Source organism: Mariniphaga sp. (assembly GCF_041687215.1).
Lineage (GTDB): Bacteria > Bacteroidota > Bacteroidia > Bacteroidales > Prolixibacteraceae > Mariniphaga.
On record NZ_JAWLCI010000040.1, the window covers coordinates 1 to 45,611 of the forward strand.

Here is a 45,611-nt window from a genome sequence, read left to right on the forward strand (position 1 = left end):
TTCTTGTTTTATATTTCGAATGATTACCGAAATTACAAAAGAATATTGGAAGAATCAGATTATTCTCATTCATTTTATCTCAGCGGCAATATAATTAAGGAATGATTTAAATGTTTTGGATGTAACGTTTTTCAATTATTTTTGTACAACCAATTAGAAACAATGATACTTTAACCAATTAAATAGAATAAAAATGAAAAAAGTTTTTTCTTTTCTCTTTGCAGGTGCATTAGTTTTTGGAATTTCATGCACCGGTGGCCAGAAAAAATCAGCCGATGAGTCTGAAGAAAAATCGGCTGCTGTTGAGGAAGTTGGCCCGAATGAATTGACACTGGCAGAAAAAGATGCCGGTTGGGTGTTGCTGTTCGACGGCAAATCCAGCGCAGGTTGGCGGGGTGTGAACAAAGGTCATTTCCCGGCAGGCTGGGAAGTGGTTGACGGAACATTGCATTGCAAAGGCTCAGGAATGGGCGAAGCCGGCTCTGAAGACGGTGGCGACATTCTTTACGACAAAGAATTTTCTAATTTCCACATGAAGATGGAATGGAAAATTGGAGAAGGGGGGAATTCCGGTATTTTCTACCTTGGAAAAGAAGTGGAAGACTGGCCAATCTGGAAAACCGCACCTGAAATGCAGGTGCTCGATAACGAACGCCACCCCGATGCCATGCTTGGCAAAGATGGGAACCGCAAAGCGGGTTCATTGTACGATTTGATTCCTGCTGACCCGCAAAATGCCAAACCTGCCGGCGAATGGAACTCGGTTGAAATTCTGGTGTACAACGGAACTGTTGTTCACAAACAAAACGGCGAAACTGTTTTGGAATACCACCTGTGGACAGATGACTGGAACACTCTGGTGGCTGATTCAAAATTTCCTGAATTGAATGAAGACTGGGCAAACGTGGCCAAATCTGGTTATATTGCATTGCAAGACCATGGCGACGATGTTTGGTTCCGCGGCATTAAAATAAGAGAGTTGTAATTTTCAAGATATTTTTTTGATGAGAGGGTGTGTTTTACAGAACATGCCCTTTTTAATGTTTCCCTGGTGACCAGTGACCAATGACCAGTTCCTCTATTCCGGATAATACCTGGAATCGTTTAAAATCTGCTGATAGTCCATATTTTTCATCAGATCCGAAACAGAAACTTCTTTGTGCTTTTTCATGTACTGGCGCACAATTTGCCAGCCAATCCAAACGCCACTTTTTCCGGGCGAATCGGTTGGAAATCCGGTTGTGTAAGGGCCGTCGTTAATAAAACGCAAAATGTCCATCCGTCGGTTGGAATACAGCATTTTTTCTTCCACCAAAAAATTCCACATTTGGGGTTCGTTGTTTTTGCACCACTTTAGTTGTTCAGCGGTGTAACCAATTTTTAGAGAATCGTGCATTTCGGGTAGCAGGGCATCCATAAAATAAAACAATTTTCCCTGGTGGACAATATGGTCGAGCAGGGTGGTGGCGGTTCCCCTTTCATCAAACTCTGTCATTGCCCAGGCGTAAGCCACATCAGAAACCAGTTTTTCCGGATGCATGTTTTTAATTTTGTACATCGGAACGTTGCTCAACTGTTTGTAGTAAGTAAAATCGCGCCCCATATATTTGTCGAGGCTCACACCGATAATGTTTTCTGCTGTTACCACCGACTGGTTAAAACCCGAAATCATGGTAAAAAGGGTTGGCAGTTCTTTTTCCGGAAAATGGTACTGAAAGTATTTGAAAGCTTCTATCAGTTCTGCTTCTGTTTTTTTGAAATCCGAAAACTCATTTTCTACCAGTGTTTTAATATTCACAATCATGGTGTCGGTCAAAAATTCGCCTATAATCTTCGGAAAATGTTCTTCTTGAATGCCGCCCACTCCAATCACTTTCCAGGTGAACAAATCGAAAAATTCAGGAAAATTATTTCGAAGCGCAGTTAATTCTGCCAGTGTATCCTGCATTGGTAAATCAAAAAGCTCCTGGTCAAAACGTACGATTTCTATTTCAGTTTCTATATCCGAAATATCAACTTTCAGCGGATTACGGTTGCATGATGAAAAAAATATCAGAATAATAAAAAGAGTATTCATTATTTTATATGAACCGAAGTAACTTCGGTGAAATCCCCCTTTAAAAAAGGGGGTGTTGAATGATAATGAGACGGGGGATTTATACATGTATCTATAAAATTGATGTTGAGATTCTTTTTTCATAATTTTATATTTCAATACGAACTGGTTTTAATTTTATTGCAAATTTGAAACAAAAATAACAGGCAGCCATTTATGAAATAGCTATTCACGGCATATTTTTGTATTTTTGATAAAAAATGAGCCATGCCGGAATTACTTGAAAAACTCAACAAAACATATTTTTGGGATATTAATCCTGATTTACTGGATGAGAATAAATCCAAAAGGATTATTATTGAACGGGTAATGAATTTAGGGAACCTCCGGGAAATAAAATTAATATTAAGGCATTACGGAAAAGAAGAGGTAAAAAAAACGGTTTGTAGCCTGAATTATATTGACCCCAAAACGCTTAATTTTCTTTCGCTGCTTTTACAAGTTCCAATTAACGAATTTAAATGTTACATACGGAAACAATCGACCAATCAGCATTGGAGTTATTAAAAAAACTTCAAAGTAAAAAATACCTTGATGGGTTTTCTCTTGTTGGAGGAACAGCATTGGCCTTACTTTACGGTCACCGAAAATCAATTGACATTGACCTGTTTTCTGATTTTAGTTTCGATGTTGAACAATTACTTGAAAAGCTATCATCCGACTTTCAATTCCAACTTTTTTTCTCCGCTGAAAATACAATTAAAGGAAGCATAAACGAAATTCAGGTTGATATTATCGCCCACAGATATCCGTTGATTGGTCAGTCATTAAGAGTAGATGGAATTTCAATTTTAGCAGTTGAAGACATTGCTGCAATGAAACTTAACGCTATTACTGTTAGTGGCCAGCGGGTTAAGGATTTTATCGATATTTATTTTTTGCTTGATAGTTTTTCCCTTTCTGAATTGATTTCCTTTTACAAACAAAAGTATGCTCAATATAACGAGGTAAATGTTTTAAAAAGCATCACATGGTTTAATGATGTGGTGATGGAAGACTGGCCCGTTATTTTGAAAGGTAATAATCTCAAATGGGATGAAATAAAGGATCGAATTATCAAAGAGACTGAAAATTATTTAAAAGATTTATAATCATTGGTTTATGAAAGTTGCACTGGCACAATTAAACTACATTATCGGCGATTTTGAAGGAAATGCCGCGAAAATTATTGAACATATTGAAAAAGCGAAAATTGCAGGCGCCGACCTCGTTGTTTTTTCCGAGCTTTCAGTAACAGGATATTATCCGCACGATTTGCTGGAAAAGAAGGAGTTCATCCGCAAAGCCGAAGAAACAGTAAAACAAATAGCTGCCTCCTGCCATGGGATTGCGGCGATTGTGGGCGCACCGCGTATCAACGAAAACGAGCAGGGTAAAACGCTGTTCAATTCGGCGTTTTTTTTGGTTGAAGGAAAAATTCAGTCAGTGCACAATAAAACCCTGCTGCCTACTTACGATATTTTTGATGAATACCGTCACTTCGAGCCTAACCGTGATTTTGATATAGTTGAATACAAAGGCGAACGCATAGCCGTTACCATTTGTGAAGATTTGTGGGATGAACAACCCACTGCCAACGAGTTCGGTAAAAACAAACTTTACCGGGTTTCGCCCATGGAAGAACTGGCAAAACTTCAGCCTGAATTTGTGGTGAATATTTCCGCTTCGCCGTTTTCGTACAACCAGGAAAACTGGCGGAAAGATGTGCTGGTTAAAAAGGCAAAAAAATACAACCTGCCCATTTTTTATGTGAACCAAACCGGCGCCCAAACCGAACTGATTTTCGACGGAGGCTCGGTTTTTATTAACGTACACGGCAAAATTGTAAAGGAACTGAAGTATTTCGAAGAAGATTTTCTGGTTGTTGACACCCAAAATCCGGGAGGAATTAAACTTCAGCCTGAAACAAACCGCATCGAAAAGATTTACGATGCACTGGTGCTCGGAATCCGCGATTATTTTGGAAAAAATGGTTTCCGGCAGGCCACTTTGGGACTTTCCGGCGGAATAGATTCGGCAGTTACTGTTGTTTTGGCAGTCCGGGCACTGGGGCCTGAAAATGTGCGAGTGTTGTTGTTGCCTTCAAAATATTCATCGTACCACAGCGTGGAGGATGCTCGTCAACTGGCCGAAAATCTGAAAATTCGCTACGACATTTTAAATATTCAAAGTGCAGTGGATTCCTTTGAAAAAGAACTTGCCCCACTTTTTGAAGGCACACAATCCGGGATTGCCGAGGAGAATATCCAGGCGCGGGCGCGGGGCATTTACCTCATGGCCATCTCCAATAAATTTGGCCACATTTTGCTGAACACCACCAATAAAAGCGAATGTGCCGTTGGTTACGGTACGCTATACGGCGACATGAACGGCGGACTGGCTGTGCTGGGCGATGTATATAAAACCGATGTGTTTAAAATGGCTCGTTTTATCAATCGCGAACGGGAAATTATTCCCGAAAATACCATTGTAAAACCACCCTCTGCCGAACTGCGTCCTGAACAGAAAGACACCGACTCGTTGCCCGAGTATGAAATTCTCGATGAAATCCTTTTCAGTTTTATCGAGCAAAATCTTTCTCCAAAAGAAATTGAAAACAAAGGATTCGATGCGGAAACGGTGAAAAAAGTTATTCGGATGGTGAACACTACCGAGTATAAACGATTTCAGGCAGCACCCATTTTGAGGGTTAGTTCCAAGGCGTTCGGCTTTGGAAGGAAGATGCCGCTGGTGGCGAGGTATTAAATTATTTCCTACATTTGCTTCCATGACTGTTATCAATGGGATTAAAGAAGAAACCCTGATACAGCGACTCATTAACGGCGACCAGACTGCCTTTGAATTGCTGTTTCGGTTTTATTATCCCGGTTTGGTAACTTTTGCATCGCAGATTATTCTCGACCGCGATGAAGCCGAAGAAATTGTCCAGGAATTTTTTGTGAAGCTGTGGACTGGCCGAAAAGAAATCAAACAATCAGTTACCCTGAAAAGTTACTTTTTTACTTCGGTAAAAAACCGGGCGCTGAACTACCTGAAAAAAGAAAAAATCAGTGAAAAAGTTCGTGTTGAACTTCGGGAAATGATAGAAACAGACAGGCTGTATCAACCCGACCTGTTTGTTGAGTCGGAATTGCAGGCACTCATCAAGTCTGCTTTTGAGAAACTGCCATCGCGAACCGGCGAAGTTTTTGGTTTAAGCCGGTTCAAGGGTTTTTCCAACGATCAGATAGCCGAGCACTTTAATATTTCCAAACGCACCGTGGAAACCCACATCTCCAATGCTCTTAAAATTTTGCGGGAAGAACTGAAAGATTACATGTTTTTGCTGATGTTGTTTTAGTGCCGGGTGGCGCGGTTTGGAACCGCGCATTTATCCAACGTTAATTTTAAATTTAAAAACCACCCCTTCCAGCTAAAGCTGTCTTTCCCCTCCTTGACAAAAAGGAGGGGAAATTCGTAGTCCGAACATTAAATTGTTTTCAAAATATTTCAACTATTAAAGAGTTTCCCCTCCTTTAACGGTTGCAGTTATGGAATTTATTGTTGTATAAAGGAGGGGTGGCTGAAGTCCAACGCATTATAAAATCCTTTCTACAGATAATCAGGACAAAGCCGGGGTGGTCAATCCAATAAAATAAATTTGAATGATGTTCTGCCATGAAAAACGGACAACCCCCCCCTACCAGCTAAAGCTGTCTTTCCCCTCCTTGACAAAAAGGAGGGGAAATTCGTAGTTCGGTCATTAAACTGTTTTCAAAATATTTTTCAATTATTTTCATTTTCTTTTACGTGTTTTCCCGTTCACAATTGTATTATCAGTAAACCAGACTAAATTTGATGGTTTGAACAGCAATAAAAGAATGAATAAACATATCCATATAAAACAATCCGAATCTGAATTCAAAAAATTTATAGAGTACAGGAAAGGATTGTCTCCCTTCGATAAAAAGCTGGAAGCGGCAAACTTAATCGACCAGACTGTTTCGGTGGATGTTGACAAGGCCTACCGCACAGTGAGCAGCAAAATCAATCAGAGAAATAGTACATACAGCATTTTTACCACCCTCACCCGCATTGCGGCAGTGCTTACTTTGCCTCTGCTGGCTTTTGCAATCTGGACGCTCTTTTTTCAGAAAGATAAAGCTACAGTTAGCGAGCTGGCACAAAGTGAAATTACCTGGCAGGAAATCCACAGCCCGGTGGGTATGCGCTCGCATGTTGTTTTGCCCGACGGCACCAACCTTTGGCTCAACTCCGGCAGTCACCTGCGTTATGGCATTCCATTCATCCGCAAAAACCGGGAAGTGAAACTCACAGGAGAAGCGTTTCTCGATGTGGTAAAAAACGAACAATCACCTTTTTTGGTGAAAACCGGAAATGCCGAAGTGGAGGTGCTGGGCACACAGTTTAATGTGAACGCCTGGCCGGAGTCTGAACAAATTCAGGTGGCATTAAAAGAAGGAAAAGTAAAATTCCGGTTTTCCGGTGACGGAGGAAGTTGGAAATATTGCGAACTGCAGCCAAACGATTTTCTTGAATTTGATAAAATAAATAAAACGGTAACATTAGAGAATATTGAAATTGAGAAATACATTGCCTGGCGCGAAAACATCATGATTTTAGACGATACTCCAATAACAGAGCTGGCTTCGTTGCTTGAAAAATGGTATGGAGTAAGGGTAGTAATTGCGGATGAAGGAATCAAACACTATAAGTTTACCACCACTTTCGATAATGAACCATTACACCGGGTATTGGAACTTCTGGAAATAAGTTCACCGGGAATTTTAATCCGATATACTCAGGGAAAACCTGAAAAGGATTCAGGAGAATTTTCTCCATCATTAATAACTATAACCAAAAAATAATTGTAAATGCAAGATAATGTAAAATCAATCTTATAAAAAAGAAGGAAGTGCTGCGAAAACTTCCTTCCATCATCCCCCACGGCTTCTGACCGGGGGTAATTTTAAATCATTCTATAATTTAAAACAGTGTAAAACTATGAAAAATTTTTTAAACCAGGTGCATTTGCTTTTAAGGCAGCACCGAAAAAAACTAATTGTTATGCGCAACACGGTTTTGATACTGCTCATAAGTGCCCTCCAGGTTTTAGCCAGCGGCAGCTATGCACAAACCAAAACAATCAGTCTGAACTTGAAAGATGTTACCATTCGCGAAGTTTTATATGCTATTCAAGATCAAAGTGAGTTTTATTTTCTGTACAACAGTGAGTTAATCGATGTGTCGAAAAAGGTTAACATTGCATTTGAGGAAGAAAAGGTAGATGAAATTTTAATCCGGTTGTTCGATAAAAAGGAAGTGGACTTTTTAATCAGAGATCGCTACATCGTTTTAACTCCTGTTGGCGGAAAAGCAAAGTTATTTGATCAATTCACTGTTTCCGGGAGGGTTGCCGATGCATCGGGGCAGCCATTGCCGGGAGTTACAGTGGTTATAAAAGGAACCACACAGGGGGCAATAACGAATGCTGACGGCACCTATTTTCTAACCAATCTTTCGGAGAACGCCACACTGGTTTTCTCGTTTGTGGGGATGAAAACTCGGGAAATAGCTGTCGCCGGTCAAACACGGATTAATGTTGGCATGGAAGAAGAAACATTCGGTATTGAAGAAGTCGTTGCCGTTGGATATGGGGTCACCAGAAAGAGTGATTTGACAGGATCGGTGTCAAGTGTAACTTCTGCTGATTTTGAGAATCAACCTATTATCAGATTTGAGGATGCTCTAAAAGGCAGAGCAGCAGGAGTTCAGGTACAAAAGCCAAGTGGAGCGCCGGGCGCCGGAATGAAAATAAGAATAAGAGGAGCCAACTCAATTAATGGCGATAATGACCCTCTTTACGTGGTTGACGGATTTGTTGGAGCCGATATTGTTTCTCTGAATCCTAATGAAATTGCTTCCATTTCGGTACTTAAAGATGCATCATCAACAGCTATTTATGGTTCGCGGGGAGCCAATGGAGTGGTGTTAATCACTACTAAATCAGCTAAAAGTGGCGACGCCAAAATTGAGTTTGATGCTTTTTACAGCCTTGATCAAATTAGTAATACTTATGATTTGCTGGGGCCGGTTGAATATATGGAAACCATAAATGCCAGACTTGAGGCAGTAGGTAGAAATCCTCAATTTACTGCAAATGAAATATCAGAAATGGCTTTAACAGGTGGTACCGACTGGCAGGATGAAGTTTTCAGAAATGGTGGAACCCAAAATTACCAGTTGTCTTTTAGTGGAGGCACCGATAAAACCCAATATTATTTATCGGGTACAATTGCCGATCAGACGGGAATCGTTCTAAATTCTTTTTATAAAAGATATGGGTTAAGAACAAATATTAATACTCAACTGAGGGATAATTTTGATGTGGCATTTACAATGTACTCTACCTATGAAGAATCAAGAAATAATTACACACATAATGGCAGGGGCGATGCTTCAGGGGCTGCTTTAATTTTCTCTCCGAATATTCCGGTTTGGGATGAAGATGCGAACAATTATACACAATCTCTATCCTATGGCCCAATCGCTTCAAATCCTGTTTTTTATGCTCTGGAAAGAATATTTGACAATAAGGAATTAAAAACTATTTCCAATCTGAAATTCAATTATACTATAGTGAATGGATTGGTTCTTTCTGTTAGCGGGGGCGCCAATGGTTTTTTTGCCAACAGGCCCTTTTTAAAAACTGCCGCCCCTGGTTCGCCGAAATCAATTACCGAAGCCGGCCATAACAACAACTATTCATGGAATCTGCAAAACACAAATATGCTTAACTACAACAACTTGTTTGCAGACAAACACAAACTGGATGTTTCAGCAATTTATGAGCAGCAAATATTCGTTTCACGCTACAATGGAAACTGGGCCACTGGTTTTCCAACCATTGCTTTGGGATATGATAACGTTGGCTTAGGTGATACAAGAACGGTGGGTTCTAATTATACCAACTGGTCTCTTCAATCATTTCTGGGAAGACTCAATTATACTTTTGATGAAAAATACCTTTTTACAGCCACATTTCGGGCCGATGGTTCCTCCAAATTTTATGGTGATAACAAATATGGTTATTTCCCTTCGGGAGCATTTGCCTGGAGGATTTCAGATGAGCCATTTATTCAGGATATTTCCGCAGTTCAAAACCTGAAATTCAGGGCAAGTTACGGACTAACAGGAAGCCAGGCAATTTCACCCTATAAAACGCTGAGTTTACTTAGTCTGGGCCGAAATTATTCTTTTAACGGCACTACCAACCAGATGATTGGAATAGCGCCGGGAGTCGCTGCCAATCCTGATTTAAAATGGGAAACTACTGCACAAACTAACCTTGGCCTTGATTTTGGAATACTGGAAGGCCGTTTGTCTGGAAGTCTTGACTATTATTATAAGAAAACCACTGATCTGCTGCTGAACGTAAATATCCCGGATTATTCAGGAGGAGGTACACTGACAAAAAATGTGGGTTCGTTGGAAAATAAAGGATTTGAACTTTTTCTTTCTGGCGTAATTGCAGACAAATCAAAATTTAAATTAAACACCAGTTTAAATTTAAGTGCCAACAGGAACAAAATTTTGGATCTTGGTGATGAAATCGAAATATTTACGGACGGGGGTTACACCTCGAATACTTATGCCGCACCTCCGTTTATACTTAAAGTTGGCGAACCTATTGGGCAATTCAGAGGGTTGGTTTTTGACGGACTATGGCAGCAACATGAAGCTGCAGCGGCTGCCGAATACGGTCTGGTTCCCGGAGACTCCAGATATATTGATGTGGACAACAACAAAAGCTATGGCGGAGAAGATATGATGCATATCGGATCCTCACAGCCGGATTTTGTATGGGGTTGGAACACAAATTTACAATACGGAAATTTTGATCTTTCCATATTTGTAAATGGCGTACAGGGGAATGATGTCTGGAACCAGACACGATGGCTAATCATTGGAATGGGAACTGATGTTGAAAGTCCCACTTCGAAAGATATACTTAACAGGTGGACACCGGAAAATACAAATACAACTGTTGCCGGGTTTAGTGAAACCAACACTACGTATGCCCAGTCTTCACTTTTTGTTGAGGATGGAAGTTTTATTCGCTTGAATAATATCACTTTAGGATATACTTTCCCTCAAAATGGCCTTATTGGAAGTGCATTAAGGAACGCCAGATTGTATGTAAGTGCTCAAAATCTTTTTGTAATAACAAAATATTCAGGCATCGATCCTGAATTGTCTTCTACCCCGAACTGGTCAGATGTATCTCAGGGCATTGATAATGGCACTTATCCGTCAACACGGACATTTACACTGGGACTGAAAATTGGTTTTTAATTGAAAAATGATAACAGATAAAAAATGATTCTTATGAAACCATATTATAAAAAATATAAAATTGTATTCTTTCTTGTTCTTGCCATTGCAACATATTCTTGTCTTGATCTGGAAGAAAAACCGCTCGGATCTTTAGTAAATGATTCCTTTTTCAAAACCGAATCAGATTTGGAAGCCGCAGTTACTGCTGTTTACCGGCCACTTATTCAGGATCCCTGGGGAGGATTCGCATCAACCCGTATCTGGCTTCCATTAATGGGCGCTGATGATTTAACAACTTTGCCTGGTGGAAATAAAGGCGATTACAGAGAGTTCGACCAGTTTAATCCAACAAATATTAATGCAGCATTACCAGGCGCGGCATGGAGAAATCATTATAATTTAATTTATGCGGCAAACAATGTGTTGGAAAACTACGATAAAGTGGATGGTCGCGAAACTTTTATTAACCAATGTGTAGCACAGGCCCGCTTTTTAAGGGCATTCTCATATTTTTGGCTGACAAGGGTATATGGTGACTTGCCACTGGTAACCTCCGTAATAACAGATCTTGAAATGGAATTATCACCGGTTTCCTCGGTTTATGAATTAATTGTTGATGATTTAAATTTTGCCAAAGACAATTTGCCCTCTTCCTGGCCGGGTGAACCGGGAAGACCTTCCAGTTGGACAGCCAAATCATTACTTTCCTCGGTTTACCTTACAATGGCTGGCTGGCCGTTAAAAGATGAATCAAAATATGCATTGGCTGCTTCAATGGCAAAAGATGTAATTGATAATGGCCCATACACAATGGAAGACAATTTTGCCGATTTGTGGACGATGGCCAATGAAAAAAACAATGAATTTATCTGGACCATTCAAATGACTGGTATTCCGGGGAATCCTCAATTAACTACCATTGTTGGTTATCCAACAATGCCCGGGGAAGAGAGTGGATGGGACGATGTGTTTTTTGAGGTGGGTTTTTATAACAGGTTTCCCGAGGGCCCCAGAAAAGAAGCTACTTTTCATACACAATTTGTTGATAAGCAGGGGAATCCAACCATAACTTTTGAAAACAGCTCAACAAAACACCCGTATATCGCAAAGTACAGAGACGGTGCCCTGAGTTGGCTGGATAGTTTTGAACATTTATACATGACTGGACGGGACATCTGTTTTTTAAGGTTTGCCGAGGTTTTGCTAACCTATGCCGAAGCACAGGTAATGGCAAATGGTACTCCAAATAATGATGCATATCAGGCTGTTAACAAGGTGCGCAACCGGGCCGGATTGGATGATTTACCCGAAGGGATGGGTAAAATGGAATTTCGTGATGCCATAATTGAGGAAAGGGGATGGGAATTGGCCGCCGAGTTCTCCAGGTGGTTTGATTTGATTCGAACTGAAAAGGTTGAAGAAATGGCAGCGCTGAAAGACCCGTTGGATCTTGAACCGAAAGGAACGGTGGATAAAACCAAATATCATGCTCCGATACCTTATGGAGAGATTCTTTTGAATCCGAATTTGGCCAATGGTACCCAATATCCTTAGGTATTGAAAATTAAATGACTTATAAGCAAAAATATCTTTTTGTAGTTCAGCTTATTTTGATTGGTGGACTAATGTTGGCAGGGTTTACTGCGAATAGTCAGCCTTTTCAGGATTTGGAGCACTACAGCAAAGTTTTCGGAAAAGAAAAAAAATACCGGATATATCTCCCGCAAGATTATTTGCATAGTGAAAAAGAATATCCGGTTATTTATTTTTTCCATGGCTGGGGGGGAAGATCATTCTCTGGCGGAAGCGCCAACCTGGATTATGAGAAAATAGGCACGATTGTCAGTAAATATCAAATAATTCTGGTTTTGTGGGATGGAAGTATGGAAGAAGATGAACCCCGGCCATACAATATTGGTAACCATCACGATGTGAAATACGACATTGAAATGAAAGATTATTTCCCGGAATTGGTTTCGCATATTGATAATGCTTTCAGAACAAAAACAGACAGAAACCAAAGAGGAATTATTGGTTTCAGCATGGGCGGTTTTATGTCGTTTTACCTTGCCGGAAAATACCCCGGAATGGTTTCTGCAGCAGTTAATATTGTTGGAAGCCCTGAGTTTTTTGTCGGACTGCCGGATAACCATACGCTTTATCCACAACGTTACACTCTTGAAAACCTTCAGGATGTTGGTCTGTTTCAGATTAACCGCACCAATTGCCCCATGGCTGGGTTAAACGATGAAGTGGCTGCCGGCGCCGGTTGGTATGAACTGCCAAATTACACCTACCAAAAACAGGAAGGCGAGCATAATATCGACATTCCCGGTGAGTCAAAAGTTTTTGAGTCGACAGTACAATTCGTTGTAAATCAATTTGAAAATCCTGTTTCGCTGAAAAAAAAGTGGTCACATTCCGACATTTGCGGAGTATTTGAAAAATGGAATTACTCTGTGAAAAGCAATAAGGATGAGCCCGGGTTTTTGGTTCTTCGCAATGTGGATGAAACCGGTTTCGGTTTTTATACCCGGAAATGGCTTCCGGATGGACCTCCGGTTAAAAATTGCCAGGCAAACATTTCCACGGCGCCTTTATATGTGCCGGGCAATGATTATGATATACGCATTTTCGACCTGAAAGAAAACAAAATTGAAAGAATATCCATAAAAGCAGATGATGATGGCAGATTGAATTTTAATCTTGGAGCAGAAGGCTTTGAAGTTGGCATTTCAAAAAAAACAGCACAACCTGAATTTGTAGCGCTAAAGTACAGGCTTTCCTCAAACAGAAAATACCTGAGAATAAACCAAGAAGAAGAGTTGACAGTGGATATTTTTAACCGGACAGGAGCGCTCGATCCGGAGGAAAAATTAATAGTCAGGCTTTCTTCAGCCGATTCTTCTTTAACTATTTCATTTCCTGACCAGGAAATCTTTTTCTCTGAATATCAGGAAATAATCAGCACAAAACCGTTCAAAATTTTCAGTTCAAAAAATCCACCGGTTGATGGTTCTCCAGCCTGGATTCGTTTAAAGGTGGAAATGACTTACGGCTCACAACAGTTCAACGATTGGTTATTACTGCCTGTTTTTTACGATGTTCCTGAATTTAAAAACATTCAGGTTGATGACGGGCGTGTTGTATCCATTATTCTAAATCCGGATGGTTCAGAAGAAAAAGATCGGAATTCAGTTTACGGTTGTGGTAATGGCGATGGAATGGTTTCGGCGCGAGAACGGATTATGCTGTATGAAAACGGCCATCGGCTCAGGCTTTACAGCGATGATCCCTATGTGGTTGCAGATGAAGAATTTCTGTTTGATGAAATGCTTCCTGGAAGATGGCCGGATGGATTTACTTTAAGTTCAATAGTAAAAATTGCAGATGATTGTCCTCCCGGCCATGAAATTGAATTTCAGGCACATTACGAAACCAAAACATTTATGCCCATGTACCGGGAAGTTAAATGGGGAAAAGTAAAAATTGTCACTAAACCAAAAACCAAAACGGAATGAACTGTTGTAAGAAATTGATTCAACTTCTTTTGTTGTTTGTTTTTGTAACCTTAACTGGGTTTTCCCAGGAAACAGACGGCAAGGTGAACCTCAACTGGGACCATCAAAGGCATAGCTGGGAATCAACCTGGATTAACCACCCTTCCGCTTCTGTGTTTGATTACGGTGTATTTAATTTCAGAAGAAAATTCTGGTTGGAGGAAGTCTATGATTCATCAACTGTTTATGTTTCGGCTGATAATCGTTACCGGTTGTATGTAAACGGAGCCGAGGTATCTCACGGACCAGCCAGGAGCACACTTGAGTACTGGAATTACGAAACGGTGGATATCACACCGTTTCTGAAGAAAGGTGAAAATATTATTGCTGCTGAAGTATTCAATTTGGGAGAACATCGCCCTGTTGCACAGTTTTCGGCCAAAACAGCTTTTATTTTACAGGGGAAGGATTATCTGGGTGAAAAAATAAATACCGGACAACAAGGCTGGCTGGTAAGTCAGAACAAAGCTTTTAAAGCTATCCCGGTAACCAGGCAAATGGTCAGGCATTTTTATGTTGCGGGACCTTGTGATTTGATTGACGGAAGTCTTTATCCCTGGGGATGGCAGTCACTAAATTTCGACGATTCAAAATGGCAGAATCCAGGGAATCTGGAGAGAGGTGCCGGACGTGGGTATTTACATGGCGTAAACTGGCACCTTGTACCAAGGAATATTCCGCATCTGGAACAGAAAATTACCCGCTTCGATAAAATTGCCAGAAGCGAAGGTGCACTCGTTCATGCGGGATTTCTGAAAAATGAAAAAGCCCTGGAAATTCCGGCACATTCAAAAGTCAAAATGCTTTTGGACCATAAAGTCCTGACTGTTGGCTATCCTGAATTAACCGTTTCAGCCGGGAAAAACAGTTCAGTAAAAGTTATTTATTCCGAAGCGCTTTATGATGAGAATGGGAAAAAAGGAAACAGAAACCATATAGACGGAAAGGAGATTGAAGGTTATTACGACATCTTTCTGCCGGATGGAGGCGAAATGCGAACTTTCAAACCTTTGTGGATAAGAACATTCCGGTATGTTCAACTGGAAATTGAAACCAAAGAAGAACCACTTGTCCTGAATAATTACCACAGTATTTTCACTGTATATCCTTTTGTTGAAGAAGCTGGTTTTGCAAGCGATAACCCACGGCTTCAGGATATTTGGGATATGAGCTGGCGGGCTGCCCGGTTGTGTGCCGGAGAAACCTATATGGACTGCCCCTTTTGGGAACAACTTCAATACATTGGCGATACCCGCATTCAGGCATTAATATCGCTTTACGTTTCGGGTGACGACCGTTTGATGAAGAATGCCATCCTTCAGGCCGATCAGTCAAGAATACCCGAAGGTTTGACTACTGCTCGGGGGCCAACAAATGTTATCCAGGTCATTCCTCCTTTTTCGCTTTATTGGATTGAAATGGTGCATGATTTCTATATGCACCGGAACGACCGTGAATATGTAAGACAATTTTTGCCGGGCATGCATTCTGTGTTGGGTTGGTTTGAACAACGAATTGACGAGAGTGGAATGCTTGGGCCACTGGATTGGTATAATTTCTGCGACTGGACAGAGGGTTTTATGGTTGGAACCCCGGCAGGAGTAGATACCTCAAATTCAGCGCTCATTTCGTTGCAGTTTGCCCACACACTTGATAAAGCCAGTGAATTATTTTGGTTTTATGGAAAAGATTGTGAAGCTCAGCGTTACACTTCACTTGCTTCAGACATTAAAAAAGCTGTATTTGAACGCTGTTATGATCCCGTTAAAAAATTATTGAAAGATACTCCGTATGAACAGATTTATTCCCAGCATACCAATATTTTGGGCATACTTTCCAATGCTTTTCCGAAAGATGATCAGCCGGAAGTGATGCAAAAAATTCTGTATGATACTTCGCTTATTCAAACAACGATTTATTTCAGGTTTTATCTGTTCCAGGCCATGCAAAAAGCCGGGCTTGCCAATGAATACTTGTCACAACTTGACCCCTGGTACGATATGCTTGACGACGGATTAACCACAACAGTTGAAGGAGAAGATAAAGAACGTTCGGATTGCCATGCATGGGGCGCAAGTCCGAATTACGATTTTTTGGCCACTGTTTGTGGTATAAGGCCAATGAAACCGGGATTTGCAGAAGTTAAAATTGAACCTGCCTTGGGGAACCTGAATTTTATTAAAGGGCACATGCCTCACCCAAACGGAGAGATTTCAGTTGATTTAGCGAAGGAAGGAGAAAACGGACTGAAGGGTTCGGTTACCTTGCCTCCCGTCACAAAAGGCATGTTTATCTGGCAAAATTCTGAAATGAAGTTAGGCTCAGGAACTACATTAATTGAACTAAAATTATAACCAGCGGTATGTTTCGAATATTAAAAAAAGAATTCGCCCATTTTAAATCGTTTCCGCGCAACATGCGGATTTTATTGATGACCAACCTGATTTACGCCCTGGTTTTGCCCATCATCGAGTTATTTGTGGGTGCTTACATTTTAAGGGAATCAGATAATACATCATACGTAGTGGTTTATCAGCTTATGGTCTATTTTGGAATTCCGGTTTCGTTTCTGATAAACGGTATTTTACTCCGGCGCATTAAAATCGCCTGGCTTTATTCATTGGGCATGTTACTTAGTGGTGTAGCCATGAGCATTATGATGCTTTTACCCTCAGTTGATATTACAGGCATTTCAATTTCAGGTTTTGTAATGGGTATTTCATTTGGTTTTTTCTGGTCAAACCGCGATTTTTTATCCCTGTCCACCACTAATGACACAAACCGTAACTACTATTTTAGTATGGAAACGTTTTTCTATACCATCACATTTATTATTGTTCCAGCCATTGCCGGCTACTTTATTGTTTCAGGCGAAAGATTTGGCTGGTACCCGGCCAAGGCTGCCTACGTAACTTTGACTGCGGTTGTTTTTGGCCTTACTGTTTTTTCTTCCATAATGGTTCATCAGGGCAATTTTGTAAATCCCAAAAACGACAGGTTCATATTTTTTAAATTTGAAAAAGACTGGTATTGGATGCTTTTGCTGGGAGCATTTAAAGGTATTGCGCAGGCGGCAATTTTCTTTTTCCCCATTTTGTTAATCCTAAGCTTTGTCGGAGAGGAAGGTTCACTTGGAGGGCTTGTTGCAATTGGTTCATTAATTACAGCTTTGGTTTTATACCTGATTGGCCGGTTTTCAAAACCGGAACACCGCATTTACATATTTTCTTTTGGGCTGTTGGTCTTTTTGGCCGGAGGATTGGTAAATACCATCTTTTTTAGTGCCATTGGTGTTGTCATTTACCAAATTTGCAATTCATTGTCCCGCCCGTTGCTCGATGCCTCCTATTTCCCCATTCAGTTAGGAGTTATCGACCACATTGCCGAAATTGAAAATAGAAATAAGTTCGCCTATATTTTTAACCATGAGGCAGGATTATTTGCCGGACGCTTTGCCGGTTGCATGTTGTTTTTGTTAACAGCAAAATATGCTTCGCCGGAGTTTGCCCTGCGGTATGTATTGCTTGCCATTGCAGCAATTCAGGCGCTTTCTATTCCTGTGGCACAAATGCTTATCAAAAAAATCCAGAATTATAAAAAGCAAAAAGACATTCATGCAGGGGCAGTGCCGGAAAGTATTGTAGTATAAAAACATAAGATTAAACAAGATTTTGATAATGAATAAGAGCAAGTACGGATATTTTAATGAAGACGGGACTGAGTTTACAGTAACAAACCCAAAAACTCCGCGGGCATTCGATAATTATTTATGGAATGATGTGCTGTTTTCGGCGGTACATCAAACTGGTGTTGGATTTTTAGATTACCAGGTGGATGAAAAAGAAGCCGTGCAACTGTTTACAGGAATCGGACGCATTTGCGATTTCGATGTTTTTGGACGCGAGCACCTGATGAGCCGTTTGATTTATGTGCGCGATAACGAAACCGGTGAATACTGGAACGTGAATTGGGAACCGGTGAAAAAAGCGTATGATTTTTATGAGTGCACGCATGGGTTGGGGTATTCCGTCATCCGGTCAGAAACCAGCAAGATGGCTTCATCGTTTCGTATTTTTGTACCAAAGGGCAAAGATCCGGTTGAATTGTGGACCATCGGATTTGAAAACAAATCGGGCAAACGCCGCGATTTAAGCATTTTCATTTACAATCAGTTTCAGTTTTCTTACAAGTGGGGCTTCAACAGCTATGGCGACATGTTTTTTCGCACCACTTATTTAAGCAAAGAAAACAACGCTTTAATTGCAAACAAACATCCGCATATCACACCTCACAGCCATCAAACGGCCTTTATGGCGCCCGACAAGGAAATTGCAGGATTTGACGGCAGTCGGGATGCATTTATGGGACTTTACAATGGTTTAAACGAACCTCAGGTGGTAATAGAAGGAAAATGTAAAGGTTCCATCGGGTCAAGTGATGCAACGGTTGGAGTGATTCAGTTTGATTTGAAACTGGAAGCCGAACAGGAAGAAACCATTAACCTGGTCTTGGGAATATGTGATTCGGTGGCCGAAGTTGAGCCGCTGAAAATGAAATACCTCCTGAAAACGGATGATGAGTTCGAAAAACTAAGGCAATATAATCAGCAATTTATTGCCAACAACCATTTTCAAACACCGGACGAACATTTAAACCGGATGCTGAATGTCTGGGTGAAACATCAAACGGCCTATGGTGCGCAATGGTGTCGCTGGGGATGGATGGGCTATCGCGACATAGGGCAGCATGGTTATGGCGTTTCCTCATTCAATCCGGCACGAACGAAGGAAATTCTCAGGGAAGCTTTTCAATATCAGTATTCCAGCGGAATGGCTTTACGGGGCTGGAATCCGGTGGACACCAAACCCTATTCCGACAGTGCTTTATGGCTGGTTTTTACACTGATTTCCTATTTAAAGGAAACGGCTGATTTTGATTTTCTTTCAGAAGAAATTCAATTTTATGATGAAGGTTCGGCAACTGTTTGGGAACACATTGAACGTGCTTTGAATTTTCTGGAAAACAACAAGGGAGCACATCATCTGGTGCTCATAAAATTCGGAGACTGGAACGACTCATTAACCGCAATTGGAAAAGAAGGTCGCGGTGAAAGTGTTTGGCTGAGTATGGCCTACGCAGAGGCTTTGCTGCAAATGGTTGATTTGTTTGAATTTTTACATGACAGCCGCAAAATTGATTACCAGGCCCGTTACGAAAACATTAAAAAAGCAATTAACGATAATGCCTGGGATGGCGAATGGTATATCCGCTGTTTTGATGACAACGGTCGTGCTGTTGGTTCAAATAAAAGCCGGGAAGGAAAAATTTTCTTGAATACCCAAAGCTGGTCGATGATTGCCGGAATTGCCGATGAGAACCGCACGAAACTGGTTATTGAATCAGCCGGCAAAATGCTGAAAACGGATATTGGCTACCTGCTGCTGGCTCCAACTTTTACAGCACCCGACCCAAATATCGGTCGCATAAGTTGTATGGAGCCGGGTATTTGCGAGAACGGAACCGTTTATTCCCATGTAAATGTCTGGATGATTTTAGGGTTGCTTCGTGCAGGACATATCGAAGAAGCCTGGGAGGCATTTCAGCGGATTACACCCGGATATTTTACCGGGGAAAATAACGACCCCAAACAAAATATGCCGCCTTACATTTATGCCAACGGGTGTTACGGCCCCGACCATAAAAACAACGCCCTGCAAATGGAATTTACATGGATTACCGGTTCAGTTGCCTGGTTCTATAATGTACTAACCAAGGAAATGATTGGTATTAAACCCGATTTCGACAAATTGGTAATTGAACCCCGATTTCCAGCCGGTTGGAATGAGGTTCGTGTAACGCGCCATTTCCGCGGGAAAAGGTTTGATATAAAAATTCAGCGAAAAGATGTAGATGAGGTTTTACTGAATCTGAATGGAAAAGTCATTCCGGGAAATGAGATTCACCTGAATGAATGTATGCAAACCAATGAAGTGATTGTTCAAATTCCTGAAAAATAAATATTTAATGCAAAACCTATGAAGAAAAATAATCAGTTAATCATTCTGTTTTTAGCCCTTTTTTCAATCAATGCTTGTACCTCTACTGAACCGGCAATCATTGAAATCTCTGAAGATATGGTTATCAATGAATCGGGTTCCGGCGATATGATGGCCTGGTTTGATGAACAGGATTTGGATAGCACACCAACCACCCGCTGGAGTACCGAAAGTATGATCACATTCTGGCCTGCCGGGTTGGTTATAAATCTGGGTAGAAAGTATAAAATAACCGAAGTTTGGATTTACGACGGACCGAAAGAAAACCGTGTTGAGGGCGGACGGCTTATTTTGGCCTCGGGAACTCCATTCGAGTGGAGCAACTTTAAACCGGTAGATTTACAAAACAGCAATACGTGGAGTAAAATTGACTGGACCGCAGAAACTCAGTTTATCCAATTGCAAAAAAATGCGACAAAACAGTTCAATCTTCAGGCTGAATATCCGCAAAACTGCGATTTGGCAATAAACGAAATCATTTTGTTTGGTTATCCGCTGGAAAAGAAAATGCCTGAAAAAAGTCAAACAGAACATGTTGCATTCAACATTCCAATGGACCAGTTTATTGGTATGAACTCTTACATTCATACTCCTGATAAAGTTCATGAGGCAGTTGGCAATGTGCGCGAATACAGGCCCTGGAGATGGAATGGTGTTACCGATTTGGAAACTCCGATTGACTGGGGTGATATAAATAATTCGGGCGCGAGAAACGAATATGCCAGCGCAAGCCTTGGGAACAGCGATGTATATTATAAAAAAATGAAAGACATGGGCATTGAATGTGTTCCCTGTATCCACCGGCATGTAGATGAATGGCGTGAACACGAGAATATACCTTCTTTTGGCGGAGACCCCGACGATCCGTTTTCATACAAAATTATGGCCGATTATTCCTTTCAGTTCGTTGCCCGTTATGGAGGGAGTTCTGTACCCGAAAGATTGCTGAGAACCACTGAAGTTTCGCCTAAAAAAAGCGGCTTAGGCTATATTCGGTATTTTGAAAACTGGAATGAACCCAATCGCTGGTGGGGAAATCCTGAAGGGCATTTTACCCCTTATCAGTTTGCTGCATTTTCCAGTGCATCGTATGACGGGCACCTCAATCAGATGGGAGAAGGTTTTGGAGCAAAAAATGCCGATCCGGAAATCAGGTTTGTTTTTGGAGGTTTGGCAGCCATTTCACTCCATTATGTGCAGGCAATGAAATTATGGTCGGATTATCACCGCGATGGCTCATTCCCTTCAGATGTAATAAACCTGCACCATTACTGCAACACAAGGAACGAACAACACCCCAAAGAAGATGCTTATGGAATTAGTCCTGAGGAAGATAACCTAAAAGAGAAGCTGGAAAATGTGGTGAATTGGCGGAACGAGAACCTCCCCGGAAAAGAGGTTTGGTTGAGTGAATTTGGCTGGGACACCGATGAAAACACTTACCAGTCGGCAGCCTGGGGGCACAAATTGTATCCCGGAAAAATAACCATGGAAGAGATACAGGGCCAGTGGCTGACACGCGCTTACCTGGTTGGCGCTGCTGCCGGGCTCGACCGGATGATGATGTTTCTTGCCAACGATTTAAAAAACTATCCGCATGGAGTTTATGGAACATGTGGTTTTATTACGGTTAATGAGGAGTACAAGCCATCGTGGTATTATGTAAAAACCCTGAAAAATGCACTTGCAGGAATGGTCTTTCTGGATGAACTGCCATCGGAAAATGATAATGTCTGGATTTACAGGTTTAAAAACTTGCAAAATGGAAAAGGTGCTTATGTGCTTTGGTGCCCGACTTCTGACGGAACTGTTGTTGAGGATTATGAATTAAAAATTACGGGAAATACCCCTGTAGTGAAAAAAACCATGCTGATCCATAAAAATGAAACCGGCATTAATGAGGATTTAAAATTAACAAGCGGAACAATTCGGTTAGATGTAAGTGAACGGCCGGTTATTGTGTTGGTTGACAGGTTTTAATAAATAAAAAGGCATAGAATAAAGATGTTAAGATGGCAATTAAAGTGAGTTTTAAATATTATCCAATATTTTTGTTTATTGTAGCTGGTTATTCTCTTTATGCTCAAACCAGAAATGAAACGCCCAATATTCTTTTTATAGCGGTTGATGATCTGCGACCGGAACTTGCATGTTACGGACATCCCATTGTTAAATCGCCAAACATTGATAAGCTGGCAGAAACCGGACTCATATTTATGAACGCGTATTGTAATGTGCCTGTTTGTGGTGCATCAAGGGCGAGCTTGTTAACTGGCGTTCGCCCTGCAAATAATCGATTCGTAGAGTATAACACCTATGCAAAGGAAGATATGCCTGAAGCAGTCAGCCTGCCTGAACATTTTCGCAAAAATGGGTATCACACCATTTCAAATGGAAAAGTATTTCACCATATTGACGATATTCCTGAAAGCTGGTCAGAAACCCCCTGGAATCCGGCTGTGGCAGCTTCCTCTTATTTGGATTATCAAACTCATGAAAACCTGAATATTTTGGAAAGAGGAATTTCCCGAGGGCTACCTTATGAATCGGCAGACGTTGATGATGATAAATATTTTGATGGCCAGATTGCTACAAAAACAATTACCGATTTACAACGATTAAAAGAGGCAGGAACCCCATTCTTTTTGGCCGCCGGATTTCTAAAACCGCATCTCCCTTTTAACGCACCTGAAAAATACTGGAATTTGTATTCTCAGGAAAATATTCATTTGCCGGAAAACTATTACCGGCCTGAAAATGCACCTGATGCAGCAATTCATAATTTTGGTGAGTTGCGCGGCTATTATGGAGTTCCTGCAGATGGCCCGGTTTCAAATGACATGGCTATAAAACTGATTCATGGGTATTATGCATGTGTGAGTTATGTTGACGCCCAGGTCGGTAGGGTTTTGGAAGAATTGGATGCTTTGGGCCTGGCAGATAATACAATTGTAATTCTGTGGGGCGACCATGGCTGGCAACTGGGAGAACATAGTTTGTGGTGTAAGCATGCCAATTTTAAAACGTCACTTCATTCTCCCTTGATAATTCGGGCACCCGGGTTTAAACAAAATCAAATTTCGGAAGCGCTTACAGAGTTTGTTGATGTTTTTCCATCGTTATGCGACCTGGCTGGTCTGGAAAAACTCATACAACTGCAAGGAGAAAGCTTTTTGCCTCTTTTGGAGAATCCTGACGTTTCCTGGAAAGATGCTGTATTTTCCCGCTTTCCTTTAGGTGAATCAATCATTACTGCAAATTATATATATACCGAATGGATCGATAAAAAAGGTAAGTCTTTTGCTGAAATGTTGTACGATCACCGGATTGACTCTGAGGAAAACCACAACATAGCTAATGACCCTGCCATAAGTGAAACCATTATAAACGTTAGGAAAAGGTTGCATGAGAACATAAATCAAGTAGAAAATTCAATTAACTAATTATAATTTGATATGAAAAAATATTTATTAAAGGTTTCTGTTGTTTTTATCAGCGTTTTTTTCTTTTTAACCAATAGTTTAGTAGCGCAATATGATCCTGAAGCCAAGTGGGGAGAATCAATCGCCAGGTATGAAAGTAAGGATTCAATTTCAATGCCTGAACCGGGAGGGATTTTGCTTTTAGGCAGCTCTTCTTTCACAATCTGGGAAGATGTTCATGATTATTTTCCCGGGAAAAATATAGTAAACAGGGGATTTGGTGGATCACAAATGTGCGATGCGCTTTATTTCAAAGAACGTTTAATTCTTCCATACCAACCAGTGCAAATAATTTTATATGAAGGTGAGAATGATATTGCACTTGGGAAAATGCCGGACACCATTTTTTCAGAACTGGTTCAACTGGTGGATTGGACTAAAACGCAATTCCCGGAAATACGAATTTCAGTTTTATCGATGAAACCCAGTCCGAGGAGGTGGGAATTCAGAGATACTATGCTGGAAATGAACCGAAAACTGAAACAATATGCCCACGAAACTGAGAATATTGATTTCATTAATATTTGGGATCCATTACTGGGAAGTGATGGAAAACCTGTGGATGAGAATTACCTGGACGATTTGCTGCATTTGAATGCCAATGGTTACAAAATATGGCAAAAAGCCATTTCACCTTTTTTATAGAATCAATCATGGTACACTTGATGGCTGAATCTCATGTAATTTTTGCTCTGTTGATTAACGTGATAATTTGTAAAAGATGAAAATAATTCGACTGTTTCTGTTTTTAACTCATTTGATACTGGTGGCAAATATATATGCTCAGCAAACACAAAACCATCATCCTGAAATTCCGTTTATGGATGATTTGGTTCTGGTGGAAGAAATAAATTGTTCATCCTCAGAGCCCAACAGTATGCAGGGAGTAACAGAAGTGAAAACGATATTGGGAAAAAGCTGCAGGGTACTCATACCTTCCCCCGAAACAACGTGGTTTGCATACCGCCTGGGAAGCAGTGGTGAACTGAAACCCGGCAAAGCGTATTTTCTGGAAATTGAATACCCTGATGATGTGGACCGTAGTTTTGTTATTCATAACAGGGGTGGAGAGTACAACAAGGGGCTTCAGACAGGAAAAACACTTGGAGACAGCTATCACCCGCCTTATGTGCCCAGCAATGCGGAATCCATTTCTTTACCCCATAGCAGCATGTACAAAAAATGGCAAACACTGTTTTGGCTTCATGATCATTATGCAGGAATAGAACTGCCCCGAAATTCGGGCGACAGACCGGAAGGGCCGGAGGATGGTTTCCTGGTCATCATTTCCCAGTTCGACAGCTACAATGCCCCAATGAATAAGGGAGCTGCAGTTTCTGCCATCCGTTTGTATGAAGCACCTGACTTTGAAACATTTAAAATGGATATTCTTTACCCACCTGCAGATTTACCACGCCGGCATTTGTTTTTCAGAGAAGAGATGGCCGATGGGGTTGTAACCAATAATCCTCCGGCGCTGAAAAATCCCATCGACTGGTACGAACATAAAGCTCAATTGATGCACTTCCTGGGAATGAATACCTTTTCGAAAGATTTGCTTGAATTTGGCCATAATCAGGGGTGGGATCCGGGGCCATACAGTGAGTTGATAAACACCTCATCAACAAAAGGTTACTGGGGAAAAATCATGGAAATGCTTAGGAATTATGAACTGAATGTATTGCCCTATTACGAATATGCTGGAACCATTGGCCCAAAGGGACTTGGAATGGAAAAAAGGGCACGGCCACTGGGCGACAGTCTGGAAAATAATAATTTCACCCACGTTGCATGGTCTGAAAAGGCCAATGCCGATATTACCGATCCGGATACATACAGCGATTTGAAAAAAATCCTTGAACGTACTATTGTTGATTACAAGGATGATGTGAATTTTGTTGGTGCATGGCTTCGTCCGCGACCCAGCGCCAATCCGGTGAGCTTTTCCGATGCCACGCTTCTGCGGTTTAGTACCGAAACCAATCATGGTTTGATTACCCGGGGAGCGCTGAGAACCGACAGCAGACTTTACGATAAATACCTGCAGTGGTGGTATGGGAAACGAAAAGATTTTTTGATAGCGATGGGCGACTATCTGAAGGAAGAAGAAGTGAATGACAATCCGGTCGTGTTGTTTACTACAGACGCCACGGAGTCGGGCAGAACACATCCCGATTGGTCTCAAAATCATAATATTATCTCTGATGACTTAGCGGCCTGGGAAAAATTACCGGGCGATTATCCGGTTTTTAGCTTAAAGGAAAAAATCAACAATAACTGGCATCTGGAAGCTCAGTTGCTGGCAGTGAAAACCTGGGATAAATGGGAGTGGAATCATTCCGTACCTCCACCTGATCCGGATAATTACAGGAATTTGGAAGGAGCTATAATGACTTACACCTTCAACAAAGCCTATACGGTTGGAAGCAAAACTGCCTTCGACCGGTTCCGCACAAACTCGGGGCTGGCCATTATCAGACATTACTGCTTAAATGAAAATGCCATGAAAGGATTGGGGTATTTTGTGTCGGATATAGAATGGCACGACTGTTATGCCATGCTTGGCGAGGCAAGGGCAATGGCCCACGGCGATCCCCGGTTCATCGGGTATCTGGCCTCTGCTGCCTTTAACAGAGCTTCACTCCCTTACGTACGGGAATTTAATGCGAATTTTTTGGCACTTCCTGCACTTCCCTCCGAATTGGTTGAAAATGCAACCGAAGATGCAGAAGTTGTGGTTCGTAAAATTGAAACAGAGAAATACGGCACCTATCTGGCAGTTGTGAATACCGGTTTAACTGATAAATTCGGAGTAACTGTCACGCTGCCGTTTAAAGGCGATGTAGCCGATGCCAAAACCGGAAATACGATGTTCACCGGAGTTTCGAAAATAAAACTGGATATGTATCCCGCACAGCTAAAATCGCTCATTATTTATGACAATGAAGAATAAAAAAAAGAAAGATGAAAGTTAAATACAGAATTAAATTAAGAACTTTAAAAAACACTTTTACTGCAATTCTTATAATACTGAGCTTTTTTCAGGCAAAAGCTCAGTCAGAACAAATTCTGATGTCAGATTTTATGGGCGCTAATACCAATGTGGCTGCCTATGATTACGGTTTTCTGTCGGATCTTTCAGTAACCGTTAAATGGATTCGGGAGTACCACAACTGGAATCATTACGAAGCTGCCAATGATTATTACAAGTGGGACAACATCACCAGGTATCCGCATACGCACACCTGGCCCAATCACAATAAATTTATGGATGCATGTCACAATTTAGGTGTTCAGGTACTTATTGATGTTTTGGAAAACCCTTCCTGGGTTGGCTCAACTCCCATTCCAAATAACACAGGTAGTGGGACCAATGCATCTGATTATATGGAAAGGCTTGATTTTTTAGGGCAACTGGTTGCCAGGTATGGTTCAAAAAAATTTGATAACTCACTGCTGAAAACAACCGATAAAGTTTCCGGATTGAATTATATCAAGTATTACGAAGATGAAAATGAACCCGATTATTGGTGGAAAACACCACAATGGCCGGCAAGTAACTATGCCAAATATTGCAATGCTGCGCACGACGGATATGGTGTTGAAACAAGTGACAAGTATCCTTTGCTTGGCATAAAATCCGTTGATCCCGACGCCAAACATGTTTTGGCCGGCATGGCAGCTATGGATTCTACTTACTTCCACGAAATAATTGAGGCATCCCAAGGCCGGGTTCCTTTCGATGTGTTAAATGTTCACATGTATTGTACAAATCGTTCCAAAGGCTATTCTCCTGAAAATGAAATATATGGCTATGAAAAGGGGTTTAGTGACTTTTTTAAATGGCGCAACCGCGTTTTACCTGATGTGCCGGTATGGATTACCGAATTTGGCTGGGATACCTATTTGTCACCCGATAACAAACATTCATATATCTACGCACCTTTTGAACAGCAAGCCAATTACCTGATGAGGTCGTTTTTCATCTTTCTGAAAATGGGATTTAAAAAGGCATTTATGTTTATGGCTACCGATGGGAACAGCAGCAACCTTACACAATATTCTTCCAGCGGATTGTTTAAAGACAGAAGTTCCGGTTATGAAAAGAAACCATCGTGGTATTACCTCGCTACCATGCAACATGTTTTGGGAGATTTTGCTTACAACCGGACAATTGCGTACGCACAGAAAGTGGGAGGAAATGAAGTTTACTGTTTGGAATTTGTAAATCCTGAAACCAATGAAAAGGTTTATGCTTTATGGACCAGGCAAAAAAACTCTCCAGCCGATAACGGGTCCGTTGCCAACTACCAATTGGACCTTGGATTTATTCCCAAAGAAGCATATTCAGTTTTTCCCGAAAATTTAAATGAACAGGGAGAATGGGTTCCTGTGGAAAATCCGGGTGCACAAATAGATTTACGCCTGACAGAAACCCCACAGTTTCTTGTAGTTTCAGAAAAAGAAACCGGATTTGATATAGCTGAATCCGATAAGTTTACAGTAAACGTTTTTCCGAATCCTTCAAACGGGATGGTAAAACTCTCGGTTATTGACCGGACAGGGAGTAACGTAAATATTGCAGTTTATTCATCTACTGGTCAGCTTGTGCAATCCCTTTTGGAGAATGCTCCTATTGAAGGTGAAAAACAATTCCTGTTTGGAGAAGACTTTTTGCCGGGAATCTATTTTATACAGTTAAAAAGTGAACAGCAAAACATAACCAGAAAATTAATTATTCAATGAAAATTAAAATAATCTCAATTCTTCTGCTATATCAATTTGGTTTCAGCATTGTACAGGCACAGGAAACCAGAACTTCAGTTTTACTGGACAAAGAGTGGAAATTTATTAAAGCCGATATTCCTTCTGCCAATCAACCAGGGTTTGACGACGGGAATTGGGAGAGCGTAGAAGTTCCGCACGATTGGGCCATTTACGGACCGTTCGATGTGAATAACGATCTTCATGATGTTGCCATTGAACAAAACCTTGAAGACAGGGCATATAAACAAACGGGCAGAACAGGAGGGTTGCCTTACATTGGAGTGGGCTGGTACCGGCGCACATTTGATGTGGCTGATTTCGATAAAGAAAAAAAGCAGGTTTCGATGTTGTTCGATGGCGCTATGAGTGAAGCCCGTGTTTATGTAAATGGGAAAGAGGCCTGCTTTTGGCCAAACGGTTACAATTCATTTCATTTCGATATAACTGAATTTTTAAATCCCGACGGCAAAAACAACCAGTTGGCAGTCAGGCTGGAAAACCCGGAACAATCGTCGCGATGGTACCCGGGTGCCGGTATTTACCGTAATGTACATCTTATTGTCACCAATAAAATTCATGTGCCGGTTTGGGGAACCTATATTACAACGCCTTTTGTTTCTGAAGAGTTTGCTTCGGTGAACCTGAAAACAACCGTTAAAAATGTGCCTGATGGTCAGGACATCCGGGTTCAAACGGCAATATGGGATGAAAAAGGAAATCAGGTGGCTATGAAGGACAATGTGCAGAAGATTAACCACGATATGCCTTTTGAACAAAATTTTCTGATTAATTCACCCGGATTATGGTCGCCTGAAACGCCGGTTTTGTATAAAGCTGTTTCAAGAATTTATGTTGAAAATGAATTAACCGATGAATATACAACACGCTTTGGAATACGCGATATTAAATACATAGCCGACAAAGGCTTTTTTCTGAATGGTCAGCATCGGAAATTTCAGGGAGTGTGTAACCACCACGATTTGGGTCCGCTCGGAGCAGCAATAAACACTGCCGCTTTACGCAGACAACTCACCCTTTTAAAAGATATGGGCTGCGATGCCATACGCACCGCACATAACATGCCGGCTCCTGAGTTGGTTGAATTGTGCGACGAAATGGGTTTTATGATGATGGTGGAACCGTTTGATGAATGGGAAATAGCCAAAGTAAAAAATGGGTACCACCGGTTTTTTGATGAGTGGGCAGAGCGCGATATGGTAAATATGGTGCGTAATTACCGCAACAATCCATGTGTGGTAATGTGGAGTATTGGCAACGAAGTGCCCACCCAGTGCAGCCCCGAAGGATATAAAGTAGCTAAGTTTCTTCAGGATATTTGCCATCGGGAAGATCCCACCCGCCCGGTTACCTGTGGTATGGATCAGGTTTCCTGTGTGTTGGAAAACGGTTTCGCTGCCATGATTGATATTCCTGGTTTTAATTACCGCGTACACCGTTACCACGAAGCTTATGAAAAATTGCCTCAAAATCTGATTTTGGGTGCCGAAACAGCCTCGACCATCAGTTCAAGAGGCGTTTATAAATTCCCTGTAAAAATTGATGACAGACCAAGATATGATGATCAGCAAATTTCGTCGTACGATTTGGAATACTGCATTTGGTCGAATCTGCCCGATGAAGATTTTGCCCTGGCCGACGATTATGACTGGACCATAGGGCAGTTTGTCTGGACAGGTTTTGATTATCTGGGTGAACCAACTCCTTATAGCTGGGATGGATGGCCAAACCACAGCTCAATGTTTGGGATTATTGATTTGGCCAGTATTCCAAAAGACCGCTATTATTTGTACCGCAGTTTATGGAATAAAAACGATGAAACCCTGCATATTCTGCCCCATTGGAATTGGGAAGGCGCCGGGATTGATACAGTACCTGTGTTTGTTTACACCAATTATCCTGAAGCCGAATTGTTTGTAAATGGGAAAAGCTATGGGAGACAAAAGAAAAATAATACAACATTACAGCAACGCTACCGCCTGATGTGGATGGATGTTTTATACGAACCTGGCGAAGTTAAAGTGGTGGCATACAGCGAAAATGGTGAAGCCATAAAAGAAGCAACTGTAAAAACTGCCGGCAAACCACACCGGATTGAACTGATTTCAGACCGTGAAAAGATTGATGCCGATGGAAAAGATTTGGCATACATCAATGTACGGGTAGTTGACAAAGACGGGAATTTGTGCCCGGTTGATCAGCGTTTGATTGAGTTTTCCGTTACTGGGAAAGGTCGTTACCGGGCTTCGGCCAATGGCGATCCTACATGCCTTTACATGTTTCATGAGCCTCGAATGCCTTTATTCAATGGGCAGGCAACTGTTATTGTGCAATCGTCGGATACAGCCGGAATACTTCAAATAACGGCGAAAGGGAAAGGTGTGCAAAATGAGACCATTGAAATTGCAACAAAGTAATTCAAATGAATAAAGTAAAGAACAAGGTTTTTGTGTGAAATAGTAAATCCAGTAATAATGAGTAAAAATAGTTATAATGTGTTGGTATTAAGGGTTTTGTTGTCTTCAGTCCTTTTGTTTGTTGCGATTGCCGGTTTTGCCGGCGAATCAGAGTATTCAGTTCAATACGGAATCTCTTATTATGAAGATTCCATCACCAATTCGGATCCCTATATAAATGAACGTTGTGTGCTGGATATTTACTATCCTGAAAATCAAAAAGATTTTCCAACGGTTATATGGTTTCATGGAGGTGGCATTAACAGCGGGAATAAATGGATTCCGGGCGAATTGAAAGACAGGGGAGTTGCAGTGATTGCAGTGAATTATCGTTTAAGTCCGATGGTAAAATGCCCCGCCTACCTCGAGGACGCTGCTGCGGCGGTAGCCTGGACTTTTAAAAACATTGAACGGTTTGGTGGAAACCCATCCAAAATTATTGTTTCTGGCCATTCTGCCGGCGGATATCTGGCCAGTATGATTGGCCTCGATAAAAAATGGCTGGTAGATTTTGGTATTGATGCCAATGAAATTGCTTTACTGGTTCCGTTTAGCGGCCACACCATTACCCATTTAACCATCAGAAAAGAAAGGGGTATAAGCGATACCCAACCCCTGGTTGACGAATTTGCACCCCTTTTTCATATAAGACCCGATGCTCCCCCAATGGTATTAATTCTGGGAGACCGAGAGCTTGAAATGCTAGGCCGGTATGAAGAAAATGCATATTTCTGGCGCATGATGAAAGTGATTGGACATGATAAAACCAGGCTATATGAACTGGACGGGTTTGATCACGGAGGAATGCTGGAACCAGCTTTCCTGCTGCTTCAGAAAGAAATTGAATTTTTTGTAAAGCAACAAAATCAATCGAATGCAACATCAAAATAATCAACGATATACAATATGGATTTATTAACTCTAATATATGTTTTTATGAATCACTTTGTAGTTATTAATTTTTATTCTTTAATCTTTTAAAATTTTGTACCATGAAATTAAAACTTTTACTTTCCTTAGTGTTAATGACCTTTTTGCTTAAGGCTCAGGAGCCTTACAGGTCTTTAATGATCACAGAAGCTCGATTTGATCAGGCAAACAATGCCTATTGTGAGATTACCAACGTGGGTGATGAACCCGTGCAGTTAAGCCAGTTTAAATTTGGACACATGACTCCATGGAACCCTGCAATAATTGACGTATGGAATGATCCGTGGGATCCCTATCATCGTTTCTTTTTCCTGCCCGACAGAATTCTTCAACCCGGAGAATCATTTGTAATTGCAACAGCTTATGATTACGGTCCTAAGATGTACAAAAAGAAAGTTCCCGGACATGAAATGAATGAACGGAATAAGCAAACAGAGATATATGGTATTGCTGATATTCTGGTACACATGAGCGAATCCGATGGCGACCCGGAAGATAGTATTTCAAGTTATGAGATGAGAGAAACTATGTCCGTTTCACAAGGCCGCGATTGCTGGTATTTGGAACAGCATTTCGAAAATGGAGATTCCATTTTAATTGACCAGGTGAACGGAAATTTTGACAATGCGGGTCAAAACTTTGCACGGGCCTATGATGTTGCCGGTGTTGAAGGTGCAACTTATAATTCGTTGCTTGTACGTAAGTATAGTGTTAAGCAGGGAAACCTTGATTTTTTCAATGCCCGGGGTGTGGGTCTTGAAGACTCGGAATGGATTGCAATACCACGTATGTATGGTTATGGATGGGTTGACTGGCGAAAATTATGGTGGACTGCAGGTAACCATGGACCCTATGTTTTGGATGAAAATACACTTGAATCGGAAGTAATTGATGTTGACTTTGCAAATAAAACACTCACAGTTCCGTGGGGTGTTCGCAGACTGGATGACATTATGCGGTTTATGGTTGAAAAACCGGGAATTGCATGGAACTATCATTTGAATGAAAATCATGCAGATTCAGTTTATCGTTCCGCCAGAACAGGTGATAAACTAACCATTTTTGTTTGTGGTGAAACTCTGCAGACTGCAACATTCGATATTATTGTTTCTGAACCAACTGCAGCTAACAACATAGTTGTGCCAATATCACACATCAATATTGGTACTTTTAGCCAGGGAGGACCTGTAACAACCAATAACCAAAGTGGTTTGCTCGACTGGCCAAGGGTTACCAGGCATGAGTCCGGCATTGATTCAATCACGGGAACCTGGCACGGTCTGCCAAGTGCCCTTCGCACCGATTCATTGCTGAAATACCTTGAAAAACCGGCTAATGCAACCTGGGAAATTGTGTGGGTAGATGGCATTGAAAGACCGGATCTTAAAAATGGAGATATTCTGAAAATTACCGCACACAATGGAAATGAAAAAGAATATTTTCTCCATGTACAACCTTACAATCCCAGTCACAACGCTTATCTTTCAGCCATTACATGGCCTGATATCCCAACCAAATACAAAGGAATTTTTGGTTGGATGGGTGATACTATTCCCAATTTTAACCCAACAACTTATAATTATCGGGTGCAGGTTCCTTTTGATGTGGATGGGATTCCTGCTTTAATAGCAAAGACCCAAAATATAAATGCCAATGTTTTAGTTAAACGTGCCTCATCACTTTCAGGAACAACGGCCGACCGAACCATTTCTTTTATAGTTACTGCCGAAGATGACAGTGTTACATATACTTACAATGTGGAACTGATAAAAGAAAAGGATCCGTCCAAAATACAACCATATTTTGCTGAACCATTTCTTTCCGAATTTTTTTATATGGATCAGTGGTCCAATAGTTTTGGGGAGATTGTAAATCCAGGGAATCAATTGCTCGATTTAAGCGATTATATGATTGTAATGTCATGGGCTCCGGATCCTGTAGCTGCAATCGAATCTCGTATGGGCGAAGAAGAATGGCTCGATCGTTACGATAAGTACATTCCCGGATACAAATGGGTTAGCCAGGCCCAATGGACGGTAACACCGGGAATTCTGGAAAGAGATTTGACTGTAAATTCAATCGTTTACCCTGGAGATGTTTTTTGTTTTGGTGCTATAAATACAGATGGAATGTTGGCGGCAGGAGGAGCAGGTTATGAATGGCCGGTTCCCAAACAACTGGATGTGCAGTTTTTGCAACGCGATGGTAGTTTTGGTACTTACCGTAATCCCTGGGGAGAAGAAACAGGTGTTTACGGATCTCCCATTCGGAAAACATCCACTGCCAGTTGGTTTATGTTTAAAATACTTAATGATTCTATTAAATTAGGTCTTAAGCCAGCCAATGATCCGGCTGATTTTGAATTGATTGAGACTTTTGGTATGAGCGACGGATCGGCCTGGAGAATTGGCGGAAGCAATGCAGCCATGATTACTAATTACATGCGGAAACCCCATGTTTATACAGGGAACCCTGAACCTGAAGGGTCATTTGGAACAAACCCGGATGATACCGAATGGACCTGGACCAATCAGGCCTACTGGAATGCAAGAGGAGTCGGCTGGTCATTAAATATATTAAATTGTGGCAACGACATAGGTCAGCATTTTATGCACGAACCTACGCATTACAAATCAACTGTTACTTCTGTAGTTTATAAAGTAAGTGACGGGTATTCGCTGGAAGAAGACATAAGAGGATTAGTTACAGGAACAACTGTAAGTGAATTTATTGGTAATTTGAATAAGGCAAATGAGAATCAAACGTTAACGGTCAAATCATTAACTGATGGAAGTAAACTCGGACTGGATGACATGATCAGCCTGAATGATACATTGGTTGTATTATCGGCAGACAGTCTGAACACTACTCGGTACGTCCTTGAAGTAAGTGAAGACGGTTTAAGTTCAAATGCTGTTCTTACCTCTGCTCTTTACCAAATAGAAATTACCAGCGAACCCAAAAGTGCTTCCCAGGATGACAATTCCGGTGAAGGAATAGTTACAGATTTTGAATATGGAACTCAATTGCGAACTGTTTTAAACAATGTTACAATTCCTCAGGGAGCCTCGTTGAGTATTATTGACGGGTCAGGAGCTTATGTTTCGTTGCTGAAATTAAATTTTGATACGGCATATGTTAATGTAACTGTAAACTCCGATACTTACTTTGATGTAGTGGCGGAAGATGGTGTTACCCGAATTGTTTATCAGTTGCAGCCACGTTCTTCTCAAAACGACGCGTTTATACTTTCAGATTTATATACTGTTTCTCAGAGTGAAAACCTTGTTCGTTTTGTACCCCGCGGAACAAACGTTCAAACATTCCTGTTGAATATTGTACCTTCTTTTGGCGCGTCTTTAAAAATTGTGGACAAAATGGGATTTGAGCGAACTGAAGGCTCATTGGTTGAGGATGATAAAATTGTTGTAACTTCTCCAAATGGATTGGTAACACGTGTTTACCATCTTTCCATGTTGCGTACCCAGTACATTGCCGAAACAACTTACCTGGCCTATGTTTTATCGAATGTTTACAATGTTGACCAGGTGGAATACACCATTACGGGGCCCACTGCAACCACTTTGCTGAGTGATTTCTATGCAAGAATTACTCCTTCGTTGGGTGCAACTGCCGTTGTGGTTGATGCGGCTGGAAATGAAAAATCTTCAGGAAATCTTGATACGGGTGATAAACTAAAAGTAACATCTGCCGACGGGAAAATTGAAGTTATTTACGTGCTTGATATAAATACTTCGGCAAATGAATTATTTACTCAACAAATTGAGATTTACCCCAATCCAACTTCTGGCAAATTGAATTTACGGGGTGTTGAGCATGGTAACCGAATACAGGTTTTCAATTCAGTGGGAGCTTCAGTGGTTGATATTGTGGCGAAAAGCAGCATGGAAAGTATATCGCTTAACAGCCAGCCCTCTGGTATTTATATGATTGTTCTAAGCAACAAAAAAGAATTGTTGGGCCGTTTTAAAGCGGTAAAACAATAAAAGGAAATTTATGTAAAAGTTTAGAGTTTTTAAAAAGGCCTGATTTTGTTTCAGGCCTTTTTTACACTTTTTTTCAAATTGTAAACTTCATTCCATACTTTTTTTGTTAGAAACCCAAAAGGGGAATATCGATGAAAAATTCAGTAAAACCATTTTATTTTGAAGATAAGCATATTGTAATGCTTTTTGATACCAAAGAGGAACAACATGGCTGTTTTAAAATGGCCTTATCTTCGGGTCATAAACCCATGGTAGTTACGGATGTTAATGAAGCTTTGGAAAGTATCGGAAGAAAAAACTTTTCATTAATAATAGCTGATATTTCAGAATCCCAAACCAATGGTTATGAATTGTGTGAAAAAATAAAAGGCAATTTAAGTACATGTCATATTCCATTTGTTTTTATTTCAGCCCAAAATAGCGTTGAACAAATGATTCAGGGATACGAATTGGGAGCTGATGATTATATTACCAAACCATTTGATGAGAAGTTGCTTATGGTTCGGTTAAACCGTTTGGTACAAAACAGAAAACGAATAAGAGAAAAGTACCGGAAACAAAGTTTTGTAATCGAACCAAGAGAAAAAGACATTCCAAAAGACAAAAAATTTATTTCATCTGTCCGAAAAGTTTTAGAAGACAATTTATCCGATCCGGATTTTAATGTCGCAAGTTTATCTGAAAAATTAAATATAAGTACCACCCAGGTATATCGTATATTGAAGAATATGACCGGACATACCCCTGTTGAGTTTATTCGGAATGTGCGATTGCAGAATGCATTTGATATGCTAAATCAGAATAAATTTTCCGTAACAGAAGTATGCTACCACTCCGGCTTTAACAATGTTTCCTATTTTATAAAATGTTTCAAATATATGTTTGGGGTAACTCCGGGGCATTTCAGAAATAAAATCAGTAATGATATATATGATGAAGTGATGTGTCAGAATCAAATTTAGATGCGGTTTTTTACGATATTGCAACAGCCTTTTTCATAGAAAATAACAACCACCTCTCCTTCAGTAAAAAATCAGCAATATGTATGGGTTTTACTCCTTCAATTTTATCCTTCCGTAAATCGCGCATGGCAACTACAAATTTTAGATAATTGTTTTTAATTTCAAGGAGTGGTGGATTAAATTCAACGTTAATTGTAGATTGCTCCATCATTTTATCCAAATTAGTGCGAATACAGTGTTTATCACACGAAATAATTGATGTGCCTTTTCTACATCAGCAAAATAAAATCGAAAAGTAGATGCGAATTTCCCAAAATTTATAACTTTGATGCTGTAAAACATGTGGTTGGTTATTTATGATAAAATCAGAGATGGGAATTAAAGATATTCTGGATAATCCAAATTCAATTTTTTATCAACTGAACAGGGAGGAAAAAGAAGAACTGGAGCGGCACATATCGCTTGCGCATTACAAAAAAAATGAATTTGTATTTAAAGAGGGTGATAAACCTACCGGGTTTATGATGCTTGTTAGCGGCAAGGTAAAAATTTTTAAAGAAGGAGTTGGAGGTCGCGAGCAAATTATTCGAATGGCAAGGCCCCTTGGAATAATCGGGTATCGTGCTTTGTTTGCAGAAGAAAACCACATTGCATCGGCCGTAACCATTGAAGAATCGATGATTTGCACCATCAGTCCTGATTTTGTAATGAATAAAGCCTTAAAAAACAATCACTTTTCGTTAAGTTTAATCAGAAAATTGTCGAGAGAACTTGGATTTTCCAATGCCCGGACGGTTACACTTACGCAAAAACACATCCGGGGCAGGCTGGCCGAGTCATTGTTGTTGCTACAGGACAAGTATGGCTACGAACACGACGGCACCACACTGAAGGTTTATCTTTCGCGCGAAGACATTGCCAACTTGTCGAACATGACTACATCCAATGCTATCCGCACGCTTTCTACTTTTGCCAACGAAAAGGTAATTGCTATCGACGGACGAAAAATAAAAATTCTGGATGCCCACCGGCTCGACCGGATAAGCAAACTTGGCTGATTATTCGGTTAAATAAACCCGTTTTACACGCTGTGAAATTCCGGTAAGTATTTCGTATGGAATGGTTTCTGCTCTTTCGGCAACTTCGGTAATTGAAATATGCGGCCCGAAAAATTCCACTTCCTCCCCTGGCTGAACTTCTAATCCCGTAACATCCAGCATCAGCATATCCATGCAAATATTCCCGATTACCGGAACGCGTTTCCCTTTTACAAAAGCTTCTCCTTTTCCGTTGCCCAGTTTTCGGTCGAGGCCGTCGGCATAGCCTACCGGAACCACGGCAATTTCCGTTTTTCGTTTAATTTTCCCTTTGCGGCTGTATCCTACCGTTTCGCCGGGTTGTAATTTTTTAATCTGCGAAACAACGCTTTTAAATGTACTGATGTTTTGTAATGGCAAACCGCTTACTGTAACGCCATAAAGCCCGATTCCCAGACGAATCATGTCGTATTGATTATCGGGAAAACGCTCAATCCCGGCAGAGTTTAAAATGTGCCTGTCGATTTTATAAGGAAAACTTTCGATTATTTTCTTTGAAAGCATTTCAAAACAGGAAAACTGTTCTTGTGTAAAGGAATCCAACTGCGGATCGTCGCTGCCTGCAAGATGTGAAAAAACAGAAGCCACTTTCAGCCGGTTGGTTTTTTTCAGAAATGAAACCACCCCGGTTATTTCTTCCTCTGTTTTAAACCCCAGACGGTTCATTCCGGTGTCCAGTTTAATATGAACAGGAAAATGTTGCAGGGCATTTTCGGCCACTGTTTTCTCAAATGTTTCCAAAAGTTTCGGGCTGTAGATATTGGGTTCCAGCCCAAAATCAATGATGTTCTGAAAACTGCTCTCTTCCGGATTCATCACAATTACGGGAGTTTGAATTCCTGCCTGCCGCAGTTCCACTCCTTCATCGGTTACGGCTACAGCCAGATAATCTACTTGCTGAAATTGAAGCAATTTGGCAATTTCCACATCGCCGCTGCCATATGAAAAAGCTTTCACCATCACCATTATTTTTGTGGAAGGTAACAACAGGCTCTTGAAAATATTGAGGTTGTTCACCAGCGCATTCAAATCGATTTCCAACACCGTTTGATGGGCTTTTTGCTGCAACAATGCAGAAATTTTTTCAAAAGTAAATGAACGCGCTCCCTTTATAAGAATGGCCGAATCTTTAAAACGGTAACGTGCTACGTTGTTTTCAAATGATTTGGTGGAATCGTAAAACATTTTTCCCATTGAAAAAGAATTGGCATTGGATGATATTCCGGGGCCGATTCCCGTCAGTTCGCCAATACCCCATTGTTCCAGCAACTGATTAACCTGATGGTACAATTCATTTTGAGGCAAACCGGTTTGTTGAATATCGGACAGAATAACCAGCTTTTTTAAATGCCCCTTTTTTGCCTGCTGGTGCAAAACCGAAAGGGCGATGGAAAGCGACGTTAAATCGGAGTTGTAGTAGTCGTTTATCAGCAGGCAGTTGTTGATTCCCTGTTTTATTTCAAGCCGCATGGCCACCGGGGCAAGTTGACTGAAACGCGGCAGGATTTTTTCCGGATTTTTTGAAAGAGTGTGAACAGCAGCAAAACAATGGCAGGCATTTTCAGTGGAGGAAATATCGGTAAAAGGAATTTGAAAATGATAAGATTTATCACCAATTTTTGCTTCAAGCCTATCGAAACCGTTTTCTGTCCGCTGTTTAAAATGAATAGTTGCCTCCCGGTTTTCCAAAGACCAGCTAACCGGTTTAATGTTCTGTACCGTGCAAAATTGCAAGGCAAGCGTGGCTATTTTTTCGTCATCTGCACAAAAAATCAGCTTTTGTGTGTTTCCAAACAGCTTCAGTTTTTCTTCTGTTTTTTGTTGTTTCGAATTGAAATTTTCCTGGTGGGCATCGCCAATGTTCGTTAGAATGCCAATTTCGGGTTGAACAACGCCGGCCAGCTTTTCCATTTCTCCCGGTTGCGAAATGCCGGCTTCAAAAATTCCGAGATTAAAATGGGAGTCCATCAACAAAACAGAAAGCGGCACTCCAATTTGTGAATTGTAACTTTTCGGACTGCGAACAACCTTGAATTCTTCAGAAAGCAACTCGTGCAGCCACTCTTTCACAATGGTTTTTCCGTTGCTGCCGGTAATTCCAATTACGGGAAACTGAAAGCTGCTCCTGCGATGCGCTGCCAGCATTTGCAGGGCAATAGTGGTGTTTTCAACTAAAATAAACGCTGCTTTTTCCGAAATTATTTCCGGCTGGGAAACCACAAAGGCTTTTAATCCGCGAGCATGCAGGTCGGAAATAAATGCGTGACCGTTGTTGCGCGGGCCTTTTAAAGCAAAAAACAAAGCATTTTCGCTTCTGAAAAAAGTGCGGCTGTCAGTAACAACCTGTTCAATATTTTTATCCTGAAAATCCGGCGGAACAAAGAGTTTCCCTTCTACAATTTGTGCTATTTGTCGTATGGTATAATCAATCATCGTTTAATAATTCTTTTCTTTCACCTCCATTTGGGGGAGTCCCGATAGCTATCGGGAGGGAGGGGCTTTTTTTAACTTTTTAAATAGCAACTGCGGCACAAAGGTTCATAAACGTCTTTTTCGCCCAGTAAAACCACTTGCTCTTTTTTTGAGAAACGGTGTGAAAACTGGGCAATGCTGCCACACCGAACACATATAGCATGAACTTTTGTAACATGATCGGCCACCGCCATAATGCCCGGCATGGGGCCAAACGGCGCTCCTTTAAAATCCATGTCGAGCCCGGCAACAATAACCCTGATTCCCATGTTAGCCAGTTTTACCACAACATCAACCAGCCCTTTGTCGAAAAACTGGGCTTCGTCAATTCCAACCACATCCACATCAGCCGATAACATTAAAATATTCGAAGAGTTATCTACCGGGGTAGAACGAATGGCATTTTCGTCGTGCGATACCACTTCGGTTTCGGAATAACGCACATCAACAGTTGGTTTGAAAATTTCCACTTTCTGCCGGGCAAACTTTGCTCGTTTCAACCTGCGAATCAATTCTTCGGTTTTTCCTGAAAACATGGAGCCGGTTACAACCTCAATGCTGCCTTGCTTCTTTTGACTGTTTACATCTCTTTCAATAAACATTTAGCGTTCGATGAATAAGCAATTAAAATTAGTATTTTTACAAAATTAATCTTTAAAAAGAATAGCCCGGCAAAGAAATGGAAAATAAAAAACTCGTAAAAATTTTGTTGAAAGATATGGGCGAATTGGAGGAATTGATTGCTGAAATAAAGACAAGCAAAAAATTCGATGCCCTTGAAATGGAATTTGTTCATACCCGCGCCAGAGGAATTTTACAGCTTTTGCAATTGTTTGGTTCTAAAAATGAGGAAGTTTCGGAATCAATACCTCTTGAGCCGAAAATGAGTACAGAAAAACCGGAAAAAACTGAAAAGCAAGAAGTTGTTGAAAAGCCGGTTCAGGATGAAAAGTCAGATGAAACTGATGATACAAAAAAGGCTGAACAGGAAGAACTTCATTACGAAAAGCCAAAACCGCAGCCGGTAAAATCAAAAGCACCAGGTGTTACTGTTCAGGAAGAAACTGAAAATAAAGAAACTGAGGATGATTCTGAAAGCAAGTCTGACGATGATATGCTTGAAGAAGAAATTGAAAAGGTTGAAGCGGTTTCGCGGTTGGGCGACAGTTTTCTAAAAGGAAAGTCGGTAAATGACCTGATAAATGACCAGAACAAATTGGAATTCAAGTTGTCGAACCGTCCGGTAAGCAGCATCCAGTCTGCCATTGGTATAAACGACCGGTTTTTGTATATCAGGGAATTGTTCGACGGCGACAACCAGAAATTTCTGGAAGCGGTGAAAGCACTCGATTCGAAGCCAAACATTAAAGAAGCCGTGGAATACCTGCGCAACAACTTTAAATGGAAAAGAAACGAAACCAGCCTGAAATTTGTGAATCTGGTCAAACGTCGGTTTATCAATGAGTGAATCAGGTAAATTAATTTTGGTGCCAACCCCCATTGGTAATCTCGACGACATCACCCTGCGGGCTATCGTTGTGTTGAAACAGGCTGATATGATTCTGGCCGAAGATACGCGAGTTTCTTCCAAACTCATGAACCACCTCAGTTTAGAAAAAAAACTCACACCACACCACAAATTTAATGAGCATAAATCGCTGGGAATGGTCATTTCAAAATTAAATGAAGGGAAGACAGTTGTATTGATTTCCGATGCAGGCACTCCCGGAATTTCCGATCCCGGTTTTTTGCTGGTCAGGGCTTGTGTTGAAAATGGAATTGAAGTGGAATGTCTGCCCGGTGCAACAGCATTAATTCCGGCGCTGGCGGTTTCGGGCCTGCCTACCGACCGTTTTGTTTTTGAAGGTTTCCTGCCGCAAAAAAAAGGGCGGCAAAAAAGGTTAAAAGAACTTTCGGAAGAAACCCGCACCATGGTTTTTTATGAATCGCCTTTCAGGTTGGCAAAAGCACTGGGACAATTTGCAGAATTTTTTGGAGAGGACAGAAATGCCTGTGTTTGCCGTGAACTCTCCAAGTTTTTCGAAGAAATAAAAAGAGGAACTGTTACCGAACTTCAGCAATATTATACTGAACATCAGCCTAAAGGTGAAATTGTAATTGTGTTGGAAGGAAGGCCGAAGAAGGAAAAAGACCAATGAAAAAAAGATATACCCACCTTTTTTTTGATCTGGATAATACGCTTTGGGATTTTGAACAGAACTCGCAAATGGCCATGCGAAAAACCCTTTCTCATTTCAACCTGAAGGAAAAAGGAATTGGTTTTGAATCATTTTACGATTCCTATTCAACACACAATAAACAATTATGGAGCGAATACCGGGAGGGAAAGGTGATTAAAAAGGAATTAAAAAGATTACGTTTTGAGCAAACTTTTAAAGAGTTGGGAATTACCGGAATTGATCCTTTGGAAATGAATCTGTTTTATCTTACTGAAATGCCTTTTCAAACAAATCTTGTGGAAGGGGCGCGTGAGGTGCTGGATTATATTATTCTTAGAGGATATTCTTTATATATTATTACCAATGGCTTTAGGGAGGTGCAGTTGAAAAAACTGGAAATGTCAGGATTGCAAAAATATTTTACAAAAGTTTATATTTCTGAGGATATTAAAGCACCTAAGCCATCGCAAAAGATATTTGAACATGCCATAAAATCGTCCAATGCAAAAAAAGAGACCAGTTTAATGATTGGGGATGATTATCAAACGGATATTATTGGCGCGCTTCGGTTTGGAATAGATGCGGCTTGGCTGGATTCGGCATATTCAATTCAAACAATTAGCAGTCAGGTAAATAATTATTCTAATAAAGTTTACGCATTGCGGGAAATTGTTGACCTGGAGCAAATATTATAATACACAGATTGATTAATTTTTTTCAATCGAAATTCCCTGCTAAAAAACAGTCACTTTCTTTTTTTTTATCCAATTCTTTTTTTAAAATTTGTATTTAGTATTTTTTAACAATTGTTTAAAGTGTTTTATAATTGTTTTTTTGACTTAGGGTAATTTTTATAAATCATAAATTTTTTTGAAGATTTTATTTTTCTTTAAAGTAAAAACGTAAAAACCAAAATAACGATGTCTGTTAAATTTCTAACTTAAAACTAATATCTATGAAAAAATTACCAGTTTAATATTAATTTAATCAATGGATAATCCAGAAAACAAATTGAAAAATATTCAAGCCAGGAGGAAAACTCACTCTTCTTATTTTTACAATTACCCTTCGTAGATTTAACACTTCCTCCTGGCCTTTTAAAGTTTCATGTTACGCGTAATATTATAGTTCTTTAATTATGTTTAGTTGTAAAAAAAAAGATTAATTGCTGTTTAATATTTTAAATTTAAAACTATTTCTATGAAAAAGATTGCGTTTTTTTTCTCGATTCTCCTTTTCATGGGAACTTTGGCAGCACATGCCCAAACCAGGGTGGTAACCGGAAAGGTTACCTCAGGTGAGGACAATGCTCCTATTCCCGGAGTTTCGATTGTAGTAAGAGGAACAACACTCGGAACAGTTACCGACATAGATGGTAATTTTTCCCTGCAGGTTCCTGAGGAATCCCAAAACCTTGTTTTCTCTTTTGTTGGCATGGCCAGCCAGGAGGTTGCCATTGCCGGCAGAACAACTGTTAATGTGGTTATGCAGCCTCAAACCATTGGGGTTGACGAGGTTGTGGTTACCGCCCTGGGTATCAGAAAAGATAAAAAAGCCCTGGGTTATTCGGTACAGGCAGTTGCTGAGGAAGATATTGTTCGTACCGGTAATACGAATTTACTTGGAGCAATGCAGGGAAAAATTGCCGGGGTGGATATCAAGCCCTCCAGCGGTATGCCTGGTGCATCGTCGCAGATGGTTATCAGGGGAGCCCGGTCTTTTACCGGAAACAACACGCCACTTTATGTTGTGGACGGTATGCCCATTGCTTCAACTTCGCCTTACTCAACCGGAAACAGTGTTACCGGTGCTGATGTTGCAAACCGCGCACTCGACATAAATCCTGCCGATATTGAAAGTATCGACATTTTGAAAGGTCAGGCAGCAGCCGCTCTTTATGGTATCCGTGCTTCAAACGGGGTAATTCTTATTACCACAAAAAGTGGCCGTGGAATGGCTGTTGGCAAACCGGTTGTTACCATTAACCACAACAGCAGTTTTGATGTGGTTTCCCGTACTCCGGAATACCAGACAACCTATGCTCAGGGTAGTTACGGAACTTATGCTCCAACTACATCCTTTTCATGGGGACCTAAAATTACTGATTTACCCAATGACCCTGCTCGCGGTGGAAATACCGACAACCAGTTCACGCAACGTGACGGAATGCAACAAGGTAAATTTTATGTTCCCCAGTGGGAACAGGCCGGTTTGAATCCATGGAAAACACCTGAGATTCACAACGCCTGGGAAGATTACTTCCAGACTGGCTACACCACTTCAAACAATATCAATGTTTCGCAGGCAACACAGGAAGGAAACTTCGCTTTGGGTTTGAGCGTTACCGATCAAAGTGGTATTGCGCTGGCAACCGGAATGAGCCGCTACAATGCAAAAGCAGCAGGTGAACGGAACCTCAACAAAAATTTTAAAGTGGGTTACAGTGCCAATTATTCAAAAAGTAATATCGATAAATTGTCTGGCGCCAACGATGGTTCATTAACTGGTGTTCTGGCTGCTCCGCGCAGTTACGATTTGAAAGGAACTCCCTATCATTATCCGGGAAACCCATACCGTCAAATCTATTTCCGTGGCGGTTCTTTCGATAACTCATACTGGATTCCTGATAACAATAAATTCAATGAAGAAACAGAACGTTTTTTTGGTAACGGTTTTGTAAATTTCACCACAAGTCTAAGTGACGGAATGGATTTCAGTATTCGGTATCAGGCAGGTGCTGATACATACACAACACACCTGCAGGACATTTTCGGCTTTGGGGCCCGTGGAAACTCAAAAGGTGTTATTGATAATTATGGAACTACATACGCGCTTTTCAACTCCACAGCAACTGCCAATTTCGACTGGATGATCAACGAAGACCTGGAATTTAATGTTATGTTGGGAAATGAGTTGAACCATAGCAGCAGCAAGGGTTATTCTGAGTCGGGTACAGATTTTAACTTTGGAGGCTGGAACCACATTGGAAATGCCAATATTGTTACTGCCGATGAATCTCAAAACTCTTTCCGTGATGTTGGCGTATTTGGAAGTTTGGCCTTATCCTGGAGATCTATGTTGTTTTTGAATGCTACTGGCAGGAACGATATTGTTTCACAAATGCCACGAGATAACCGTTCGTTCTTTTATCCTTCGGTGTCTCTTGGTTTT

The 45,611-nt window shown here is 40.8% G+C and carries 30 protein-coding genes; 26 read left to right on the forward strand and 4 right to left on the reverse strand.

Going from position 1 to position 45,611, the window contains the following annotated elements:
• Positions 1-193: 193 nt before the first annotated feature.
• Positions 194-985: a DUF1080 domain-containing protein gene (locus ACESMA_RS13890; protein WP_372949444.1), complete on the forward strand. Its 792-nt coding sequence runs from the start codon at positions 194-196 to the stop codon at positions 983-985.
• Between the two features lie 93 nt (positions 986-1,078).
• Here ACESMA_RS13890 and ACESMA_RS13895 read toward each other — a convergent pair whose 3' ends face one another.
• The gene (locus ACESMA_RS13895) at positions 1,079-2,077 is read right to left on the reverse strand and encodes a hypothetical protein (RefSeq protein WP_372949445.1); all 999 of its coding nucleotides are present in this window, start codon (positions 2,075-2,077) and stop codon (positions 1,079-1,081) included.
• A 246-nt stretch (positions 2,078-2,323) separates the two neighbouring features.
• Between ACESMA_RS13895 and ACESMA_RS13900 the strand changes: the two genes are divergently transcribed.
• The 20 genes from ACESMA_RS13900 (at position 2,324) to ACESMA_RS13995 (ending at position 36,691) form a co-directional block, all read left to right on the forward strand.
• Positions 2,324-2,623: a DUF6922 domain-containing protein gene (locus ACESMA_RS13900; protein ID WP_372949446.1), complete on the forward strand. Its 300-nt coding sequence runs from the start codon at positions 2,324-2,326 to the stop codon at positions 2,621-2,623.
• Positions 2,611-3,207: a nucleotidyl transferase AbiEii/AbiGii toxin family protein gene (locus ACESMA_RS13905; RefSeq protein ID WP_372949447.1), complete on the forward strand. Its 597-nt coding sequence runs from the start codon at positions 2,611-2,613 to the stop codon at positions 3,205-3,207. Before ACESMA_RS13900 ends, ACESMA_RS13905 begins: the two co-directional genes overlap by 13 nt.
• Before the next feature lie 10 nt (positions 3,208-3,217).
• Positions 3,218-4,861, forward strand: coding sequence for an NAD+ synthase (locus ACESMA_RS13910; RefSeq protein WP_372949448.1), 1,644 nt, complete (start codon positions 3,218-3,220; stop codon positions 4,859-4,861).
• Between the two features lie 22 nt (positions 4,862-4,883).
• A complete protein-coding gene (locus ACESMA_RS13915) occupies positions 4,884-5,456 on the forward strand; it encodes an RNA polymerase sigma-70 factor (RefSeq protein WP_372949449.1) in 573 nt (190 codons plus the stop codon).
• Positions 5,457-5,976: 520 nt separating this feature from the next.
• Positions 5,977-6,984, forward strand: a complete 1,008-nt coding sequence (locus ACESMA_RS13920) for a FecR family protein (RefSeq protein ID WP_372949450.1) — start codon at positions 5,977-5,979, stop codon at positions 6,982-6,984.
• A 136-nt stretch (positions 6,985-7,120) separates the two neighbouring features.
• Positions 7,121-10,471, forward strand: coding sequence for a TonB-dependent receptor (locus tag ACESMA_RS13925; RefSeq protein WP_372949451.1), 3,351 nt, complete (start codon positions 7,121-7,123; stop codon positions 10,469-10,471).
• A 33-nt stretch (positions 10,472-10,504) separates the two neighbouring features.
• Positions 10,505-12,007: a RagB/SusD family nutrient uptake outer membrane protein gene (locus ACESMA_RS13930; RefSeq protein ID WP_372949452.1), complete on the forward strand. Its 1,503-nt coding sequence runs from the start codon at positions 10,505-10,507 to the stop codon at positions 12,005-12,007.
• Between the two features lie 14 nt (positions 12,008-12,021).
• On the forward strand, positions 12,022-13,974 hold the full coding sequence (locus ACESMA_RS13935) for an alpha/beta hydrolase (RefSeq protein WP_372949454.1): 1,953 nt from the start codon (positions 12,022-12,024) through the stop codon (positions 13,972-13,974).
• A complete protein-coding gene (locus tag ACESMA_RS13940) occupies positions 13,971-16,367 on the forward strand; it encodes an alpha-L-rhamnosidase N-terminal domain-containing protein (RefSeq protein WP_372949455.1) in 2,397 nt (798 codons plus the stop codon). Before ACESMA_RS13935 ends, ACESMA_RS13940 begins: the two co-directional genes overlap by 4 nt.
• 8 nt (positions 16,368-16,375) lie before the next feature.
• A complete protein-coding gene (locus ACESMA_RS13945) occupies positions 16,376-17,662 on the forward strand; it encodes a hypothetical protein (RefSeq protein ID WP_372949456.1) in 1,287 nt (428 codons plus the stop codon).
• 28 nt (positions 17,663-17,690) lie between these two features.
• On the forward strand, positions 17,691-20,030 hold the full coding sequence (locus tag ACESMA_RS13950; protein ID WP_372949457.1) for a GH36-type glycosyl hydrolase domain-containing protein: 2,340 nt from the start codon (positions 17,691-17,693) through the stop codon (positions 20,028-20,030).
• A gap of 18 nt (positions 20,031-20,048) precedes the next feature.
• A complete protein-coding gene (locus tag ACESMA_RS13955) occupies positions 20,049-22,049 on the forward strand; it encodes a hypothetical protein (protein WP_372949458.1) in 2,001 nt (666 codons plus the stop codon).
• A gap of 32 nt (positions 22,050-22,081) precedes the next feature.
• Complete coding sequence (locus ACESMA_RS13960) at positions 22,082-23,512, forward strand: sulfatase (RefSeq protein ID WP_372949459.1); 1,431 nt, start codon at positions 22,082-22,084, stop codon at positions 23,510-23,512.
• A gap of 12 nt (positions 23,513-23,524) precedes the next feature.
• On the forward strand, positions 23,525-24,196 hold the full coding sequence (locus ACESMA_RS13965; RefSeq protein WP_372949460.1) for a GDSL-type esterase/lipase family protein: 672 nt from the start codon (positions 23,525-23,527) through the stop codon (positions 24,194-24,196).
• Between the two features lie 76 nt (positions 24,197-24,272).
• Entirely contained in the window at positions 24,273-26,504 is a 2,232-nt protein-coding gene (locus ACESMA_RS13970) for a hypothetical protein (RefSeq protein ID WP_372949461.1), read from the forward strand.
• An 11-nt stretch (positions 26,505-26,515) separates the two neighbouring features.
• On the forward strand, positions 26,516-28,297 hold the full coding sequence (locus ACESMA_RS13975) for a T9SS type A sorting domain-containing protein (RefSeq protein WP_372949462.1): 1,782 nt from the start codon (positions 26,516-26,518) through the stop codon (positions 28,295-28,297).
• A complete protein-coding gene (gene galB, locus ACESMA_RS13980; RefSeq protein WP_372949463.1) occupies positions 28,294-30,753 on the forward strand; it encodes a beta-galactosidase GalB in 2,460 nt (819 codons plus the stop codon). Before ACESMA_RS13975 ends, galB begins: the two co-directional genes overlap by 4 nt.
• A gap of 57 nt (positions 30,754-30,810) precedes the next feature.
• Positions 30,811-31,683, forward strand: a complete 873-nt coding sequence (locus ACESMA_RS13985) for an alpha/beta hydrolase (RefSeq protein WP_372949464.1) — start codon at positions 30,811-30,813, stop codon at positions 31,681-31,683.
• A 101-nt stretch (positions 31,684-31,784) separates the two neighbouring features.
• Positions 31,785-35,729: a T9SS type A sorting domain-containing protein gene (locus tag ACESMA_RS13990; protein ID WP_372949465.1), complete on the forward strand. Its 3,945-nt coding sequence runs from the start codon at positions 31,785-31,787 to the stop codon at positions 35,727-35,729.
• Between the two features lie 131 nt (positions 35,730-35,860).
• Positions 35,861-36,691, forward strand: coding sequence for a helix-turn-helix domain-containing protein (locus ACESMA_RS13995; protein WP_372949466.1), 831 nt, complete (start codon positions 35,861-35,863; stop codon positions 36,689-36,691).
• Between the two features lie 10 nt (positions 36,692-36,701).
• Here the strand turns inward: ACESMA_RS13995 and ACESMA_RS14000 are convergent, their stop codons facing one another.
• Positions 36,702-36,902, reverse strand: coding sequence for a hypothetical protein (locus tag ACESMA_RS14000; protein WP_372949467.1), 201 nt, complete (start codon positions 36,900-36,902; stop codon positions 36,702-36,704).
• Between the two features lie 160 nt (positions 36,903-37,062).
• Here ACESMA_RS14000 and ACESMA_RS14005 point away from each other — a divergent pair, with 160 nt between their 5' ends.
• Entirely contained in the window at positions 37,063-37,749 is a 687-nt protein-coding gene (locus ACESMA_RS14005; RefSeq protein ID WP_372949468.1) for a Crp/Fnr family transcriptional regulator, read from the forward strand.
• Here the strand turns inward: ACESMA_RS14005 and ACESMA_RS14010 are convergent, their stop codons facing one another.
• Together ACESMA_RS14010 and ACESMA_RS14015 are read right to left on the reverse strand one after the other, a co-directional pair.
• Positions 37,750-40,221 (reverse strand): bifunctional UDP-N-acetylmuramoyl-tripeptide:D-alanyl-D-alanine ligase/alanine racemase, encoded by a 2,472-nt coding sequence (locus ACESMA_RS14010; protein WP_372949469.1) that lies wholly within the window; start codon positions 40,219-40,221, stop codon positions 37,750-37,752. It abuts the gene before it with no gap.
• A gap of 71 nt (positions 40,222-40,292) precedes the next feature.
• The gene (locus ACESMA_RS14015) at positions 40,293-40,862 is read right to left on the reverse strand and encodes a thymidine kinase (protein WP_372949470.1); all 570 of its coding nucleotides are present in this window, start codon (positions 40,860-40,862) and stop codon (positions 40,293-40,295) included.
• Positions 40,863-40,939: 77 nt separating this feature from the next.
• Between ACESMA_RS14015 and ACESMA_RS14020 the strand changes: the two genes are divergently transcribed.
• From ACESMA_RS14020 to ACESMA_RS14035, 4 genes are all read left to right on the forward strand, one after another.
• A complete protein-coding gene (locus ACESMA_RS14020; RefSeq protein ID WP_372949471.1) occupies positions 40,940-41,728 on the forward strand; it encodes a hypothetical protein in 789 nt (262 codons plus the stop codon).
• Positions 41,721-42,419, forward strand: coding sequence for a 16S rRNA (cytidine(1402)-2'-O)-methyltransferase (rsmI, locus tag ACESMA_RS14025; protein WP_372949472.1), 699 nt, complete (start codon positions 41,721-41,723; stop codon positions 42,417-42,419). The genes ACESMA_RS14020 and rsmI overlap by 8 nt, the downstream gene beginning before the upstream one ends.
• Positions 42,416-43,135, forward strand: coding sequence for a YjjG family noncanonical pyrimidine nucleotidase (locus tag ACESMA_RS14030; RefSeq protein WP_372949473.1), 720 nt, complete (start codon positions 42,416-42,418; stop codon positions 43,133-43,135). The genes rsmI and ACESMA_RS14030 overlap by 4 nt, the downstream gene beginning before the upstream one ends.
• 505 nt (positions 43,136-43,640) lie before the next feature.
• On the forward strand, positions 43,641-45,611 hold a 1,971-nt coding region (locus ACESMA_RS14035), incomplete at its 3' end, for a SusC/RagA family TonB-linked outer membrane protein (protein WP_372949474.1).

What these genes read in the sequence shown, in the direction of transcription:
- galB (WP_372949463.1), top strand. Translation starts at nt 28,294, where the DNA reads ATGAAAATTAAAATAATCTCAATTCTTCTGCTATATCAATTTGGTTTC.
- ACESMA_RS14010 (WP_372949469.1), bottom strand. Translation starts at nt 40,221, where the DNA reads ATGATTGATTATACCATACGACAAATAGCACAAATTGTAGAAGGGAAA.
- ACESMA_RS14020 (WP_372949471.1), top strand. Translation starts at nt 40,940, where the DNA reads ATGGAAAATAAAAAACTCGTAAAAATTTTGTTGAAAGATATGGGCGAA.
- ACESMA_RS13910 (WP_372949448.1), top strand. Translation starts at nt 3,218, where the DNA reads ATGAAAGTTGCACTGGCACAATTAAACTACATTATCGGCGATTTTGAA.
- ACESMA_RS13960 (WP_372949459.1), top strand. Translation starts at nt 22,082, where the DNA reads ATGGCAATTAAAGTGAGTTTTAAATATTATCCAATATTTTTGTTTATT.
- ACESMA_RS13930 (WP_372949452.1), top strand. Translation starts at nt 10,505, where the DNA reads ATGAAACCATATTATAAAAAATATAAAATTGTATTCTTTCTTGTTCTT.
- ACESMA_RS13940 (WP_372949455.1), top strand. Translation starts at nt 13,971, where the DNA reads ATGAACTGTTGTAAGAAATTGATTCAACTTCTTTTGTTGTTTGTTTTT.
- ACESMA_RS14000 (WP_372949467.1), bottom strand. Translation starts at nt 36,902, where the DNA reads ATGATGGAGCAATCTACAATTAACGTTGAATTTAATCCACCACTCCTT.
- ACESMA_RS13995 (WP_372949466.1), top strand. Translation starts at nt 35,861, where the DNA reads ATGAAAAATTCAGTAAAACCATTTTATTTTGAAGATAAGCATATTGTA.
- rsmI (WP_372949472.1), top strand. Translation starts at nt 41,721, where the DNA reads ATGAGTGAATCAGGTAAATTAATTTTGGTGCCAACCCCCATTGGTAAT.
- ACESMA_RS13915 (WP_372949449.1), top strand. Translation starts at nt 4,884, where the DNA reads ATGACTGTTATCAATGGGATTAAAGAAGAAACCCTGATACAGCGACTC.
- ACESMA_RS14015 (WP_372949470.1), bottom strand. Translation starts at nt 40,862, where the DNA reads ATGTTTATTGAAAGAGATGTAAACAGTCAAAAGAAGCAAGGCAGCATT.
- ACESMA_RS13950 (WP_372949457.1), top strand. Translation starts at nt 17,691, where the DNA reads ATGAATAAGAGCAAGTACGGATATTTTAATGAAGACGGGACTGAGTTT.
- ACESMA_RS13975 (WP_372949462.1), top strand. Translation starts at nt 26,516, where the DNA reads ATGAAAGTTAAATACAGAATTAAATTAAGAACTTTAAAAAACACTTTT.
- ACESMA_RS13920 (WP_372949450.1), top strand. Translation starts at nt 5,977, where the DNA reads ATGAATAAACATATCCATATAAAACAATCCGAATCTGAATTCAAAAAA.
- ACESMA_RS13945 (WP_372949456.1), top strand. Translation starts at nt 16,376, where the DNA reads ATGTTTCGAATATTAAAAAAAGAATTCGCCCATTTTAAATCGTTTCCG.
- ACESMA_RS13990 (WP_372949465.1), top strand. Translation starts at nt 31,785, where the DNA reads ATGAAATTAAAACTTTTACTTTCCTTAGTGTTAATGACCTTTTTGCTT.
- ACESMA_RS13895 (WP_372949445.1), bottom strand. Translation starts at nt 2,077, where the DNA reads ATGAATACTCTTTTTATTATTCTGATATTTTTTTCATCATGCAACCGT.
- ACESMA_RS13900 (WP_372949446.1), top strand. Translation starts at nt 2,324, where the DNA reads ATGCCGGAATTACTTGAAAAACTCAACAAAACATATTTTTGGGATATT.
- ACESMA_RS13925 (WP_372949451.1), top strand. Translation starts at nt 7,121, where the DNA reads ATGAAAAATTTTTTAAACCAGGTGCATTTGCTTTTAAGGCAGCACCGA.
- ACESMA_RS14005 (WP_372949468.1), top strand. Translation starts at nt 37,063, where the DNA reads ATGGGAATTAAAGATATTCTGGATAATCCAAATTCAATTTTTTATCAA.
- ACESMA_RS13985 (WP_372949464.1), top strand. Translation starts at nt 30,811, where the DNA reads ATGAGTAAAAATAGTTATAATGTGTTGGTATTAAGGGTTTTGTTGTCT.
- ACESMA_RS13965 (WP_372949460.1), top strand. Translation starts at nt 23,525, where the DNA reads ATGAAAAAATATTTATTAAAGGTTTCTGTTGTTTTTATCAGCGTTTTT.
- ACESMA_RS14030 (WP_372949473.1), top strand. Translation starts at nt 42,416, where the DNA reads ATGAAAAAAAGATATACCCACCTTTTTTTTGATCTGGATAATACGCTT.
- ACESMA_RS13970 (WP_372949461.1), top strand. Translation starts at nt 24,273, where the DNA reads ATGAAAATAATTCGACTGTTTCTGTTTTTAACTCATTTGATACTGGTG.
- ACESMA_RS13935 (WP_372949454.1), top strand. Translation starts at nt 12,022, where the DNA reads ATGACTTATAAGCAAAAATATCTTTTTGTAGTTCAGCTTATTTTGATT.
- ACESMA_RS13955 (WP_372949458.1), top strand. Translation starts at nt 20,049, where the DNA reads ATGAAGAAAAATAATCAGTTAATCATTCTGTTTTTAGCCCTTTTTTCA.
- ACESMA_RS13890 (WP_372949444.1), top strand. Translation starts at nt 194, where the DNA reads ATGAAAAAAGTTTTTTCTTTTCTCTTTGCAGGTGCATTAGTTTTTGGA.